The sequence below is a fragment of the Vreelandella titanicae genome (assembly GCF_014697095.1).
GTDB lineage: Bacteria > Pseudomonadota > Gammaproteobacteria > Pseudomonadales > Halomonadaceae > Vreelandella > Vreelandella titanicae.
The window spans coordinates 1,431,062-1,488,732 of sequence record NZ_CP059082.1 but is presented as its reverse complement, the minus strand read 5'-3'; the positions used below and the strand labels follow the sequence as shown (position 1 = coordinate 1,488,732).

47 protein-coding genes (1 of these 47 cut by a window edge) are annotated in these 57,671 nt (G+C 54.1%); 22 read left to right on the top strand and 25 right to left on the bottom strand.

Annotation, left to right across the window (positions count from 1 at the left end; genetic code table 11):
- Positions 1 to 1,083 carry a 1,2-phenylacetyl-CoA epoxidase subunit PaaE gene (paaE, locus tag HZS52_RS07000; protein ID WP_190374402.1) on the top strand — a complete coding sequence of 361 codons (1,083 nt, stop codon included), beginning with the start codon at positions 1 to 3 and terminating at the stop codon, positions 1,081 to 1,083.
- 69 nt (positions 1,084 to 1,152) lie between these two features.
- Entirely contained in the window at positions 1,153 to 3,195 is a 2,043-nt protein-coding gene (paaZ, locus tag HZS52_RS06995) for a phenylacetic acid degradation bifunctional protein PaaZ (protein WP_190374401.1), read from the top strand.
- 117 nt (positions 3,196 to 3,312) lie between these two features.
- Here the strand turns inward: paaZ and HZS52_RS06990 are convergent, their stop codons facing one another.
- The 4 genes from HZS52_RS06990 to HZS52_RS06975 all read right to left on the bottom strand — a co-directional run bounded on the left by HZS52_RS06990 (position 3,313) and on the right by HZS52_RS06975 (position 7,139).
- A complete protein-coding gene (locus HZS52_RS06990; protein ID WP_190374400.1) occupies positions 3,313 to 4,608 on the bottom strand; it encodes a TRAP transporter large permease in 1,296 nt (431 codons plus the stop codon).
- Complete coding sequence (locus HZS52_RS06985) at positions 4,601 to 5,143, bottom strand: TRAP transporter small permease (protein WP_022521436.1); 543 nt, start codon at positions 5,141 to 5,143, stop codon at positions 4,601 to 4,603. The genes HZS52_RS06990 and HZS52_RS06985 overlap by 8 nt, the downstream gene beginning before the upstream one ends.
- 27 nt (positions 5,144 to 5,170) lie before the next feature.
- Complete coding sequence (locus HZS52_RS06980) at positions 5,171 to 6,220, bottom strand: TRAP transporter substrate-binding protein (protein ID WP_190374399.1); 1,050 nt, start codon at positions 6,218 to 6,220, stop codon at positions 5,171 to 5,173.
- Positions 6,221 to 6,650: 430 nt separating this feature from the next.
- The gene (locus tag HZS52_RS06975; RefSeq protein WP_022521435.1) at positions 6,651 to 7,139 is read right to left on the bottom strand and encodes a MarR family winged helix-turn-helix transcriptional regulator; all 489 of its coding nucleotides are present in this window, start codon (positions 7,137 to 7,139) and stop codon (positions 6,651 to 6,653) included.
- Between the two features lie 333 nt (positions 7,140 to 7,472).
- Here HZS52_RS06975 and HZS52_RS06970 point away from each other — a divergent pair, with 333 nt between their 5' ends.
- The 7 genes from HZS52_RS06970 (at position 7,473) to HZS52_RS06940 (ending at position 14,799) form a co-directional block, all read left to right on the top strand.
- Complete coding sequence (locus HZS52_RS06970; RefSeq protein WP_190374398.1) at positions 7,473 to 8,441, top strand: MBL fold metallo-hydrolase; 969 nt, start codon at positions 7,473 to 7,475, stop codon at positions 8,439 to 8,441.
- Positions 8,442 to 8,516: 75 nt separating this feature from the next.
- On the top strand, positions 8,517 to 10,247 hold the full coding sequence (locus HZS52_RS06965; protein ID WP_138800680.1) for an FAD-dependent oxidoreductase: 1,731 nt from the start codon (positions 8,517 to 8,519) through the stop codon (positions 10,245 to 10,247).
- Positions 10,234 to 10,434 (top strand): DUF2783 domain-containing protein, encoded by a 201-nt coding sequence (locus HZS52_RS06960; protein ID WP_138800681.1) that lies wholly within the window; start codon positions 10,234 to 10,236, stop codon positions 10,432 to 10,434. Before HZS52_RS06965 ends, HZS52_RS06960 begins: the two co-directional genes overlap by 14 nt.
- 48 nt (positions 10,435 to 10,482) lie before the next feature.
- Positions 10,483 to 11,790 (top strand): homogentisate 1,2-dioxygenase, encoded by a 1,308-nt coding sequence (gene hmgA, locus HZS52_RS06955; RefSeq protein ID WP_138800682.1) that lies wholly within the window; start codon positions 10,483 to 10,485, stop codon positions 11,788 to 11,790.
- Positions 11,791 to 11,826: 36 nt separating this feature from the next.
- On the top strand, positions 11,827 to 12,846 hold the full coding sequence (locus HZS52_RS06950) for a fumarylacetoacetate hydrolase family protein (protein WP_022521430.1): 1,020 nt from the start codon (positions 11,827 to 11,829) through the stop codon (positions 12,844 to 12,846).
- An 11-nt stretch (positions 12,847 to 12,857) separates the two neighbouring features.
- The gene (gene maiA / locus HZS52_RS06945; protein ID WP_138800684.1) at positions 12,858 to 13,502 is read left to right on the top strand and encodes a maleylacetoacetate isomerase; all 645 of its coding nucleotides are present in this window, start codon (positions 12,858 to 12,860) and stop codon (positions 13,500 to 13,502) included.
- Between the two features lie 106 nt (positions 13,503 to 13,608).
- Entirely contained in the window at positions 13,609 to 14,799 is a 1,191-nt protein-coding gene (locus HZS52_RS06940; RefSeq protein ID WP_190374397.1) for a multidrug effflux MFS transporter, read from the top strand.
- 69 nt (positions 14,800 to 14,868) lie between these two features.
- On the opposite strand, the gene HZS52_RS06935 is transcribed toward HZS52_RS06940, so the two are convergent.
- Complete coding sequence (locus HZS52_RS06935; RefSeq protein WP_190374396.1) at positions 14,869 to 18,384, bottom strand: indolepyruvate ferredoxin oxidoreductase family protein; 3,516 nt, start codon at positions 18,382 to 18,384, stop codon at positions 14,869 to 14,871.
- Between the two features lie 177 nt (positions 18,385 to 18,561).
- Between HZS52_RS06935 and HZS52_RS06930 the strand changes: the two genes are divergently transcribed.
- Complete coding sequence (locus tag HZS52_RS06930; protein ID WP_190374395.1) at positions 18,562 to 19,044, top strand: Lrp/AsnC family transcriptional regulator; 483 nt, start codon at positions 18,562 to 18,564, stop codon at positions 19,042 to 19,044.
- Positions 19,045 to 19,228: 184 nt separating this feature from the next.
- On the opposite strand, the gene HZS52_RS06925 is transcribed toward HZS52_RS06930, so the two are convergent.
- From HZS52_RS06925 to HZS52_RS06915, 3 genes are all read right to left on the bottom strand, one after another.
- On the bottom strand, positions 19,229 to 20,689 hold the full coding sequence (locus tag HZS52_RS06925) for a sodium-dependent transporter (RefSeq protein WP_041159076.1): 1,461 nt from the start codon (positions 20,687 to 20,689) through the stop codon (positions 19,229 to 19,231).
- Between the two features lie 331 nt (positions 20,690 to 21,020).
- The gene (locus HZS52_RS06920; protein ID WP_159177587.1) at positions 21,021 to 22,583 is read right to left on the bottom strand and encodes a sigma-54-dependent transcriptional regulator; all 1,563 of its coding nucleotides are present in this window, start codon (positions 22,581 to 22,583) and stop codon (positions 21,021 to 21,023) included.
- A 33-nt stretch (positions 22,584 to 22,616) separates the two neighbouring features.
- A complete protein-coding gene (locus HZS52_RS06915; protein ID WP_022521423.1) occupies positions 22,617 to 23,093 on the bottom strand; it encodes an Lrp/AsnC family transcriptional regulator in 477 nt (158 codons plus the stop codon).
- Between the two features lie 128 nt (positions 23,094 to 23,221).
- Here HZS52_RS06915 and hppD point away from each other — a divergent pair, with 128 nt between their 5' ends.
- Both hppD and HZS52_RS06905 read left to right on the top strand, forming a co-directional pair.
- On the top strand, positions 23,222 to 24,328 hold the full coding sequence (hppD, locus tag HZS52_RS06910; RefSeq protein WP_190374878.1) for a 4-hydroxyphenylpyruvate dioxygenase: 1,107 nt from the start codon (positions 23,222 to 23,224) through the stop codon (positions 24,326 to 24,328).
- Between the two features lie 14 nt (positions 24,329 to 24,342).
- Positions 24,343 to 24,720 carry a Rieske (2Fe-2S) protein gene (locus HZS52_RS06905; RefSeq protein WP_138800689.1) on the top strand — a complete coding sequence of 126 codons (378 nt, stop codon included), beginning with the start codon at positions 24,343 to 24,345 and terminating at the stop codon, positions 24,718 to 24,720.
- A 282-nt stretch (positions 24,721 to 25,002) separates the two neighbouring features.
- Here the strand turns inward: HZS52_RS06905 and HZS52_RS06900 are convergent, their stop codons facing one another.
- Both HZS52_RS06900 and HZS52_RS06895 read right to left on the bottom strand, forming a co-directional pair.
- Positions 25,003 to 26,070, bottom strand: coding sequence for a TRAP transporter substrate-binding protein (locus HZS52_RS06900; RefSeq protein WP_190374394.1), 1,068 nt, complete (start codon positions 26,068 to 26,070; stop codon positions 25,003 to 25,005).
- 77 nt (positions 26,071 to 26,147) lie between these two features.
- Positions 26,148 to 28,499: a cytochrome P450/oxidoreductase gene (locus HZS52_RS06895; RefSeq protein WP_190374393.1), complete on the bottom strand. Its 2,352-nt coding sequence runs from the start codon at positions 28,497 to 28,499 to the stop codon at positions 26,148 to 26,150.
- A 201-nt stretch (positions 28,500 to 28,700) separates the two neighbouring features.
- Here HZS52_RS06895 and HZS52_RS06890 point away from each other — a divergent pair, with 201 nt between their 5' ends.
- On the top strand, positions 28,701 to 29,381 hold the full coding sequence (locus HZS52_RS06890; RefSeq protein WP_022521418.1) for an IclR family transcriptional regulator: 681 nt from the start codon (positions 28,701 to 28,703) through the stop codon (positions 29,379 to 29,381).
- A gap of 346 nt (positions 29,382 to 29,727) precedes the next feature.
- Here the strand turns inward: HZS52_RS06890 and tcuB are convergent, their stop codons facing one another.
- Entirely contained in the window at positions 29,728 to 30,837 is a 1,110-nt protein-coding gene (gene tcuB / locus HZS52_RS06885) for a tricarballylate utilization 4Fe-4S protein TcuB (RefSeq protein ID WP_041159078.1), read from the bottom strand.
- Positions 30,824 to 32,248: an FAD-dependent tricarballylate dehydrogenase TcuA gene (gene tcuA, locus HZS52_RS06880; RefSeq protein ID WP_138800693.1), complete on the bottom strand. Its 1,425-nt coding sequence runs from the start codon at positions 32,246 to 32,248 to the stop codon at positions 30,824 to 30,826. The genes tcuB and tcuA overlap by 14 nt, the downstream gene beginning before the upstream one ends.
- 95 nt (positions 32,249 to 32,343) lie before the next feature.
- Here tcuA and HZS52_RS06875 point away from each other — a divergent pair, with 95 nt between their 5' ends.
- Complete coding sequence (locus tag HZS52_RS06875; RefSeq protein ID WP_201304254.1) at positions 32,344 to 33,099, top strand: GntR family transcriptional regulator; 756 nt, start codon at positions 32,344 to 32,346, stop codon at positions 33,097 to 33,099.
- 1 nt (position 33,100) lies between these two features.
- Here HZS52_RS06875 and HZS52_RS06870 read toward each other — a convergent pair whose 3' ends face one another.
- The 8 genes from HZS52_RS06870 to HZS52_RS06835 form a co-directional block, all read right to left on the bottom strand.
- On the bottom strand, positions 33,101 to 34,585 hold the full coding sequence (locus HZS52_RS06870; protein ID WP_212751686.1) for an aldehyde dehydrogenase: 1,485 nt from the start codon (positions 34,583 to 34,585) through the stop codon (positions 33,101 to 33,103).
- Positions 34,586 to 34,615: 30 nt separating this feature from the next.
- Positions 34,616 to 36,598 carry a TRAP transporter permease gene (locus HZS52_RS06865; RefSeq protein ID WP_190374392.1) on the bottom strand — a complete coding sequence of 661 codons (1,983 nt, stop codon included), beginning with the start codon at positions 36,596 to 36,598 and terminating at the stop codon, positions 34,616 to 34,618.
- A gap of 43 nt (positions 36,599 to 36,641) precedes the next feature.
- Positions 36,642 to 37,610: a TAXI family TRAP transporter solute-binding subunit gene (locus HZS52_RS06860; RefSeq protein ID WP_051430490.1), complete on the bottom strand. Its 969-nt coding sequence runs from the start codon at positions 37,608 to 37,610 to the stop codon at positions 36,642 to 36,644.
- A gap of 50 nt (positions 37,611 to 37,660) precedes the next feature.
- The gene (locus HZS52_RS06855; protein ID WP_199105065.1) at positions 37,661 to 38,539 is read right to left on the bottom strand and encodes an NAD(P)-dependent oxidoreductase; all 879 of its coding nucleotides are present in this window, start codon (positions 38,537 to 38,539) and stop codon (positions 37,661 to 37,663) included.
- A 682-nt stretch (positions 38,540 to 39,221) separates the two neighbouring features.
- Positions 39,222 to 40,151, bottom strand: a complete 930-nt coding sequence (locus HZS52_RS06850; RefSeq protein WP_190374391.1) for an SMP-30/gluconolactonase/LRE family protein — start codon at positions 40,149 to 40,151, stop codon at positions 39,222 to 39,224.
- A gap of 90 nt (positions 40,152 to 40,241) precedes the next feature.
- Complete coding sequence (gene dctP / locus HZS52_RS06845; RefSeq protein ID WP_022521409.1) at positions 40,242 to 41,258, bottom strand: TRAP transporter substrate-binding protein DctP; 1,017 nt, start codon at positions 41,256 to 41,258, stop codon at positions 40,242 to 40,244.
- Positions 41,259 to 41,475: 217 nt separating this feature from the next.
- Complete coding sequence (locus HZS52_RS06840) at positions 41,476 to 42,762, bottom strand: TRAP transporter large permease (protein WP_041159080.1); 1,287 nt, start codon at positions 42,760 to 42,762, stop codon at positions 41,476 to 41,478.
- Positions 42,762 to 43,289 carry a TRAP transporter small permease gene (locus tag HZS52_RS06835; RefSeq protein WP_052475703.1) on the bottom strand — a complete coding sequence of 176 codons (528 nt, stop codon included), beginning with the start codon at positions 43,287 to 43,289 and terminating at the stop codon, positions 42,762 to 42,764. Before HZS52_RS06835 ends, HZS52_RS06840 begins: the two co-directional genes overlap by 1 nt.
- Positions 43,290 to 44,112: 823 nt before the next feature.
- Here HZS52_RS06835 and HZS52_RS06830 point away from each other — a divergent pair.
- Positions 44,113 to 45,282: a M20 metallopeptidase family protein gene (locus HZS52_RS06830; protein ID WP_022521406.1), complete on the top strand. Its 1,170-nt coding sequence runs from the start codon at positions 44,113 to 44,115 to the stop codon at positions 45,280 to 45,282.
- A 70-nt stretch (positions 45,283 to 45,352) separates the two neighbouring features.
- Positions 45,353 to 46,861, top strand: coding sequence for an AbgT family transporter (locus tag HZS52_RS06825; protein WP_223828074.1), 1,509 nt, complete (start codon positions 45,353 to 45,355; stop codon positions 46,859 to 46,861).
- A gap of 12 nt (positions 46,862 to 46,873) precedes the next feature.
- Here HZS52_RS06825 and HZS52_RS06820 read toward each other — a convergent pair whose 3' ends face one another.
- Positions 46,874 to 47,770, bottom strand: a complete 897-nt coding sequence (locus HZS52_RS06820; RefSeq protein WP_022521404.1) for a LysR family transcriptional regulator — start codon at positions 47,768 to 47,770, stop codon at positions 46,874 to 46,876.
- A gap of 260 nt (positions 47,771 to 48,030) precedes the next feature.
- Positions 48,031 to 48,813 (bottom strand): IclR family transcriptional regulator, encoded by a 783-nt coding sequence (locus HZS52_RS06815; RefSeq protein WP_022521403.1) that lies wholly within the window; start codon positions 48,811 to 48,813, stop codon positions 48,031 to 48,033.
- 137 nt (positions 48,814 to 48,950) lie between these two features.
- Between HZS52_RS06815 and HZS52_RS06810 the strand changes: the two genes are divergently transcribed.
- The 6 genes from HZS52_RS06810 (at position 48,951) to HZS52_RS06785 (ending at position 54,080) form a co-directional block, all read left to right on the top strand.
- Entirely contained in the window at positions 48,951 to 49,475 is a 525-nt protein-coding gene (locus HZS52_RS06810; RefSeq protein WP_138800699.1) for a 2,4'-dihydroxyacetophenone dioxygenase family protein, read from the top strand.
- 79 nt (positions 49,476 to 49,554) lie between these two features.
- Complete coding sequence (locus HZS52_RS06805; protein WP_022521401.1) at positions 49,555 to 50,529, top strand: Bug family tripartite tricarboxylate transporter substrate binding protein; 975 nt, start codon at positions 49,555 to 49,557, stop codon at positions 50,527 to 50,529.
- A gap of 4 nt (positions 50,530 to 50,533) precedes the next feature.
- Complete coding sequence (locus tag HZS52_RS06800; RefSeq protein WP_022521400.1) at positions 50,534 to 51,004, top strand: tripartite tricarboxylate transporter TctB family protein; 471 nt, start codon at positions 50,534 to 50,536, stop codon at positions 51,002 to 51,004.
- The gene (locus tag HZS52_RS06795) at positions 51,004 to 52,509 is read left to right on the top strand and encodes a tripartite tricarboxylate transporter permease (RefSeq protein ID WP_138800700.1); all 1,506 of its coding nucleotides are present in this window, start codon (positions 51,004 to 51,006) and stop codon (positions 52,507 to 52,509) included. Before HZS52_RS06800 ends, HZS52_RS06795 begins: the two co-directional genes overlap by 1 nt.
- 51 nt (positions 52,510 to 52,560) lie before the next feature.
- Entirely contained in the window at positions 52,561 to 53,259 is a 699-nt protein-coding gene (locus HZS52_RS06790; protein WP_022521398.1) for an SDR family NAD(P)-dependent oxidoreductase, read from the top strand.
- Between the two features lie 32 nt (positions 53,260 to 53,291).
- Positions 53,292 to 54,080 carry an SDR family oxidoreductase gene (locus HZS52_RS06785; RefSeq protein WP_190374390.1) on the top strand — a complete coding sequence of 263 codons (789 nt, stop codon included), beginning with the start codon at positions 53,292 to 53,294 and terminating at the stop codon, positions 54,078 to 54,080.
- 15 nt (positions 54,081 to 54,095) lie between these two features.
- Here the strand turns inward: HZS52_RS06785 and HZS52_RS06780 are convergent, their stop codons facing one another.
- From HZS52_RS06780 to HZS52_RS06770, 3 genes are all read right to left on the bottom strand, one after another.
- Complete coding sequence (locus HZS52_RS06780; protein ID WP_190374389.1) at positions 54,096 to 56,069, bottom strand: 2Fe-2S iron-sulfur cluster-binding protein; 1,974 nt, start codon at positions 56,067 to 56,069, stop codon at positions 54,096 to 54,098.
- Between the two features lie 57 nt (positions 56,070 to 56,126).
- Entirely contained in the window at positions 56,127 to 56,762 is a 636-nt protein-coding gene (locus HZS52_RS06775; protein WP_190374388.1) for a glutathione S-transferase family protein, read from the bottom strand.
- A gap of 134 nt (positions 56,763 to 56,896) precedes the next feature.
- A protein-coding gene (locus HZS52_RS06770) for a LysR family transcriptional regulator (RefSeq protein WP_190374387.1) crosses the window boundary here: on the bottom strand, positions 56,897 to 57,671 show its 3' portion. 134 nt of this gene lie beyond the right edge of the window; 775 of the gene's 909 nt are visible here — the last part of the coding sequence; its start codon lies off the right edge, out of view; the stop codon is at positions 56,897 to 56,899.

Genomic DNA, 57,671 nt, shown 5'->3' with positions numbered 1-57,671 from the left:
ATGAGCCGATTTCACGCCCTAACCGTCAAGGATGTGCGCAAGGAAACCCATGATGCCGTTTCCATTGCCTTCGACGTTCCCGATGACCTGCTGGACGCCTTTCGCTTTACCCAAGGGCAGTACCTGACGCTACGTCGCGACATCGAAGGTGAGGATGTCCGTCGCTCCTACTCGATTTGCACCGGTGTCCACGAACATGAGCTGAGAGTCGCCGTCAAGCTGGTGCCGGGCGGCAGCTTTTCCACCTTTGCCAACCAGCACTTGCAGCCCGGTGACCGCCTGGAAGTAATGCCGCCCCAGGGCAAGTTCTTCGTGCCGCTCGACCCCAGCCGTGAAGGGCACTATTTGGCGGTGACCGCTGGCAGTGGTGTCACGCCCATTATGTCGATTGTTTCCACCACCCTGGAGAGCGAGCCAAAGAGCCGCTTTACCTTAATCTATGGCAATCGTTCCACCACGGGGACGCTGTTTCGCGAACGCCTTCAGGATCTCAAGGATCGCTACCTGGAACGCCTCAACATCATTTACGTGTTCAGCCGCGAACAACAGGAAATCGATCTTTACAACGGCCGGATCGACGCCGACAAATGCAACGCCCTATTTGACCGTTGGGTAGACGTATCCAAGCTCGACGCCGCGTTTATCTGTGGCCCGCACGAAATGACCGAGATCGTGCGTGGTGTTCTGACCCAACATGGAATGCCGAAGGAAAAAGTGCACTTCGAGCTGTTCACTACTGGGCTACCGACGGCAGGCACCAAGCGCCGCCAGGCGACGAAAGCGGTTCAGCTGAAAGCTGAAACCTCGCACATTAAAGTGATCATCGACGGCCGCACCATTGAGTACGACCTGCCCCGTAATACCCAGAATATTCTGGATGCAGGTAACGAGCATGGCGCGGATATACCTTTCTCATGCAAGGCCGGTGTGTGCTCCACCTGTAAATCAAAGGTCATCGAAGGCGAGGTGGAAATGGACGCCAATTACGCCCTGGAAGATTACGAAATCGATGCCGGCTACGTGCTGTCCTGCCAGTGCTATCCGATCAGCGACAGGGTGGTGCTTGACTATGACGAGGTATAAACCCTAACCCACCTACTTCCAAGCCGGCGAACGCGTCGGCTTAGTCTATGTTTTGCGGGAGAGTACGCAATGTCAGTTTTACAGAGTTACATCGCAGGCCAGTGGTTCGGAAAGACCGAATCCAAAGCGCTTATTAGCGCCATTAACGGCACAACCGTTGCGCATACCCACCAAGAAGAGATCAACTTCCGTGAAGCGGTGGCGTATGCCCGCAACACCGGTGTGAAAAATATGCTGGCACTGGATTTCCAGCAACGGGCCGCCATCCTTAAAGCGCTGGCCGCCTATATCCAAGAGCGTAAGCGTGAGCTCTATGCCATCTCTCACCACACTGGCTGCACCAAGGCCGACTCCTGGATCGACATCGACGGCGGTTTCGGCACCCTATTTACCTACGCCTCCACGGGCCGCAAAGAACTGCCCTCCGGCAATGTGGCCCATGAAGGCCCGGTGACCCAACTAGGTAAGGATAACCACTTCAATGGCACCCATATTCTGGTGCCCCGCCGCGGCGTCTCTGTGCACATCAATGCGTTTAACTTTCCCATATGGGGCATGCTGGAGAAGTTCGCGCCTGCCTTTTTGGCAGGCATGCCGTGTATCTTCAAACCGGCAACCGCCACTAGCTACCTGACCGAAGCAGCCGTGCGTGTCATCAACGACTCAGGCCTTCTGCCGGAAGGGGCGCTGCAACTGGTTATCGGCGGGGCCGGTGATTTACTGGATCACCTGGAAGAGCAGGACTTTGTCACCTTTACCGGTTCGGCAAACACCGCTCTCAAATTAAAAAGCCACCCTAACATCATGGCGAAGAGCATCCCGTTCAACGCCGAGGCGGACTCGCTCAACAGCGCCATCATGGCCCCGGATGTTAGCCCGGAAGACGAAGAGTTCGAAATCTTTGCCAAAGAAGTGGTCAAGGAGATGACCGCCAAGGCAGGTCAGAAATGTACCGCGATCCGCCGAATTTTAGTGCCTTCCGAGCATCTGGATGCATTGGCGAACACACTTAAGTCGCGGCTTGCCAACATTGTGGTCGGTGATCCTCATGAAGAAGGCGTACGCATGGGCGCGCTCTCTTCCCGTGACCAATTGAGAGACGTTAACCACGCAATTGAACAACTGCTAGAGACTAGTGAGTGCGTCTTCGGCAGAGACGGCAGCTTTAAGCCTGTCGGCCAGGGTGTTGAAAACGGCGCCTTCATTACTCCCCACTTGCTGATCAATCGTAACCCGTTGAACGACGGCGGCGCTCACGACATTGAAGCCTTTGGCCCCGTCGCGACGCTAATGCCCTACAGCGGCATCGACGAAGCCCTGACCATCGCCGCCAAGGGCAAGGGCAGCTTAGTGACCACGCTGACCACGAAAGACCCTGCCATTGCGGCTGAAATGATCCCCATTCTGGCCGCCCAGCACGGCCGCCTGCAGATTCTGGATGCTCAGGCGTCAAAGGAATCCACTGGCCACGGCTCTCCGCTACCGATGCTCAAGCATGGCGGGCCCGGCCGCGCAGGCGGTGGCGAGGAACTCGGCGGCATTCGTGCGGTTCACCACTATCTACAGCGCACCGCCATCCAGGGCTCTCCGAGCATGCTCGCGGCAGTCACAAAGGAATATGTGCGTGGCGCCAAGGTGATCGAGACTGACGTCCACCCGTTCCGCCGCTATTTCGACGACCTGCAGGTTGGGGAGTCACTGTTAACCCACCGCCGCACCGTCACTGAAGCCGACATCGTCAATTTTGGCTGCCTTTCCGGCGACCACTTCTATATGCACTTCGACGACATTGCCGCCAAAGAGACCCAGTTCGGCCAGCGCATTGCCCACGGCTACTTTGTGCTGTCTGCCGCTGCGGGTCTATTCGTTTACCCAGGCGAAGGCCCCGTACTGGCTAACTACGGCCTGGATACACTGCGCTTTATTACACCTGTGTTGGTCGGCGACACTATCCGCGCCCGCCTAACCTGCAAGCGCAAGATTGATCAGGGCCGAACTTCTCCCGATGGGCACCCACAAGGCGTGGTGATGTGGGACGTAGCGGTGACCAATCAAAACGATGAACTGGTCGCCAGCTACGACATTCTAACGCTGGTGGCCAAGCGGCAGTAACGCCTCAGCCGATACAGCCAGACAAAAAAGTAATACAAAAAACGGCTGACAGGGCGCTTACCCTGTCAGCCGTTTGTTTAGCAAGGACGTTAATAGCACCGTATTAATAGCGTAGCTTTAATACAGTAACTGCGGCAGAAAAAGCACGATCGCTGGGAATATAAGTACGAGCAGTGCGCGTATGGTACCGGCGACCCAGAAAGGCGTAACGCCGCGGAAGATAGTGCCTGTTGATACGTCCGGTAATACAGCCCGCAATACGAACACATTCATACCGACAGGGGGCGTTATCAAACTAATCTCAATGACGATAACCACCAGTATGCCAAACCACACCAAATCATAGCCAAGCCCCGCCACGACCGGGAAGAAGACCGGCACGGTCAGCAGCATCATCGACATGCTTTCGAATACACAGCCTAACAGTACGTAAATGGCCAAGATAACGAGAATTACCACGAAGGGGGCCACGTTCAGCCCGGTGACCAACGCCAGGAGGTCATTGGGAAGCCCCGCGCGGTTAATGAAATTAGCAAAGATTAGCGCCGTCAACACCACCGCAAACAGCATCGCTGTTGTTCGCACAGTGTCCATCAGGACATTCATGAGTATCGTCGGCGTCAAAGCACGCTTGAGCAGCGCAATCACAAAGGCACCCATTGCGCCAATACCCGCCGCTTCGGTTGGGGTGAATATACCCAAATAGATGCCGCCGATAACCAATACGAACAGCGCCAGGGTGCTCCCCACATTTTTTAGGGCCGAAAGGCGCTCGTTCCAGGGTACTTTTTCGGCCGCTGGCCCAGCGCTGGGATCACGCCACAGAACCCACTTAACCGCGCCGAGATACATCACAATGCCCAATATGCCGGGAATAAAGCCCGCTGCAAACAGTTCACGGATACTGGTCTCAGTAATGATGCCGTAGATCACCAGCATCACGCTGGGAGGAATCAGTATCCCAAGGGTTCCGCCCGCTGCAATGGAGGCTGCCGCCAGCGAGTCCTTGTAGCCGTACTTGCGCATCTGGGGCATGGCAACACGCCCCATAGTGGCGCAGGTCGCAAGACTCGACCCACAAATAGCACTAAAACCACCACAAGCCACGATGGTGGCCATCGCCTGACCGCCCTTACGGTGTCCAAGAAAACCATTGGAGGCCCGGAATAGCGCATCAGAGAGCCCAGCATGGGACACCAAGTTACCCATCAAGATAAACAGTGGTATCACCGATAGACCGTAGTCCCTAGCGGTGTCGACTACCCGGCGCGACGCCATGGCTTCAGCCGCGTTCCAGTTACCGGTCAGGTAGTAGAAACCCACAAAACCCACGATCCCCATGGCAAAAGCCAGAGGCATGCGCAGGAATACCAATATCAACAGCGCTGCAAACCCATAAAGTGCTTCAATCATGCTTATCTCCCTGGCTGACTGGGCCACCGCACTTAATCACACCCACGCCTTCTAGGAGGTAACTCACCGCTCGACCGAGGGTGAGTAGAGCGGAAAGAAACAGCATGATGGCAATCAGGTAAATAAGGTAACCATCGGGAATGCGTAGAAACTCAGTGACATCGCCCCACTCGAAAGCACGCACGCCAAGTGCCCAAACCCGTGTAGCGATCACCCATAAAGCCACGGCGATAATTAAGTTGACGATCATCTGGCGCAGCCATATCCAGCGCACAGGGAATATGGCATCCAAGAGATCCACGCTAACGTGCTCTTCACGCCAGCATGCTACTGGCAGTGACAAGAACACCACAGCGGCCAGCATCTGCTGGGTCAACTCGACGGTTCCAAGGATAGGTAAATTAAAGAAATAACGGCCTACTACATCAGCAGTCGTCAGCAGCATCAAGGCAAAGAGGGTGGCACCCGCCACCCCCTCCAGCGCCAGCTGCATGACCCTACCGACATTTGACCAGCGAGACGTCAGGATCTGCATAGTCGCCCTCCACTTGGCGAAGGGTAATTATGATTGTGGCACTAAGGATGCCACGCTCTCTTGTGTAGCAGCTTCTTCAAGCTGTTGGTGGAAGTAATCAAGCGCAGCCTGAGCATCGACACCCCGTTCACTTACGTTCTCGGACCAGGTGTCAACCAGGTCATTACTGATACCGCGCAGCGTCTCAAGATCTTCGTCGCCAAGGGCTGTAAAGGTATGACCCTGCTCTTCGGCGAACTCGACGCCCCGCTCATCGGATACATCCATCATGTAGCCAAACAGTCGCGATAACCGCTCACCCGAGACGTCTTCCACAGCGGCACGATCTTCTGCAGACATCTCATCCCAGATACTCGGATTCACTACAATGGTGAAGCTGCCTCGATAAAAGCCCCCATCCACCGTCAAGGTATAGGGAAATACCTCGGCTACCCGAAAGCTTCTAAGGCCTTCCGGCACCAGCATAGCGCCATCAATAACGCCCTGAGAGCCAGCTTCATAGACCCCGGTTGGCGGCAAAGCCACGCCGGTCAGATTAAGGGCATTAGAGAGATCTCCCATGACCCCGCCGCCGACGCGAATGCGCTCGTTCTCTAAATCAGCAAGAGTTTGGTACTGCTCACGACTAAAGATCCAACCCGGGCCATGTACCCCCGCAGCCAGCACATCAACGCCGCGATGCTCATCAGCTTGGGCTAAATGCTCCTGATGCGTATACCAATAAGCAGCAGAGGCGTTCTCCGAGGAGAAGTCTTCAAAGGTAGGAAATTCGGGTAACTGAGTGGCCAGAAAACGCCCTGCGTTATAGCCATGGAACACCCAAGTGGCATCAGCAATGCCATCGGCGACCATCTCCATCTGGGAGGCGGGAGGCCCAAGATCGTGTACAACGTCAACGGTCACGCGCCCGTCAGTGGCTTCTTCAATCCATGCTTTCCATGTTGGCCATACCATGGTGTTGATGCCGTGATTGGGACCAGCCCAGGTACTCACGGTGATTGTCGTTTGTGCAAAGGCGGAGGTGCTCAGCGTTGCGGCGGCAATAGCGCCGATCATCAGGTTTGTTGTTTTATTCACTTCTCTTTCCTCTGGTCGTCACGAACTGGGTAAAGCGCTCATCGTTTTTGTTGAATGATGTTGATAAGCCATGCGTGCGGTGAGTGAGATTGCTAGTTAATCACTCATTGCGCCTAACGTGATACTTTATTATTGAAATATATAAATTATACGAATCACGTTATTCATCACAATGCCTTTAGATACGTGGATCATGCAACGATCCATCAACTAATAGATTCTAATACTTAAGTATTAACTTACATTATTAACTTAAACTACAAACACTTACACCAAAAACATTGTTTCTTCGTGTGACTATCAATGGCTATATGGGGTTATTTTTCGCCCATTCTTTTGTTACACAAATCTTATCTATCGATACACTAACGACACACCACCGGCAAAAATGCGATCTGTCACCTGGGCTCGACTTCCCAGCATCAAGCCTCTAGCCAATTCTCTCCAGTTGCCGTTCAAGCTTGCGCATTGTATTAAGCAGATCACGATATTCACCAACGCTCAGGGTCGACACCAGGCCGGCCTCCCACGCCTGGGCTTCGGGCACTAACTTATTGAGTAGCGCTTGTCCGGCGTCCGTCAGTTGCAAGTCATGTAGTCGCTGATCCTGCTGTGAGGGCGTGCGGCTTATCAGTCCACGGTCTTCCAGTGACTGAATAGCGCGAGACACGCGAGCCTTATCCATATTGGTGTAAGCGCAGACCTTCTTAGCGGTTAAATCATCACAGTGGCTAAGCCAGGCAAGCACACGCCACTGGGCAATATTGAGTTCATAAGACTCGGCATAAAGCTTCTCTAACGCCTGGCTGATTCGGTCAGCTAAACGGTTAAGCTGATAGGGTAAAAATTGGTTGAGATCCAGCTCTACCCTGGCTGAAGATTCCAGTGACACATCGCCGTCTGCTTTATCCATCGTCATTTTGTTTCTCCTAAAGCCACCGTTTATCAGAAGTGGTGATGACCAAAATCCGCACGATAGCTGGGAATGTAGGCTCCAGCAATGCACCTATCATAAGGTGGAACAGTGCCGACAGATACTCTCCCTTGCAACCAATTTCACGATTTTATTTATTATACTTAAGTATTAATTTGCAATAATCACCTGATTTATTAAGAATTATCGTCAATACGATGCAAAAGACAGAGTGATTCGTCCATGAAACATTGGACATTTAGTTTCATTAGAAACTATCCTTCAAGCACACAACAATTCAATGAATACCTGAATCACCCTGATAGCACCGGAGATATCATGAGCAAGAAATTCGCGTCCCATGCCGATACCGAAGAGAAGAAGATCAGCTTCACCAAGCTGGCAGAAGGGCTCTATGCTTACACTGCTGAAGGTGACCCCAATACGGGCATCGTGATTGGCGATGACAGCGTGATGGTTATCGACACCCAGGCAACGCCCGTCATGGCTCAGGATGTCATCCGCCGTATCCGCGAAGTGACTGACCTACCGATTAAGCATGTGGTAATGACCCATTACCATGCCGTGCGTGTTCTCGGCGCTTCCGCGTACGATGCAGAGAATATCTACGCTAGCCAGAACACTTATGACCTGATCAACGAACGTGGTCAGCAAGACTATGAGTCAGAAGTCGGTCGTTTCCCTCGCCTGTTCAAGGGTGTGGACTCTGTGCCTGGCTTAACCTGGCCAAACATAGTTTTTCAAGAGAAGCTGACGGTTTACATGGGTGAGCGTGAGGTACAGATCATCCACCTTGGCCGCGGACATACCAAGGGCGATACCGTCGTCTGGCTGCCGAAGGAAAAAGTAATGTTTTCCGGTGACCTCGTTGAGTATGGCGCCACCCCTTACACCGGTGACGCTTACCACGAGGACTGGCCTGCCACGCTTGATCGCCTGCAATCCATGCAGCCCCAAAAGCTAGTGCCTGGCCGCGGTGATGCACTGCAAACTGCCGAACAGTGCCAGGAAGCCATTCAGGGCACTCGCGACTTCCTAAATGATATGTATGGAAGTGTTAAAGCGGGCAAGGCGGCGGGCAAGTCTCTCTCCGAGTGTTACGCCGAGACCTACGCGGTACTTAAGCTGAAGTATGGTCACTGGGTCATCTTCGATCACTGTGTGCCTTTCGATATCACTCGCTGCTATGACGAAGCAGGCTGCGAGTACCCGGATCCCCGCATCTGGACGGCAGAACGCGATACCGCTATGTGGCACTCGCTACAGGACGCCGTCGAAAATCAGTAAGTGCCACCAGTGACACCCACTGATCATGCCCAGCAGTCGGGTGTCACGCACCCGACGCTGAACGGGAGCAAATAGATGCCAACAACCTATAAAAATCCTGTCTATCCTTATCGGCGCCCGCCTGAACTCGATATTCAAGAAGTTCGCCACTATCCGGTAGTGATTGTCGGAGCGGGACCTAGCGGCCTCGCCGCCGCCATCGACTTGGCTCAGCAAGGCGTTAATTCGATTCTTCTGGACGATAACAACACCGTTAGCGTGGGGTCGCGGGCCCTGTGTTTTGCTAAACGTTCGCTGGAAATTGTAGACCGCCTGGGTTGCGTCGAGCCGATGCTTGCAAAAGGCGTCACCTGGCAGCACGGTCGCGTCTTCTTCCAGGATCGCGAGGTCTACGGCTTCAACCTGCTGCCAGAAGACGGCCACCGTATGCCCGCCTTTATTAACTTGCAGCAGTATTACTTTGAAGAGTTTCTGGTCAACCGCACTCACGACTTTCCAGAGCAAATTGACCTTCGTTGGAAACATAAGGTCATTGATGTCGATGCTCAGCCTAAGTGCTCCGCCATCAAGGTCTCTACCCAAGACGGTGATTACCAGCTGACTTGTGACTACCTCCTCGTCTCGGATGGAGCTAACAGCCGAATCCGAGACATACTGGGCCTTGAGTGCAAAGGCCAAGTATTTCAGGACAGGTTCCTGATTGCTGATGTGGTGATGAAGGCCGACTTCCCTACAGAACGATGGTTTTGGTTTGACCCGCCCTTTCATCCCAATCAGTCAGTCCTGCTTCACAAAGAACCGGACAATGTGTGGCGTATCGACTTCCAGCTAGGCAGGGACGCTGACCCGGAAGAAGAAAAGAAAGAAGAGAACATTCGCCCACGAGTGCAGGCAATGCTTGGCCAAGACGTGGAGTTCGAGCTTGAGTGGGCCAGTGTCTACACCTTCCGCTGCCGTAAGATGGATAATTTCATTCACCATAGCGTGATATTCATAGGTGACGCGGCTCATCAGGTATCCCCCTTTGGCGCCAGAGGTGCCAATGGTGCCCTACAGGGTGTGGATAATTTAGTGTGGAAACTAGCCCGCGTTCTCAAACAGCAGGCGCCAAAAACGCTTTTGTCCACCTACAACACTGAGCGCCAGCATGGCGCGGCAGAGAACATCCTTAACTCGACCCGCGCCACTGATTTTATTACCCCGAAGAGCCATATCAGCCAAGTGTTCCGAGATGTGACGCTGGAGCTGGCTGAGAAACATGCCTTCGCACGTAGCCTGGTCAACAGCGGTCGCCTTTCCATGCCCTGCCGCTATGACACCTCACCGCTCAATACACCCGATGTTAATGGTGGCCCGAGAGAACTGCGCCCCGGCAGCCCGGCCAAGGACGCTCCCATTCGATTGAGAGAAGAGAACGCCTGGCTACTCAATCAATTTGGCGATGGCTTTGTGTTGTTACTCGACGGCCGCTTTGAGGATGGACACACCGACACGCTTGCCACGCCGTTGAAAGAGCTGTTAGGCCGTCGCACTGATTTAAGCATGGTGGTCGTTGGCCCAGCAACGGATGAGCTTAGCGCTCTACCGCGCACAACCATCGTAGACGATGCAGAGGGGCTCGTGGCGCAACGATACGGCCTGAATTCAGGAGCCGGGTACCTTATTCGCCCTGATCAGCATATTGCCGCTCGCTGGCACGCCATCACTGCCCGCAAGGTTGACGACGCGTTAGACCGCGCGCTGGGTATTCATCTTGCGGGCGCCGTTGACACTACCTTCCAGGAAAGCTGCCATGCCAAGGCTTGAGCTGAATCCGAACTTCACTGATCCGGACGCCTTTTACGCCGCGCTAACGGCGCTGCATCGTGACCGCAGCGAAGCCGAGAGCGAGCGTATCAATGCACGCCTAATCCTGTTGCTTGCTAACCACATTGGCGATCAACGGGTGCTTGAAGAGGCAATTTCCCATGCTGGGTTAGTGGGCGATAAGTAGCCGACATACATTGTTCACTATAACGTTCAAATAACGCAGGACTTAACAATGACTGAACAATTGCAATATCAGAGCGGTTTTCATAATCACTTTTCAACTGAAGCACTTCCAGGGGCATTGCCGATTGGGCAAAACTCCCCTCAGAAGTGCGCTTATGGATTATATGCAGAACAACTAACCGGTTCCGCATTCACAGCGCCACGTCATCAAAACTTTCGCAGTTGGCTTTACCGCATTCGCCCTTCTGTCGTTCAGAGCGCTTACCAGCCACTAGAAAATAACAACGTACACACGGCCCCGTTAAACAAGCCAGCGGCGGATCCTAACCAGATGCGCTGGGATCCCGTTTCATTACCTAATGAACCGACTGATTTTATCGATGGCTTGTTTACCATTGCGGTGAACGGCGATGCGGGTACTCAAGCGGGCGTGGGCGTGCATGTCTACACCTTTAATAAGGACATGACAGAGCGGTTTTTTTACAACGCCGATGGAGAACTGCTTTTCGTTCCGCAAATGGGGGCCATTCGTCTACGTACCGAATTTGGTGACATTGAGATCGATAACGGTGAAATTGCCGTCATTCCTCGCGGTGTGAAATTCCAAGTGCGTAAAGCTCAGGGTGTTGAGGCTGCACGGGGGTATATTTGCGAGAACTACGGTAGTCCTTTAGAGCTGCCCGGCCTCGGCCCTATCGGGGCTAACGGCCTAGCAAACCCGCGTGACTTCCAAAGCCCTGTGGCAGCCTACGAAGACCTCGAAGGCGACTACCGCTTAGTGGCTAAGTTCTCTGGTCGTTTCTGGGAGACAAAACTAAACCACTCGCCGTTAGATGTGGTGGCGTGGCACGGCAACTGCGCGCCTTATAAATATAATCTTGCCAACTTTAACACCATCAATACGGTTAGCTTCGATCATCCGGACCCGTCAATCTTCACCGTATTGACGTCACCCTCCGATACACCGGGAATGGCTAATATTGATTTTGTGATTTTTCCGCCACGCTGGATGGTTGCCGAGAACACCTTTAGACCGCCCTGGTTCCATCGCAATCTAATGAGCGAGTTTATGGGGCTTATTCATGGCGAGTACGATGCAAAAGCTGAAGGCTTCACCCCTGGCGGCGCCAGTCTACATAACTCAATGTCGCCCCACGGCCCCGATGCTGAGACCTTTGAAAAGGCCTCCAACGCTGAGCTTAAGCCCCACTTCATAGGCGATACACTGGCCTTCATGTTTGAAAGCCGCTACTTCTTTCACCCGACCCCTGCGGCACTGAATGCTGACTTCCGTCAACGTGATTATGTGGATGTTTGGTCGACGCTGCGCTCCCACTTCAACCCAAGCCAGCCCTGAACCCTATACCACCCTGACGACAAGGATTGAATCACTATGAAACTGGCAACACTTAAGCAGGGCCGCGACGGAGAACTCATCATCGTCTCGCGTGACCTCTCCCGCGCTGTGAGCGCCGTTGATATTGCTCCCACACTTCAGGCTGCCCTTGAGAACTGGGAAGCGGTTAGCTCTCAGCTTGAAGAGCGCTATGCTCAGCTTAACAGTGGTGGTACTGAAAGCGCTTTTAAGCTTGATCAAAGTGCGTTGCACTCCCCGTTACCGCGTGCCTATCAGTGGGCTGACGGCTCCGCCTATCTGAACCATGTCCAGCTGGTACGCCAGGCGCGTAATGCCGAGATGCCTGAAACCTTCTGGACAGACCCGCTCATGTATCAGGGCGGTAGCGACTGCTTCTTGGCACCCACCGATGATATCGAGGCGGTGAGCGAAGAGCATGGCATCGACTTTGAAGGCGAGATCGCTGTTATCACCGATGACGTCCCGATGGCAGTCACGCAGAAGGAAGCTGCCAAGCACATTAAGCTAGTAATGCTGGTTAACGACGTGAGTCTGCGTGGTCTGATTCCAGGTGAACTCGCAAAGGGGTTCGGTTTTTTCCAAGCAAAGCCCGCCTCTTCGTTCTCGCCCATTGCGGTGACCCCAGATGAACTGGGCGATGCCTGGCAGGATGGTAAAGTGAACCTGCCACTGACCGTGCACTTGAATGGCGAGAAGTTTGGCGAGCCAGAAGCCGGGCCAGATATGATTTTTAACTTTCCACAGCTGGTGGCCCATGCGGCTAAGACCCGCTATCTCGGTGCCGGCGCTGTCATTGGTTCAGGCACCGTTTCCAACCCAGACCCCGACGGCGGCCCTGGAAAGCCGGTGGCTGACGGTGGCGTTGGCTATAGCTGTCTAGCCGAAGTGCGCATGGTGGAGCAGATACTGTACGGCCAAGTAAAAACCCCTTTTATGCGTTTTGGCGACCGGGTTCGTATCGAGATGTTCGACCGCGATGGCAACAACATATTTGGTACGATCGATCAGCAAGTAGTGCAGTACCAGCCCAAATAAAGGAAGGCAACATGACGACGCTTTACGGCTATTTCCGCTCGTCGGCTGCTTACCGGGTGCGTATTGCCTTAAACCTTAAGGGACTGGATTATGACCAGATCCCGGTCAACCTGGTGAAAGGTGAGCAACGGGGTGACGACCACCTGATGCGCAACCCTCAGGGGCTGGTGCCTAGCCTGGTGTTGGACGATAGCTCGGTGATTAACCAGTCACTGGCGATCTGCGAGTATCTCGATGAAGTACATCCCGAGCCTGCCCTGCTGCCGATTAACGCGTTAGAACGGGCGCGGGTTCGTGCGCTCGCTCAGTCGGTGGCCTGCGAGATTCACCCACTCAACAACCTGAGGGTACTCAAGTATTTAGTGAGAGAAATGGGAGCGGATGAAGCGGCTAAGCTAGCCTGGTACCACCACTGGATTGCCGAGGGTTTCACCGCTCTGGAAGCAACGCTCTCCAATGCCCCCAGCAGTGGAGATTTTTGCCATGGCGACACCCCTACGCTTGCGGATATATGCCTGATTCCCCAGGTGTACAACGCGGAACGTTTCGAGTGTGATTTGTCAGCCTATCCGACGATTCAGCGTATCGCTGCCAATTGTCGTTCACTGCCAGCCTTCGAAAAGGCAGCACCAGAGGTGCAGCCTGACGCCAGCTAAGTCAAGCTATACTAAGCAGGCTAACATAAGCGGGCGTCTTTCCATTCGGGAAGGCGCCCGCCTCGTGTCCGAAGGGGCATCACGTCCAACCATAAGGAGTTAAGGGGTGCTAAAGCTGCCCTCTACCGCCACCGTCGTGGCCCTGGCTGCAGTGACTGCGCTCGGCCCGCTGGCGACGGATATGTACTTGCCAGCCATGCCCGCCATGGCAGAAGCGCTGAATACTGGCCCAGACCGAATACAGCTGACCCTTAGCCTCTATATGGCTGGATTCGCTCTGGCCCAACTATTGTGCGGGCCAATCTCTGATCGCTTTGGCCGCCGCCCGGTGATGATCACAGGGTTATCGCTGTTTCTCGCTGCGAGCCTACTGTGTGCCTGGGCGCCTAGCGTCGAGTGGTTACTGGCAGGCCGCTTTTTGCAGGCCTTCGGCGGTGCTGCTGGACCGGTATTAGCACGGGCAGCGGTACGTGATATTCATGGCCCCATCGAGGCCGGACGTATCCTCGCCTATATGGCAAGTACCATGGCGCTCGCCCCTGCTCTGGCCCCTGTGGTAGGCGCGGGGTTACTGCTGTTTTTTGGCTGGGAATCGGTGTTCGTGGTGCTGGCGCTCTACGCGGCAGTGATGCTGGCGGTGCTGATACTTATGCTGCCCGAGCCGTTGGCGAAGGAGCGGCGGCAATCGATCCACCCGAAATCCGTACTGGCTAACTTTCGCTTACTACTGACTCAGCGTGCCTTTATTGGCTACACCTTGGTGAATGCTGCCGCGTTCTCCGGGTTATTCGCGTACCTTTCTGGCTCATCTTTTGTGCTCATCGAGTACATGGGCGTCGCCCCTACCCTTTATGGCGTGCTGTTCACGCTGATTGTCGCGGGCTTCTTCGTCGGGACGCTGGTCAGCGGCCGATATAGCCACCGCTTGGGTCGTGATCGCCTCATTACCCTGGGCACCGTAATCTGCGCAACTGGGGGCCTCGTCATGGCGGGCTTGGCTGCCGTTGGCGTCCATCACCCCTGGGCGGTGGTGGGCCCCCATATAGTGTTTATGCTGGGGGTGGGCATTTTGATGCCACAAACAATGGCCGGTGCACTGGCGCCCAACCCTCAATGTGCAGGCGCGACATCTTCCTTGTTTGGTTTTCTGCAAATGACAATTGCCGCTGTGGTAGGTGGATTAGTCGGGCAATTCCACGACGGCAGCTCGCGCACCATGGCCTTGACGATCGGGCTGATGGGGCTACTCGCCTTGCTAAGCCACTGGCTGCTGGTATGCCGCCGAAAAGAGGCTTAGTGGGTCGTTGTATAGATGCATAGCAAAAGGCCACGCATTGCGTGGCCTTTCATACCTATATGGATCGCCTCAAGCAGCTTCGACAGCGATGGTCTTCGAGCGACCTTCACGTAGCTCCTTCAGCAACGTCTCACGACGCTCGTTAGCTTTCTCAGCGGCAGTTTCGCGAACGGGTCCGAAACCACGAATCTCTTCCGGCAGCTTAGCAAGCGCTAATGCCGTGGCGTGATTCGTGCCATCAAGACGTGCCACTAACTCATCAATCAACTGCTCGTAATCAGCCAATAAGGCGCGGTCGAGCTTGCGGTCGGCGCTGAAGCGGAAAGGATCGAGAGCCGTGTTGCGCAAACCGCGCATCTTTGCCAACGCGCCCATTGCCTTCAGCATCCAGGGGCCGAAGCGGCGCTTCACTGGACGCCCCTGAGCATCCTTACGACCACCTATAAGCGGCGGCGCCAAGTGGAAGGTTAACTGGTAATCACCAGAAAACGTTGCTTTGATCTCATCCAGAAAATCGCTCTGGGTGTAAAGTCGCGCCACTTCATACTCATCTTTATACGCCATCAAACGATAGAGCTGATGAGCAACGGCCTCACTCAGTGATTGGCCACATTTTAGCGCTGTTTCTGCTTCACGCACTTTAGTCACCTGGGTCACGTAACGTTCAGCCCAGGCTCGGTTCTGATAGCGCTCCAGGTGGCGACGATTACGCGCTACCACTTCGTCCAGTGTGGCATTCGCGGACAGTGGCATCTTATCCAGGTGCTGCTGGAGGTAATCAGGTTCCACCGCTGCCAAGCGCCCCCAGGCAAATGCTTGGCGGTTCTTTTCCACTGCGACGCCATTGAGTTCTAGAGCACGCTGCAGCGCAGGCTCAGAAAGCGGCACCAGCCCTTGCTGCCAGGCAAACCCGAGCATCATCATATTGGAGAATACGGTATCCCCTAGCAGCTGTTCAGCTAGGCGATTGGCATCTAGAGAAGCAAAGCGTTCATCTCCTACCGCTTCACGCAACATGTTAAGACGCTTGCTGGGCTGCATATCCGCATCGCGATAAAGCACATAATCCGCTGTGGCTAGCTCGGCCAGATTCGCCACAATACGCGTGGTCGGCTGCAGCACATTCAGCGCTTTCTGAGAACTCGCCACCACCATATCGCAAGCGATCATCGCATCGGCCTGCCCCGCTTCGATACGTACCTGATTAAGCTCACTGGGCTGAGATGCCAAGCGCACATAGCTCAGTACTGCCCCACCTTTTTGCGCAAACCCCATAAAGTCGAGCACGCTGGAGCCCTTGCCTTCCAGGTGTGCCGCCATGGTGATCAGTTGCCCGATGGTCACCACCCCCGTGCCACCAACGCCCCCCACCAGCAAGTCGTAAGGGGCCGTCAAAGTGGCAATGGAGGGGTTAGGCAAATGCGCTATACGTTGCCAAAAGGCGTTATCTGCCGCAACGCCCTGGCCTTTACGCAGCCCGCCACCTTCTACAGTGACAAAGCTGGGACAAAAACCACTGACGCAGGACATGTCCTTGTTACAGGAGGACTGGTCGATTTTGCGCTTGCGACCTAGCTCGGTCTCGCGAGGCACCACCGATAAACAGTTGGACTGTACGGAACAATCACCACAGCCTTCGCAAACATGGTGGTTGATAAACACCCGGCGGGCAGGGTCTTCCAACTGACCGCGCTTGCGCCGACGACGTTTCTCAGCCGCGCATGCCTGATCATAAATCAACACCGTACAGCCTGGAATTTCGCGCAGCTCACGCTGCAGCGTATCCATCTCTTCGCGGCTATGGAAGGTAACCTCTTTAGGGAATTCCTTTTCATGCCCCCGGTACTTCTCCGGTTCGTCACTGACCACCATGACTCGGCGAACGCCCTCATCCAGCGATTGCCGGGCAATCATGGGCACGTTGATTTGCCCGTCCACAGGTTGTCCGCCCGTCATGGCAACCGCGTCGTTGAACAGAATTTTATAAGTAATATTAACGTTGGCAGCCACTGCCTGGCGCACGGCCATTGAGCCCGAGTGAAACCAGGTGCCTTCGCCTAAGTTCTGGAAAATATGGCCATTGCCGGTAAAGCGGCTCTTGCCCACCCAGTTAACACCTTCGCCACCCATCTGAATTAACGATTCAGTGCTGCGATCCATCCACGAAGCCATAAAATGGCATCCGATACCCGCCAGCGCCTTGCTGCCTTCGGGTACCTTAGTCGAGCTATTATGCGGGCAGCCGGAGCAGAAATAGGGCATGCGGCGTACACCGCCGAGCTCCTTAACGCCGGCTTGGCAAGCATCAACGGTTGCCAGCTTGTCGCTAAAATCAATCTTGAAAAAGCGCTCCAAACGCTCTGCCACGAAGCCTGCCAAGAGACGCGGGCTCAGCTCTCCAACAAAGGGAATCAAGGGCTTGCCGGTTTCATCTTGCTTGCCGGTCACGATGACCTCGCCTGGATGATCGGGTTCCGACATGTATTCCTTCAACTGGCTTTCGATGATGCCACGCTTCTCTTCAATGACCAGTACCTCGCGCTTGCCATGAATAAACTCAAGGATGCCGGGGCGATGGAGAGGCCACACCATCCCGACTTTGTATATTTCCACCCCCAATTCACGCAGCTTCGCTTCATCCAGCCCCAACAAACGCAGCGCCTCAAGTAAATCCAGGTGGCCCTTGCCTGTGGTAACCAGCCCAAACGTCGCCTGTTCCTGGCGAAATAGATACTGATCAATCGGGTTGGCCGTGGCAAAGGCCTGAACGGCGGCCAGCTTGTGCTCAAGGCGAGTCTCAAGCTGCGGTCCCGGCAGGTCAGGCCAGCGGTAGTGCAGCCCGCCTTCCGGCATTTCGAAATCCGGCGTTACATATTCCGGCAAAGGTGGCACGTCCACCGATGCGCCACTCTCTACGGTTTCGGAAACGGCTTTGAAACCCACCCAGCAACCAGAGAAGCGAGAAAGTGCATAGCCCCATAGCCCAAAGCGCTCGTATTCCGCCAATGAGGCAGGGCTTACGACCGGCATAAACCACGCCATAAAGGCGACATCCGACTGGTGTGGCATTGAGGACGACACACACCCATGGTCATCACCCGCGACCACCAGCACACCACCCGTCGGTGAGCTACCGTAGGCATTACCGTGCTTTAACGCATCGCCCGCGCGGTCAACGCCTGGCCCTTTGCCGTACCACATGCCAAAGACGCCTTCGACTTGCCGCTCAGGATCTGTCTCTACCTGTTGGCAACCAAGCATCATGGTAGCGGCCAGGTCTTCGTTGATCGCAGGGACAAAATCGATGTGATGCGCTTCCATAGCGGCTTTCGCCCGCCAAATTTCTTGGTCTACACCGCCCAAGGGCGAGCCACGATAGCCACTGATAAGCCCTGCCGTTTGGCGGCCATTGTGGCGATCAAGCTCGGCCTGACGTAAGGCGATCCGTACCAAGGCTTGGGTGCCAGTAAGAAAAATACGGCCTTCGCCGCGGCTATAGCGGTCGGCCAGCTGATAATTATCGAGTGCGATCTCGAGAGGCTGGGTAATAGAACCCGCCTGCTCAGCAATTGAGGGGGTTGTCATGAGAGTTCACCAGTACGGTTGAAAAGTTATGGTTGTAATACATTTGAGTCTAGCCAAGAGCGCACTAAAGGTGCTTGCTAATTAACTCTTCAAACGTCTGGTTATTAATCATTACTTTCATTTTTTTAGTTTTGACGCAATGATATTCAACAAACCACAAATAAATGAAATGGCACCATGAAAGAAGTAACCAAAGAAATTACCTTAGACAGGCATGATCAGCGCATTCTTACCCTGCTTCAGCAACAGGGGCGTATTACCAACAATGAGCTCGCCGAACAGATCGGGCTCTCCCCCGCTGCCTGTTGGCGACGCGTAAAAGCCCTGGAGGAGAGTGGCGTTATCCGCCGCTTTGCAGCGTTGGTGGAACCCAGCCTAGTGGGCCAACCACTATCAGCACTGGTCATGGTGACGTTGGTTCGCCACCACATCGACAACACCGTCGAGTTCGAAAACCGCATCCTGCAATACCCAGAAGTGCTGCAGTGCTATGCCACTACCGGCAACGCGGATTTCGTGCTTCGAGTGGTTATCGAAGACATGGCGGCTTATGACCGCTTTCTGAATGAGAAACTCTTCACCTTGGATGGCATTTCCCAGGTCAATTCCAATTTCGTGCTACGTAATATCAAAGAAGAGACCGCTATTCCGATTCGCTAACAAAACGCTGCTATGTAACGTCAACCGCAACGTTAGCCCACAACTTAAAACAGGAAGTGGCAGGGCAACTGGCAGCAGGCAAACCGGCTCATTGTATCCCTCTAACGTAAAGCGCCCCCATCTGTGGATGGGAGCGCTTCAATCTCTCTATTCAGATCTATTGAGCACTTGTTCCTGAAAAGCTTCAGGAAGCCGGTTGACGTAATCGCGGGCTAGCGAACTCTCCTACCACGGTGATCAGCACCAGCAGTGCTAGCAACCACGGCCACTGAGTACCTATCTGGAGTGTCGCTAGGCCCAGCGTATCAATGAAAATTAACACGATGCCTAATGGGCTGACGTAACGCACCATAAATAGCCACAGTGCATGCTGGGTACGGGAGAGCCCTAGCTCCTCCCTGAATATTTCAGTACGCAGCAGGAAACCTGCCATTAGCGCCATACCCAAACCGCCTAACGGCATCATCCAGCGGGAGGTCAGGTAGTCCAGCCAATCGAAGAAAGTGCGACCTGCAAACGTCCAATCCGCGCCCATGTTGAATGACAGCATTGCCAAGGTACTCACCAACCACAGCACGATACCCACACCCCACGATGCTCGTTTACGCGTCAGCCCTTTGCTTGCAACAAGCCAGGCGACTGTCGCCTCAATCATCGAAATCGACGACGTAAGCGCAGCCATCGACAGCATGACAAAGAACAGAACGCCAAACAGCGTACCAAACGGCATCGCTTGGAAGGCCAATGGCAAGCTCATGAAGATCAATCCTGGCCCTTGGCCGGGATTCATTCCGTTTGCGAAAATAATCGGGAAAATAGCCAAGCCTGCCATTAGTGCGACAACGGTATCGGCAATGGCCACGCTGAATGTCGTGCGCGCGATGGAGTGCCCTTCTGGCAGGTAAGAGCCGTAGGTAAGAATCGCACCCGATGCGAGCGACAAGGTAAAGAAGGCATGCCCCAGCGCTGCTAATAATCCTTCACTGCTTAACCCTTCGGTATTGAAAGAGAACAGGAAAGACCATGCTTCAGCAAAGCCACCGGAAAAAGCACCGTAGCCGATCAATATACCCAGCATGATCACCATACCTGGCATCATCCAACTGACACTCTTTTCAATGCCAGCCTGCACGCCTTTGCCGACGATGAACATGGTCAGCACCGTCACTAGCGTGCTCCAAGCACCTAGCGTGAAAGGGTTGGCATTATTAGCGGCGAAAATTGCCGCCATGTCATCGACGCTATTGCCTGCCAGTCCGCCGCTCAGCATTTTCCACAGGTAGGAGAATGACCAGCCAGCGACCACCACATAGAAAGACAAAATCATGAAGCCACAGAGCATGGCCATCCAGCCGAAGATCGACCAGAAGCTACCATGACCCGATTCATGCACCACCCGACGGATAGCGTCAACCGGGCTTCCTCGCCCGCGGCGGCCAAAACTGATTTCAGCCATCATGATGGGGACGCCTACCGCCAATATGCAGGCCAGGTAGACCAGCACGAAAGCGCCACCCCCGAACTCGCCCGTGATGTAAGGAAACTTCCAGATATTACCGAGTCCCACTGCAGAACCAGTGGCTGCCAGTACAAATCCCCAGCGGCCCAGCCACAGCGTATTGGGAGGCGTATTTGTCGTTGTCATTGGGAAACCTTATAAATTGATATTGTTTTTTAGGCTATTTATTTATGAGCAGCTAGAACAGCTACTTAAGAGCGATTAGCTACTTATAAAAGCCAACCAACTGTGATCAACCAGTCATAAAGAGCAATCTATAAAGAGTCTATGGGGATAGCGATAGGGCAGGAATGGGGTCACATCACATTGAGCGCGATGCTACCCACATAAGCGAGTCTCAACTGTAAACTAATCGTTACGCGTAAGAGGATATGCCGAGGGCTGGGGTCTTGCCGTTGCGTTTTTCTGACACCCCGTAAACAAATCGTGACAGTTAATTCACCTGCCATGGGACTTTTTAAGAATCTTCTTGAGCACCAATGCCGTAACGCTTGAGCTTATTGGCAATAGTGGTGTGCGAAACGCCCAACCGCTTTCCTAACTGGCGGCTGGAAGGATGCTGTTGATACAACGTACTTAAGATATTTCTTTCCACCTCCCCTAACATGTCGCTCAAGCTTCCCTCTAAGGGAATGCCAGTAAGCGCAGGCGACACTTCGCTCTGCGGAAGGCGCAAATGCGCTGGCTGAATGGCCGTCTCTTCGCATAATGACACCGCCTGAAACAGCACATTTTCCAACTGACGCACATTACCCGGCCAGTCGTAGCCGGTTATCTTTTCCAACGCAGCAGTCGAAAGCTCCGGTAAAGGACAGCCTATCTGACGCGCCGCACGATCAAGCACATAGGCCGCCAAGTCTTCGATGCCGTCCAGGCATTCGCGCAAAGGGGGCACCTGTAGAGAGAGCACATTGAGACGGTGATAAAGATCTAGCCGAAACAGACCTTCACTACATAGCTGAGGTAGGTTTTGCTGAGTGGCGCAGATCACCCGCACATCAAGAAAGGTTTCTTCGTCGCTCCCAACTCGACGGAATCCGCCATCCTGAAGGAAGCGTAACAGTTTCGTCTGCAGCCGAGGGCTCATTTCACCGACTTCATCAAGAAAGACCGTACCGCCTGCATTAAGCTCCAGAAGGCCAAGCTTTCCTTCCGGGCGAGCGCCCTCGAAGGCACCGGGTGCGTAACCGAAAAGCTCTGTTTCGGCCATTGATTCAGGAAGCCCAGCACAATTAAGCACCACGAACGGCGCTTGCCCACGGGGGCTGGCCAAATGACAGGCTCTGGCCACTAGCTCTTTCCCGGTTCCCGTTTCACCCATAATCAGTAGCGGTGCGTCTAATGGCGCCATGCGACGCGCCTCGTTGATCACGGCCTCCAATCGCGAACTCGATTGAAAGATGGCTTCAAAGCCACGCAGCTCTTGGCGCTGTACTTGATAAATACGGGCACCGATGCGGTCAGCACGATGTAACGTCACAACCGCTCCGGCTAATGAATCTACATTCGTGTCTTCGGTGTGCAGGGGAGCGATATCAGCAAGATAGGTATCGCCTTTCAGCTTGATCCGCAGCCCATTGATGCGTGAGTTGTTACGGCGAATTAAATCGGGAAGGTCTACCTCATCAAGGTAACGATCCAGCGAGAGCCCTGGTACTTCTTGAACACGCACCCCCAATACCTGGACAGCAATACGGTTGGCCGCCACAATCCGACCCTGCATATCTATCGACATCACTGGGTCAGAAAGCGAGGATAGCAGCGCATCCAACTCCAAATGGCGCCGTTCGCTGGGCATCAAGCTGGCGCGCTTAACGCCAAACACACCGGGAATGCCTTCCAATACTGGTTTAAGCGTACTCAACTGAGCATTAAGTAATTGTGGGACATGTAGATAGATGGTACTGCCGTGATCGCCCCCCACTTCACCTCGCGCGACATTAATTCTGTAGTCAGCAAATTGGGCCACAATATCGCGAAGAATGCCGATTCGATTCTGACAGTGAAATTTAAGACGCATAGAACCCTCACAGCACAAAACAAACGCAGTTACTTAGCCACCTTCCACCGGCAACCCCTGCTCCTCTTTCATACTACGCAGTATTATTTCAGAGCGAACCTGGGTGACATTAGGATGAGGTAATAAATGATGATGAATAAAGTCCGAAAACGCTGTTAGATCCTTGGCGATGATATGTAACACATAGTCTGCGTCTCCCGACACAGAATAGGCCTCACGAACCATGGCGTGCTTCGTCAGTAATGTCACAAAATCATCATCCATGCTTTCACCATGAGCTTTGAGATTAACCCTGGTGATAGCGCGCAGCCCAAACCCTAGGCTAGTAGCATCAAGCCTAGCCGAATAGCCCTTAATCACACCTTCGGCTTCTAGCCGCGCTTTGCGTCGGGAGCACTGAGAAGGAGACAGGCTGACTCGCTCACCCAGCTCTGAATTGGTGAGGGCTGAGTTCTTTTGCAATGCTGACAAAATTGCAAGATCATAACGATCCAATGAAATTCCGTGCATACAGCACTCCTTTTGCGCACATTATATGCACTATTTGGCTGCATCTTAGGTTAGTTTGCAACCTAATTGTACCGGCTCTTCCCTATACTGAACTTGTCACCCAACAAGACAATAAAGGAGAGACAACGATGGGCCCCTTCCCTCATGACGCACCCAAAGCAACCATAAATGATGCAAACCCAGCGGGCACAGATGGCTTCGAGTTTGTTGAATTTGCACACCCCGAGCCGGAAAAACTAGATAGTTTATTTCGGCAAATGGGTTTCGTTCCCGTTGCAAAACATCGTGACAAGTCGATCACCGTTTATCGTCAAGGCGATATCAACTACCTGCTTAACAGTGAGCCTAACTCGCATGCGTCAGCATTTATTCAGGCGCACGGCCCCTGTGCTCCAGCAATGGCTTGGCGCGTCGTTGATGCTCAGCATGCGCTAAAACGTGCCGTCGACTTGGGTGCAGAAGAGTTCACAGGTAATAAGTCCATCGATGCGCCTGCGGTTATTGGCATAGGCGGTTCGCTGCTTTACTTTATTGATACGTATGGCGAAAAAGGCAGCTGTTATTCAAACGAATTTGAGTGGTTCGATGAGGTAGATCCTAATCCTAAGGGGTTTGGTTTTTACTATCTTGATCACCTCACTCATAACGTTATTCGCGGCAATATGGACACATGGTATAAGTTTTACCATGACACCTTTAACTTCCGCGAAATACGCTACTTTGATATCACCGGTAAAATGACAGGTCTTACCAGCCGTGCATTGACTTCTCCAGATGGTAAAATTCGCATACCCATTAACGAAAGTGCCGACGATCACAGCCAGATTGAAGAGTACTTGCGCGAATATAACGGCGAAGGCATTCAGCATATCGCCATTGCCACAAACGACATCTACTCCGGTACTGACTTAATCGCTGATGCAGGTCTCGAATTTATGCCTGGCCCGCCGAGCATCTACTACGAAAAGTCGCTAGAGCGTGTTAAAGACCACCAGGAGCCTCTCGATAAACTGCGCAGCCGTGGCATTTTGATTGACGGCGAAGGTGTCGTGGGCGGCGGCGAAACCCGAATTTTGCTACAAATTTTCTCCAAAACGGTGATTGGCCCCATCTTTTTCGAGTTCATCCAGCGTAAAGGCGATGATGGTTTTGGAGAGGGCAATTTTAAAGCACTTTTCGAGTCCATCGAAGAGGATCAGATTAACCGCGGCGTGTTGCAAAGTACCGCTGAATAGTAAAAGGGCACACCGTGCATGACGCTTGGCGTAACTATGAAAATGCCCCCCAAGAGGGGGCTGTTATTTGCCCTTCTAGCGCTATACCAGAAGGCAAAGCACGCTGCGTGGAAGTAATGAGCAGCAATGGATCTTTCCCGGTCATTGCAACACGCATAAATGGCACGATTTATTGCTACGTTAATGCCTGCCCCCACCAATATTTACCTTTAAACTATCGGTCGGACAGTATCATTTCATCAGATGGCCACCGTTTTCTATGCAGTGCGCATGGGGCGGCGTTTGACATTAAAACGGGAGACTGCTTAACAGGCGACTGTGACAAACTTGACGCCATACCTGTATCTGAAGACCTAGCAGGCAACTTATGCATCGCACACAGAAAGCCTTAAAAAAACTCACCAACAAGTTATAACTTATTCCCACATCTCTAGTTAAACATCTGACAATAGTGATGGAGTCGAATAAAACTCCACAATTATTCAGCCGCATAATAAGCGAACTCAACGAGTTCGCTTATGAGCAATACAGCTCCTCAGAAACGCTATACTCACCAAAAGCCTATTACTGCCTAGATCAAGACTCCCTCATTCCGATAAGTTTTTGCCAATATCTCTTTCTCTAAGCGAGGCAGCATTGACTGAATACGAGTTAGCACATTAAAAACACGTAGTTTAGGCGTCAGGATCAACCACATCGTCAGCGCTCAGGCCTTCATCGTCGCCTGCGACAACCTGCAATTGTTCGAGAAAGAATGCGCGGGCAGCCTCTCCATCAACATCTTTCGCAGCTGCCACTTCAAACCAGTCGCTGGGAAGGTTAGCCGCCAATTGCATGAAGTTTTCGACCTCTTCAGCAGGCAATTCGATGAAGGTGTTGCCCTCCTCCTTAGCAAACTCAACCCCACGCACATCGACGGTATCCATCATGAAACCAAACAGACGGGACAGTTTTTCGCCTGAGACGTCCATAATGGCGTTACGATCTTCCTCGGAAAGCGACTGCCAGGTATCGGGATTAATGACCATGGAAAAGCTGCCACGATAGAAGCCGCCCGGCATTTGTACCGTGTAGGGCAATACCTCAGCTAATCGAAAGCTCCTAAGCCCCTCAAGGGTGAGCATGGCACCGTCGACCACTCCTTGCGTGGCTGCTTCGTATGTCCCACCTGGCGGTAGTGCGACACCGGTGAGGCTTAGCGCGCTGGAAATATCCGCCATCACGCCGCCACCGATGCGCGCTCTTCTGCCCTGCAAATCGTCAAGACTTTCGATTGGTTCAGCAAGAAAGAGCGCCCCAGGGCCATGTACACCCAACCCTAGTACCTCTACACCACGATGCTCACCGGCATCGCTTAGGTATTCTTGGTGAGTACGCCAGTAAGCCACGGAGGCGTTTTCCGATGAAAAGTCTTCAAAGGTGGGGAATTCCGGCAGTTTGGTTAGCTCAAAGCGCCCAGGCATCAAACCATGGAAGAGCCAGGTGACATCAGCGACGCCGTCCGCCACCAACTCCATCTGTGCGTTAGGCGGCCCAAGGTCATGGGTGACATTGACACTGACGCGACCATCAGTCGCCTCTTCAACCCATTTCCCCCAGGTGGGCCAGACGATCGTATTAACGCCATGGTTAGGGCCCGCCCAGGTACTCACCTGAAGCACGGTATCAGCCGCTGCTGCGCCTTGCAGAGAGCCCAAGAGCATCAGGGCCGAGAAGGTGGTTAGTGTCGCCATTTTGTTCATTGTGATTATCCTTCTTGATGGTTCATGTATCAGGCGGTGCCAGTGTAAAGCAGAGGTTCTTTTAAGGTTGTTACTGTTTAGAGCGCCAGAATCAGGCGCTTGCCCGCTGCCCGCGAGCAGCAGGCCATCATACGGTCATTGGCGTCGCGCTCGGCATGGCTGAGCACCAAATCTCGGTGATCGATAGGCCCCTCGGTCACCGCTACTTCGCAGGTTCCACACAGGCCTTCGCAGCAGTCACTAGGCACATCCACCCCTGCCGCGGTTAACGCCTCAAGTAGGGTCTGGTCGTTACCGACCTGAAGCGTCAGGTCGGAGTCCGCCAGCACTACTTCGAAGGCGTGCTCGTTCTCAGGATCGAGGATGTTGGAGCGAGCGGTGAAGTGTTCAACGTGCAAGGTTCCCTCGGGCAAGCACACCGCCTGGGACTCTAGCGCCTCCAGCAAACGCTCAGGGCCGCAGGCGTAGACCTGTTCACCCTCGGCTAGGCTGCTAAGTGCACTCGGTAGATCAAGGCGACACCCTTTATCACCGGCATGGAGGGTTAGCGCGGCGCTATGGTCACGTTCAACTCTCTCTAAAAAGGCCATGGTTCGCCGTCCGGCGCCGCAGTAGTGAAGCACATAGGGCTTACCGATTGCCTTGAGTCGGTCAGCCATGGCAAGAATCGGCGTAATACCAATACCACCGGCTATCAGGGTATAGCGCGTTGCCGTCTCGTCCAGGTGGAAATGGTTCTTGGGGCCAGCGATATGCAATATATCCCCAGGTTTAACCGTATCGTGGAAGTGCAGCGATCCGCCACGTCCCTCAGGCTCACGCAGGATGGCGATGGAGAGACGTTTACGGTCATCGCGCGTCCCGCACAATGAGTAGTAGCGGCGCCACTTATCTGAGACCAGCTCGATATGCGAACCCGGGGTCCAGTCGGGCAGCTCACGCTCATGGGGATCCACCAGATCAATACGCATCACCGCCTCAGCTTCACGCTTCACCTCGGCGACCACCACCCGACGCACGATATCCTCCTTGATAGGCGCGCCGATATGGAAAAGCGTAGGGTTCTCCAGTACTGCGTGGTTGCATCGTTCAGGATTCTGCGCGGGCTCCCACTCCACCCATAGCGACGTAGGCCCGCGGAAAGAGGTGTTGGGCAGATATTCGAGTGATTGATCCTCGACCAGATGGATATGGGGTAAACGACGGACAAACTCATCAAGGATGATACGCATCTCCATGCGGGCGATGTTCTTCCCCATGCACTGGTGCGCACCGTAGCCGAAAGTGAAGTGCTCCGCGGCGTTATGGCGGTAAATATCGAACTCGTCAGGATTCTCAAAGTGGCGCGGATCGCGATTGGCCGACGCCTGCACGATCAACAGCTTTCCGCCCTTCGGAATCCTCTTTCCCCCTACTACGGTGTCGTCGGTAGCGATACGGCGCCAGGCCACGACCGAACCGGCGACGCGCAGACACTCCTCGACCGCGCTGGGAATCAAAGCGGCATTCTCACAAATATCGTTCCATGATTCACGGTTCGCTAGCAGAGTACGAAAGGCATTGGTGGTGGCGAACGCGGTGGTCTCATGGGCAGCCACCAAGATGGCCATCATCATCGAGCGCAGATAGCTCTCTGGCACAATGTCAGGATGCTTGTTGTGCATGCGGATCGAGTCGTACATCCACCCCTCGCCGCTAGGCTTGGCACGCATGCGGTCAAGGATAGTTTGTGCGGTTTGCCAGAACTGGCCCACATCCTCGGCAATCTGCAGTTGCTGCTCCGGGGATGGGCGGCCCCAGGTATTCAGCGTGTGGGCAACCGAGAACTTGCGAAGCTCCTTGGCATCTTCATTGGGAACACCCAGGAAGCGCAGTGCGACGGTCATGGGAATTTCCCGAAACATCTCGCCCACCAGATCCGCACGCCCCTTGTCGATGAAGCAATCCATATAGTCACGCACCAACTCACGTACCCACGCTTCGTGCTTCTCAAGATTCTCGGGCAGGAAGGCATCCATCAGGAGGCGGCGGCGTTCCATGTGATCCGGTTCATCCTCGTTGACCATGGTACGACGCATTGCGAAACCGTAGCCCTCGAGAATTTTCGTCGCCTCGGGCGGTGCGGGGGTTAGTTTCTCCAACGCGATAGAGGGCGAAAAGGTGACGTTGTCACGGAAAACCGCCTTCACATCTTCATAGCGGCTCACGACCCAGTAGTCGAGTTTGGGACTGTAGAACACCGGCTCCTGTTCGCGAAACCAACGCAGCGCCTCAGCGGGGTCAAGCTGATAAGGCGCATCGAAGGGATCGAATTCGGCCGCTTCAGGGGAGACTGGGCAACCGGTAGGCGATAATGCCACGGACGCCTGTGATGGTTGAAAAGGGCACTCGCCTGATGCACTACCAGAACGGTGAGACACTGATGCCATGAAGGGCTCCGTAAAATTAAGTGGCTCGTATTTGTTTTACTTTTATCGAACACTTAGTTTCTTTTAATGCACAATGAAGGTAGGCAGTTTCTGTCGGCGAGTCAACTCCTCAGCGTAGCTGCGTTAGTCTGTATCGCTTGGCTAACTATTGAGTCCTGTTATCGCGCCCACTTACCGAACCCTAATACCGAGGTGCTTTCTATGGCTAACAACACGTTGCAAACGCTTGATCGCGGACTCAAGGCACTGGAAATTGTCTCCGAGCATAGCGATGGCATTTCCATTGCCGATCTAGCTGAACGCCTCGATATTCATCGAGCCATTGCCTACCGCATCGTGACCACTCTGGCCAGCCATGGGCTGATTACGCGCACCCCCGAAGGCCCCATTCGCCTGGGTGCTGGTACGGCACTGCTTGCGTCTCGCTTTGAACCTCATCTACGCGCTATTGCCCAGCCACTCTTGCAAGCACTAGCCAGAGCCACCCGCGCCACCGCTTTCATCTCTGTCGCTCAGGGGGAGGAATGCGTTGTGTTAATGGTGGCAGAGTCAGGAGAAATGCCTCTGCAAATCGGCTACCGAGTGGGTAGCCGCCATCCGTTGACGTTGGGCGCTGCCGGTATTGCCATCCTTGCCGAACGGCCCTCTCACCCGGAAGAAGGTGAGGCGATAAAGCAGGCACGACTCGACGGCTACAGCCTGACTCATGGGCAGCTACAACGCGGGGCAGTAGGCGTGGCCAGCGCTATCTCGTCCACATCGTTTCGCCCTACCATTGAGGCCTGTGTGGGCGTGGTGGCCATGGAGGATCTAGATAAAGAGACCGCTATCACGGAAGTAAAAGCAGCTGCCCAGCGAATTGCCGAACTGATCGCTCGATAACCTGGATTAATAAGACCTTTGAGGTGCCTCTCAGGACTCCAGCGGATTCTAAATGGCCATTACCAGGCAAACGAATACCTTCGTGAAACAAGCGTAGCCAGCGAGCTTAACGTCAGTACTCCTACCGATCGGCTTCGCCGCACTAGGGCTACAATTCCTCATTGACGCTTTCCGTGCCGCTCAGCGTCTTCGTCGTAACAACCATGAGAGGGCAACCTCTCATGGCTAATAACCTTAGTCACAAGTCGATTCGCGGCCACTTGATAAGCGGTAAGGTGACACCTGGTAGAGGCCTACAGACGATATTATGTCGGCTGGCGTGCGGGTGCTGCCTCTGGAGAGAAGCTTATTGGTCAAGGCGATTGCGCTCCAGGGCGTTACGATAGACCGCCAATAAGCGATAGAAACCGTGCACGAACTTGCCATAGGGCATGGTAATGAAAAGTGCCATAACCACGCCTAAATGGACCACCAGCATAACCCCCATGGCTGAGGTCTCACGTAGCAGCATTAGGGACAGGCCTGTTAAGCCGGTCAGCCACAGCAGCACTATGAAAGCCACATCCATTCCCATCTGGCGCACATCAGCAGTGTCCTGATCACGCACCAGCTTGAGGTACAAAAGCCCCGCCGGGCCTATCAAAAGGCCGATACCGCCCAAGGTACCGAACAGTTTGGGAAGACTGATAAAATCGTAGGGCGCCTGCCAGCCAAACACATAGTGATAGATGGTGCCGGTCACGGTCGCTGCGAAGCTAAGCATGAACCCGTAAAAGGTAAAATGGTGGAAGCGCCGCCGCCAGTGCGAATGATAGGCATCTGGGTAAGTGCAGCCAGCCTCTTCCTGACCGTGCAGATGCTGGAGTGAAAAAGTTTCTTTGAGTGCCTGCCGCCAGCTTTCGGCATCGCCAAGCCCAGTTACGCCCTCGCCGCTTTCGCGCCAAAAGCGCACCATCCCCATGATCAACGCTAACAGCACAAACAACGACACCGAGCCAAAGGTCACCACCATGGTGTTATGTGGCAATAGCGCGTAGAAGTCGCCACTATGCTGTGTGGTGACCAGTGCCGACAGATCACCATTTAGCGCAATGGCAATCAACAGGATGAGCGTCAACCCTACCGCCAGTGCCAAGGCGGCAAGCAAGCCACTGCGGTCAAACAGACGGGCCAACGGCTGTGGCCAAGCATACTGTCGATAAGACTCGACACGAAGCTTGGCCATTGACTGCGGTACGTTAACGGCAAACTCATGGGGCGGAGCGTACTGGCAAGCGTAGTAGCACTCACCGCAGTTGTGACATAGGTTGGCCAGATACTTAAGATCCTCGGGAGTGAACGTACGACGCCGCTCCATGGCCGGAAATACCGGGCAGAACCCTTCACAATACCGGCAGGCATTGCAGATCGTCATGTTGTTGCGGGTTTCTTCGATTAGTGCGTCAATCTTTTGCATAATTGCCTGCCTCTGTGCCTGCGATGCGACCAAATACGGTGCCGATGGTCATACCAAAGCCAGCAACATAGCCCTGGCCTAAAATATTACCGGCCATGATCTCACCGGCTAGGAAAACATTGTCCGCCAACTCGCCGTTAGCCATGTACATACGCGCTTTTTCATCGACTTTAGCGCCTAAGTAGGTGAAGGTAATGCCAGTACGAAGTGGGTAGCCGTAGAATGGAGGCTCGTCGATACGCTGCGCCCAATGGGTCTTTTCGGGTGTAACACCCTGTGTATGGCAATCGTCGAGCACACTGTGATCGAAGTTGCCAGGCTGTACGCCAGCATTGAATTCATCGACAGTTTTGAGTACGGCGTCAACCGGCAGGTTGAGCTTAAGCGCCAACTCCTCAAGCGTATCGGCCTGCTCAGGGGGAAAAACTGAGGGCATAAAGCGCCCCTGCGCCTTGGAGTCGGTAATCGAATAGCCCACCTGCCCCGGCTGTTTGGCAATCAGCCGTCCCCAGATGGCATAACGCTTGGGCCAGAAGTCTTCGCCTTCGTCATAGAAGCGCTTGCCATCGCGGTTAACCACAATCCCCAGGGATACACAGTCGACACGGGTGACGATACCGCCATCGTACTTGGGCGCGCGTGCATCGATAGCTACCGCGTGACCTTGCGTTGGATCCCCAATCACCATGGCGCTGTTATCAATCAGGCTGCGCAGCATCTTACCCTGGTTGAAGCGAGTACCACGGATCAGGAAGTTACGGGAGACCTCTCCCCATGCTTCCTCCAACCACGCTTGGTTGGACTCGAAGCCGCCCGAGGCAATCACCACTGACTTAGCACTCACCTTGCGTGGTGAGCCATTGTAAGTCACCAACGCATGGTCAAAGCGGTTGTCATCAAAGACCAACTGTTCAGCTTCAGCCTCATAGAGGATTGTCACCCCAAGTCGCTCAGCTGCCTGGTAGTAGGTATTGACGAGTGCTTTGCCGCCCCCCAGGAAAAAGGCGTTGGTTCGCCCCAGGTGCAGAGTGCCACCCAGCGATGGTTGAAAGCGCACACCGTAGCTTTTCATCCAATCGGTGCAGGTTTCTGAGGCTCGAATCACATGCTTCGTCAACACTTCGTTGGTGATGCCGCCGGTAACACGCCAAACGTCATCGAAGAACTCATCCTCAAGGTAGGCGTCACTCAGCACATCGGTGGGCTCACGATGCATGCAACGCAAGTTACGGGTGTGAATACTGTTTCCACCGCGCCATTGACGTGGAGCACTCTCCAGTAATAGCACGCTGGCACCCTGCTCACGCGCCGATAAAGCGGCACACAACGCAGCATTACCTCCACCAATCACCAGCACGTCATGGCCAGTCAGATCGGCCTCACTGAGCCGCTCTCCAGTCGATGACAACATTGGAACTCCCTCATGATGACTAACAAGAAGAGATGGTGACGGTAAAAACTCTCACCAAATTCTAATAAATACAAATGTATCCAACAGTGTTCAAAATGACAAGTATTGTTCATTGTCATATCATGGCCATTCGTCTAACCCGCAACTTGAGGCTGGTCGCCATGACTGAATCCAAACCACGCAAGCACGCCAACCAGGCAGCCAATCAGCGCGGCGAACCGCGCAGTGAACAGGCCTACAGCTACATCATCGACGCTATTAAGGAAGGCACCCTGCCCCCAGGAACAAGGATTCGTGAAGTCGACTTATCTGAGCGCATAGGCTTAAGTCGTACGCCTGTACGCGAAGCGCTTAATCGTTTACAGCTTGAAGGGTTGGTCGCTAATGACCCGATCCGCGGCACCATCATCACCGAACTCGACCACAGCATGATTAGCGAGCTATATGCTATGCGCGAGATGCTAGAGGGAACGGCTGCGGGCTTTGCCGCACAGCACGCTTCAGAGGTTGAAATCGCTTTTCTGCGCGAAATTAGCGATCGCGACGCACGGCTAAAGGAGACTCATGATCTAGTTAAGAACAATAAACTGTTTCATAGCACCCTCTACCGCTGCGCTCACAACCGCTATCTGCTTAAAATGCTGAACTCACTACACGAAGCAATGATGTTGCTCGGGCCTAGCACGTTAGCTAAACCAAGCCGTGCAAAAGCCGCGCGTAGTGAGCACGAAGCCATCATTAACGCGCTTGAAGCACGTGATCCAGAAGCCGCAGAAAAAGTGGCACGGAGCCATATCCGCGAGGCTTACAAGATCCGCCTAGAGGCCTTTTTTGAGAGTGATGGCGACTGAATCAAGTACGAATCGCAAAAGGATCGCGGGCTTCGTTAGATAAGTCGATCATCAGGTTTTTAATCTCAAGGTACTCATCTAAAGCGTGCATTCCGCGCTCACGGCCACTACCACTGGCCTTGACCCCGCCGAATGGTGCTTGTGCAGCATTTGTGCGATAGGTATTGACCCATACCCCACCAACCTGAAGTTGTCTGGCAACGCGATGCGCTCTTGCCAAATTTTGCGTCCATAGCCCGGCGACTAACCCGTAAGCGGTGCCGTTAGCGATGGCGATAGCCTGCTCCTCCGTATCAAAGGGAATAATCGCTAACACTGGCCCAAACACTTCTTCTTGAGCCAGTTCGGAGTCCGGCGCCACATCAGAGAATACCGTCGGCTCGACGAAATAGCCGCGACCATATACGTCGCCCTGCGGCACCCTACCGCCCGCCGCCAACTTAGCACCCTGAGTGCGGGCACGTTCGATGAAGTCAAGTACTCGTTGATGCTGCCCCTGGGTCGCCATCGGGCCCATCTCAGTGTTCTCATCGCGAGGGTCACCAATACGAATCGCCCGGGCGCGTTCACAAACCTGCGCCACCACCTGATCGTAGATGTCCCGCTGCACCAGCAGTCGCGAGCCAGCAATACAGGTCTGACCGGCGGCGGCAAAGATCCCCGCCACGGCTCCGGTCACAGCCTGCTCAAGATCAGCATCGGCAAATACAATGTTGGCCGACTTACCTCCCAGTTCAAGGGTCACCGGTGTTAGATGTTCGGCGGCGGCCCGAGAAATCGCCTTGCCTGTAGCGGTACCGCCGGTGAAACTGATCAGGTCGACATCAGGGTGCCCGGTGAGTGCCGCACCGACGCTACCGTCACCGGTCACCACGTTAATCACGCCAGGAGGAAAGCCAGCTCTTTCGCACAGCTCAGCGAAAGCCAGGGTGGTCACGCTCGCCATCTCTGAGGGCTTAATTACAACGGTGCAACCCGCCGCCAAGGCCGGTGCAAGCTTGTTGGCGAGGATCGCTATCGGCGAGTTCCAAGAGGTGATCAAGGCTGCCACGCCGCGCGGCTCGCGAGTAGTGAAATCAACCAGCTCAGGGCGGTCTAGCGGAATGCTCTCGCCTTGGAGCTTGTCCGCCCAGCCAGCAAAGTAGCGGTAGTTGCGAGCCGCAAAACGCATCTGCACCCGTGTCTCGCGGATTACCTTGCCGTTGTCGGTGGTCTCAAGTTGGGCCATGCGCTCGGTGTCGGATTCGAGCAGATTAGCCAATTCGTGCATTAGCGCAGCGCGTTGTAGGCCATTTGTAGACCGCCATTCGGTTTCAAAGGCATGTCGTGCAGCTTGCACCGCGGCGTCAACATCAGAAGCAGTTGCCTGAGGGATCAATGCCCATGCCTGCTGGTTAAGCGGATTGATCGATTCCAGCACTTTTCCATCTGCCGCATCACACCATTGATCGCCAATACGAAGTTGATAGCGCTTCATCTCACCCATTACATCATTCCTTCAATTTAGTTATATGTATTAGTTTAACGTTGCAGCATTTCTGGAGAATGGCTTCACGAACGCTAGAACAAACAGCAGTACAACCGCTCCCGCGAACAGGGCATAAAGGGAAGGGATAATGGCCATAGCCGCTGATACAATGCACAGCAGTGCGCCTATTTTCCTCTTCATGTCTTTTTCAAAAATATCAGAGAGTACGATCGACGCTGATACCACTAGCACTGCGCCAGACAGCACCGCTTCCAATATCTGGGACACATCTCCGTTAAAGAGAACGCCTGGGTAGGTAATAAACAGAAACGGAATCACGTAGGTGACGGCTGCTAAGCGTACAGCCTGCAGCGCAGTTCTTTCCCAGCGGGTATCGGCAATCGAGGAAGCAACGAACACGGCAACACACAACGGGGGGGTAATCACCGAAATGGTCGCAAAATAGAAGACGAACATATGCGCGGCAATCGGCTCCACTCCTGCTGACACTAGTGCGGGCGCCATGACCGCCGCTACCAGTACGTAGGCTGCGGTTGTCGGAATGCCCATGCCCAACAGCAAGCAGGCCAGCGCCACAATAAAGGCGACACCAAACAGGTAACCACCGCCCAGACCAACTGCCAAGGACGATATTGTCACGCCCACTCCGGTCATATTTATCATCGCGACAACAATCTGAGCGCTTACCAGCATCGTGATAATGATCAATATTCCGTAACCAGCATCCACGCACGAGTCAACAAAAGTGTTCAGTACCGGCTTGATGCCTTCGCCGCGGACTATTACGGCCACCGTATAGGTAATCAGCATTCCCACGATGGACAAGGAGGCCGAGAAAGCGACCGAGCGACCGCTTAACACCATCACCACCAACACCCCAAGACCAACTAACAGCGGTGCTGATTTAGAAAGCTTAATGGCATCCCTAATCTTGGGCACATCGTTCTCTTCCGACAGCCCGCCGATTCCCTTTCTCAAGGCGATTAGGTGAATGGTCATAAACACGCTGGAATAAAACATCAACGCAGGGATCAAAGCAGCCAACGCCACCGACAGATAGCTGACACCCAACGTCTCGGCCATTATAAATGCCGCCGCACCAAGAATCGGTGGTGTCAGTTGCCCACCAGTGGAAGCCACCGCCTCTACAGCACCAGCAATCGGTGCGGGATAGCCCATCCTTTTCATCAAGGGAATAGTCATAGCACCAGTGGTGGCCACATTGGCTACCGCACTACCATTTACCGAACCGAATGCTGCCGAGGCGACAGTTGCCATCTTGGCTGCCCCACCAACCCGGTTAGCCGCAAAGATCATGGCAAGATCCATAAAGACCTTACTGCCGCCAGTACGGATAAGAACAGCGCCAAACAGCACAAAAGAGGCAATAACCGTCGCGCCAATACCCGTCAGCATGCCCCACAACCCCAGATCCGACAGGAAAAGGGTTTCGACAACCAACTCAACGCCATACCCACGATGTCCAAAATCACCTGACAATCTATCGCCAAAGAAGACATAAGCCAGAGACAGCAACACCATCAATGGAAACGCGATCCCAACGGAGCGTCGGCATATTTCCAGTACCGTGATCACCAGAAATACACATAAGGTGATATCCACCACCCCAGCGATGGGCAACTGCGTGAGGATGCGGTTTTGATTCCAGGCCACATAAAGGCACGCGGCAATGGCAAAAACGCACAGCAAGCCATCAATGGCTCGCCCCAGGAAAAGAAAACGTCCTTTTATACTTGGCGGATACACCATGAATGCCAATAAAATCACACTTGCCAGCATCACCGAACGCTGCACAAGAGAATCAAAAGCACCAGCGATCCCCGTATAAAGGATCATCATGCCAAGTGAGAATGCAACCAGCTTTTTTATCACCTCAGGAAGCCTGGATGATGTGCTTTCTATAGGCTGTGATTCCGATTCAACAGCTTCTAACATAAGTCTCACCATGAAGATAACTTCACGCCAGAAGGCAATAGAGCTAACACTCAAGTCAGCTCTATTTCATAAAAACGACCACTCTTTATTTCACAACTTAGGGTTTAAGATGCTCAGGAACTTCATATCCCTGCTCTTCAAAATAGCGAATAGCGCCGGGATGAAGAGGCGTCGTTGCAAGCTCAATTGTCATCTCTGGGATATCTGCATCTTTTAAAACTGAGAAAGCGGCCGCCTGAGCATCCTGATGCTCGACGATAGCTTTAACGATGTTGTAGGCAACCTCTTCATCCAAGTCAGCTCTTGAACTTACCGTGTTGCCATACGCCCAGGTGGTATATGCCGGATAGCCATCACCAGCCTCATTCTCTTCAATATTCATGATGCCCAAGCTAGGCAGTTCCTGGCGAATGGCATCTGCCTGCTCATCGCTCAAGCCAAGAATATTAACTGGGGTCATAGTGGCGATATCGATACTGGAGGCATCCAGCATTCGGCCATTGCCGCTCTTCACATAACCTTTGACACGATTATCCTTGATCTGGTTAACCATGTCGGTTGTGGAACCACGCACATAGTCAGGCGTTACACCGATCACATCAAACACCGCTTCGGCAGTCGCTTCCGTGCCCGATCCAACAATACCCGGGTTGAATTTGACACCTTCCAGATCACTAATAGTGTTCAGGCCAGCATCCGCTCTCACTACGACATTCTGAGCCGAAGGGCCATACACCCATAGCACATTAGTGGGGACTTCATTACCCTCGAACGCCCCCTCGCCGTGATAGGCATCATAGGCAACATTGGTGGTCACTAACCCCATATCGGCCTGATTACGTTTGATCCTTCTCAAGTTATCAATGGTTGCCCCCGTCTCCATGACGGAAGAGCGCACACCATCGACATTCTCGTTAATGATCTGCGAAACGGCGACGAAATAACCATAATGTGATGACGAAGAGGATGTAGAACCAATCGTCAATCGAGTATCGGCATGGGCAACGCCTGCTGCACATAAGGAAATTACCACCGCCAGCACGGATGCTTGCTTCGTATAAGCCATAGTCACCTCTCGTAATTGTTATATATTTAACTTTCCGTTAAAGACTAAACTCAGTCATTGCGCATACTATTGACGATGACCGGAAAGTACTGCTCTCCGTATCCTTCCTTTATAGCTTTCTGAAATAGGGACTTCGTATTTTCTGCCATTCCCAACGTCAAGCCGTAATTCTCTGCCAGTTCCAGCGCATAGCTGAGGTCTTTTAATGCATATGAGGTAGGGAATTTTTTTTCTGGGAAATCATTTTCGAGCATGAATTTCATGCAATGGTTGCGCAGGGCAAAGCTATCTGCGGACCCTAACGACATAGCTTCAAAAATCTTTTTAGGGTCGGCACCACTTTTCTCACAAATCACCAATGCCTCGGACAGGCTGGCCACAGTATCGAAGAGCACCATGTTATTCAGAATCTTGGCCAACTGGCCGGCGCCAACATCTCCACAATGAATAATGTCTGATGCAATGTGCTGCAGAAGCTCTTTAATATTTCCGTAAATGGTTTCGGCGCAACCCACCATGACGCACAAGTTGCCATCAATCGCAGCCTGCCGAGTGCGCGCGACAGGCGCATCGGCAAACTTCACCTTGTAGGCCTGCAGCTCACGCTCTAACCACCTGGCATCCTCTACGGAGGTTGTGCTCAGGTCGACGACTGTAGCGCCTTGCTTGAGTTCATTGGCAATGCCGTCCTCTCCTAGCATCAAGCTTTTTACATGCTGGCCACTTGGCAAAGACAGGAAGAGGACATCACTCTCGCGCGCCACTTGCAGAGCGTCCTCGCCCTTCTGCACACCCTCAGCCGCCAGTCTCTCCAGCGGCTCAGAGGCAAGGTCATAGGCCAACACCTTCTTACCAGACCCTTTGGCCAGGTTTTTACACATGGGCTCACCCATTGCCCCCAGGCCAATAAAACCAATAGTACTAATCAAACCAACACCTCCAATAAGAATACTCTTGAATACCGTTGGATACTATAATACACACACTAGCCTATAGCGCTGCAACTATCACGACATACTTTGGTCGCAATGCAGGGCAAAAAACCGATAACTAACCGCTACTCACATTCTGAAGGAAACGATCCGAGCGCCATAACAACGCCTGAACAAAAGCGCCCCGCCAGGCACCATGCACTGACCGGATGTACGCGCCTGTGACAATGACCATTAGCCGTTGGCCGCTCAGGGTGTGTGGTACGTTTATAAGCACTCACAAACCTGCAGCCTCAAGGGGTTGTCGATCTCAATGAGAGGGGGACTTGGAGCAGCAAGCCCACTGGCGTGGCGATCAGCGCAATAGAGGTAGTGAGGAGTGCCGAGATCACCCAGAAGATGGGTAGAGCGGACGACTTTGCCGCCCCTCGACACCAACGGGCCATAGACCGACAGCACCTGCTAAGAAGCACGGATCTGCCAGTCTGCATGCAGGCAGGAAACAAGAAGCGCTCAGTGGCTTACTCAAGAGGCTGGGCTGACGCACGTCGCTGAACGTCTACGCCGAGGTGCTCAAGCCAACCATTACTGGCTGGCTAATCAGCAATCGCTGTTGTGATTTACATCCTGCCACATCCATTTATTCAAGCACTTCCAAAGCACCTGCTCTCTGGTGAAGTTATTGATTATTTAAACGCAAACCAGGGCGTGGCCAAGGGACAGCTAACAGCTGACCATAACCTGATAGCGTGATGTAAGCAGTCTGCAAGTTCGATCCACCAAAGCAGATATTAGTGCAATACCCTTCAGGGGCTTCATGAAACTCCAGCAAATCCCCCTGCGGAGAAAAAACACTGATCCCCCCATCCACCAGGGTGGCGACACAAATGTTACCACTCTCTTCCAAAGCCATAGAGTCAAGGCGCTGATAGCCCGGCAGGCCGTGAACCAACTTGCCGCCATTGGGAGATGGCCAAGGCTCCTGACCCAGCTCACCGGGCGCGGTGATCGGATAACGCCAAAGCCGACTGGTTTCGGTTTCAGAGACGTACAACATACGCCCATCTGGCGACAGGCCAACCCCATTGGGCGTCAGCAGATGCTTTGCCGCGCGGCGAATCGAGCTACCGTCGCATCGGGCATAGTAGAGGTAACCCAGCATAATGCGGTCATCAAATTTCTTGCCAAAGTCGGTAAACCAGAAACCACCCTGATCGTCAAAAACGATATCGTTAGGGCCATGCAGCGGAACGCCCTGGCAGTGGGTGTAAAGCGTCTCAACAGAGCCGGTGACAAGGTTGACTCTTTGAATCGAACCGCCGTCATAATCGGATGCAGCGCCGGTAGGTCGGCTGTAGCCATCGTCAGTACGCCAACTGAATCCACCATTGTTGCAGATATAACAGTGCCCATCCGGCCCGAGAGCCGCCCCATTTGGCCCCCCACCCACCTCCGCCACGGTCTGTAGCTCGCCGTCAGGTAGGACACGCGTCAAGCGGCCTCTTTGAATCTCCACGACTAATATGCTGCCATCTTCCATGGCAATCGGCCCTTCAGGAAACGCCAGTCCACTGGCTAGCACCTTGCCCTGCAATTTTGTTCTGCTCATGTCATCTCTCCTGTGAACTGCCTGCTTTTCCCGCAGCCCTGCACACCCGCCTAAAACTGCCGGGCCATTTGCTGAGCCCGGCGACACCACTTACTGCATACCTTCAATTACCTCTTGAGTTGGCAGGCCGCGCGCTTTCAAGGGTTCTGCCCAGCGGTCATAGACGCCTTCAAGGTTGGCGTGTGCTTGTTCAAGATCGCTATCAGATAGGGGCACTTGGGCAATACCGTACTCCTCCTCAAGTGTCTGGATGATTTCCGGTTCAGAGTTATCCACGTAATCACAGTAGGTTTGCATAGCGTACCTTCCTGCCTCTACCAGAATATCCTGTTGCTGCTGTGACAGGCGCTCCCACACTCGGTCACTAATCGAGTAGGTGAGACCAAAGCTAGCGACGGAGAAGTTCGGAATTAATTGATCCAGTGCTGGTGCAAGGCCATAGTCCAGGATGCCTCGAAGCGGGTAATACACACCATCCAGCGTACCGCGAGAGAGTGATGTTAGTACGTCTGAAGCCTGCATTGTGACAGGGCTTGAACCCAGAGCATCAGCGGTGAGTGTCATAGGTCCACCGGCAGTACGCATTCGCAGACCATTCAAGTCATCGAGCGACGAAATATCGCTGTTGTTGGTCAGTATTCGATAGCGCCCCATATTGCCCACCCAAAGAGGGCGGATGTGATGCCGCTTGAACTCCGCTTCATAAATAGCCCCACCTGGCTGGGCCATCTCATAGAAGCTATCCGCCGCGCTACAGGAGTTTTTTACGATTTCCGGTAGCTCAACAACGCCAGACAAAGGGAGCTTTTCCGGTATATAAGCCGGAGATACGTTGGCAATATCCGCCACACCTGTCTGCAATAAGGTCAGAGATTCAGAACCACGCCCAAGTTGTTCTGCCGGATAAAAGTCGAACTGTATCTGTCCGTCGGAGAGCTCCGCCACCTTTTCCATAAACGGGTTGGCCCCATACTCTATGGCAAAAGAAGTGGTGGGCAGCCATTCGGCAAACTTCAATGTCACTGGTTCAACCTCTGCCGCGGAGACTGAACCGCATGCCAAAACACCCGTCAACAGCAGTGGAAGGTGCTTTTTATAGTTATTCATGATGGTACTCCCTTTTATCGCTCTTCAGTTTTTGTGCCAGTCATTAATGAATACAGCGGGATAAACAAAATCTTCCAATAATGCATGGTGCATTGATGATAGGTATAACGTTTTTACAACAAGCTTAAACCTTAACCCACCTTTATATAGATGAACCCTATCTATCGTTGACCCAAACTCCTACAAATTGGCGAAGACTAGTTACCAACATTACGCGTCAGTACATAGCCGTTGATGGAAGCCACAGCACAATCTGTGGAAATGCTATTAACAAAGCGATCAAACCAAGCAGCATGACGATGTAGGGTATGACGCCTGAGAAAAGCTCCTCGACAGGCACATTGGCCACTTTCGCCACCACAAAGACGTTCATGCCGACCGGTGGTGTGACAATACCGATCTCAGCCAACAAAATAACGATCACACCGAACCAGATCGGATCGAACCCGAGCGAGACGACAACCGGAAGAACCACAGGAATGGTGAGAATCAGAATAGAGATCAGGTCTAGGAACAGCCCCAGCACCAGATAGAGGATCACCAGAAAGAACAAGATAAGGTATGGCGAAACATCCAGCAGTCCCACATAGTTGACTAAGTTTCGGGTGATGCCGGTCATGGTTATGAAGTAACCGAAAACATGTGCACAAACAACAATAAGGCCGATCATGGCAGAAATGCAGCACGTATTTATAACGGCATTTTTGAATGCTTCAGCATTGAGATTGCCTGATTTCAAAGCAAGCAAAAGTGCGCCTAGTGCACCCAAAGCAGAGGACTCAACGGGTGTGGCAATGCCAGTGTAGATTAATCCCGTAACAACGCTGAACAGCATCAGAAAGGGGGTAGCTACCTTCAGTGCTGTCAGCTTTTCGCGGAAGCTATAGGTCTTATTATTAGAGGCTACTGGATTTCGGATGATCAGAATCTTGATGGTAATGGCGATAGTGAGCGTCACCAATATGCCAGGCACTATGCCAGCAATCAGAAGGTCACTGATGCTAACCCCGCTGAGCAGCCCATAGAAAATCAGTGCGACACTGGGAGGAATCAGCATGGCAATAGTGCCCGAAATAGCGGCAATACTGCCAGCCATTTTCGGAGAATACCCCTCAGCCTGCATGGCGGGCGTGCTGATTTTCCCCAGCGTGGCTGCAGCCGCTGTACTGGAGCCAGAAATTGCACCAAAAGCAGCACCTGTGACAACAGCAGCAATCCCCACGCCACCCTGTATCTTGTCTGTCCACTTGGCAATGGCGCTAAACAGGGAGCCGGTGATACCGCTGACCCCCATAAATTCCGACATGAGGATAAACATCGGAATGGTGAGCAGCTCGTAGGTCGTCAGAGCAGAGCCTGGCGAAGCCGATAGGATCCCCAGCAGGACATCTATCCCATTGGTTAGAAAAATGCCCAAAGCACCGGATATCGCAAGACTGATTGCAACCGGAATGCCTATTATCAAAAGAAAAAACAGAAAGAGAAAAGATAAAGCAATGACCATCACAGCTCGCCCCCTTTAGAAACATAGTTATTTATTGTTGTTATTAACAACCTGAACGAGAAAACAAAGGAGCCGATAGCGATAATAAATTCAGACGGCCAAACAACCCAGCTCACAACGCCATAAACGATCTCGTTCTCTTGCCAGGCACTGTATGCCCTTAAAGAATAGGTATAAGCAATATAGCTAAACATCAATGTGGCGATGAGGCCGAAGACCAAAAGGCAAAAGCTGGTAAATTTTAAAGGCAGCTTGCTTTTGAAATAATCAACCTTCAGATGGCTTCCCGTTCTCAACGCATAAGAGAACGCCAGAAAATAAGACCCTGGAAGAAGGTACATGGTGATTAGGTTAAAAAACCAATTAAGCGGCGAGTTGAAGATATAACGCATTACGACATCGACAAAAGTAATTGCCATGGCGCAAATAATCATAGATCCGGCAACAAAAATAAGAGCGTTTTCCAGGCATCTACAAACCTTATCCAACGCTCTTATCAGGCCGGGTTGTTCAATATGACCTGTCATGGTTCTGTGTTCCTGTAATGTCGCCATGATAAACCTCAGTGCGCCAATGTTAATAACGACTCAAAGGCCGTGTTTTGGCTGTCTAATAATCACTACGGGCGCATCGGCAAACGTCACCTCATCAGCAGGTAGTTCACACTCCAACACCTTCTTATCAGCCCCTTCGGCCACGTTTTTACACATGAGGTCATCCGTCGTCCTCAGGCCAAACAAACCAAGAGTGCTAATCAAGCTAACACCTGCAAACGAATACTTTTGAATACCTTTGCATACCACAATGCACACGATAGCTCATAGGGCCTCAATCATCACGGTATACTTTGGTAGTAATAGTGGCCTCTAAGAAGGCATCCATGGCAACCACTTCGACAAGAGCATGGAACGCTTCGTGCTTCGGTATGCAGGGCCTCGCCCGGAGTCTCCCTGGCTCCCGCCGCTCGGATTCATACTGTCCACAGAAATCCTTCGGGCATGCTCGGAAACCATTCGCTATGTTGCGCTGGTTCTCTTCGACCCCACCATCGACTTCGGAGACACTGAGCGAATACTCATGAGCCACCCTACGGCCGTGGTTTTGCCTTTAAAATATCCATCATCACCGCGGCTTGTCGTTTGGTCGTTCAACGTTTGACGATAGGTTCGTCGCTAATCCTCGTCTCCCTGAACACTGCGCTATAGCTTGTGCAACTATGCAAGGGGTCACTTCCCCCACCAATGTTGCTTTCAAAGCAACAAACTCGTTACTCAACTGCCTCTTTTCTGCCTGCCAAGTCGCTTAACGTAAAAGCGCCAAAAAATACATCGATAACGGCAAGGACAGGACATGTTTTCAGAGCAAGTATTTTCAAAACAGCAACTGCATGAAGCCACCGAACTGCGGCATAAGCTTCACCAGAACCCAGAGCTTAAATTCCAAGAAAACGATACTGCGAGACTCGTTGCCAAGCGGCTTAGCGAACTTGGTTATCAAGTAACGGAAGGCATCGCCACCACTGGTGTCATGGCGGAACTGGATACAGGTCGGGAAGGGCCCGTGCTTGCTTTTCGTGCCGATATGGACGCACTGCCGATTAATGAAACCAACGCCTTTGCCCACCGTTCCCAGCGAGAAGGTCTAATGCACGCCTGCGGCCACGATGGACATACCGCCACACTGCTGCTTGCCGCAGAAACTATGATGGCAATGCAGGACGAGCTGTGCGGCCATATCAAACTGCTGTTTCAGCCGGGCGAAGAAGGTGGAAACGGTGCCGATTTAATGGTTAAAGCGGGCGTGCTACAAAACCCACAAGTGGACGCCGTGTTTGGCTACCATAACCGCCCAGGCTTTCCTGCCGGTCAGCTGTTCGTTAAACCTGGCCCGGCAATGGGAGGAAACGACACTTATAAAGTCACTATAGAAGGCGTCTCTGGCCACGCAGCCATGCCGCACCTGGCGGTAGATCCTATTTATATAGGTTCATCGCTGGTGCAACAGTTGCAGGGGCTGGTAGGGCGTCATAAATCGCCACTGGAAGCGGGCGTTATTACAGTAGCTTCCTTCCATGCTGGCGATGCTGCCAACGTTATTCCCGGCCACGCCGAGCTACTGGTTAATATTCGTAGCGACCGACCCTCTTCCCGAGAAGCATTGGCGGGAAAACTTGAGCAAGTGACCCAAGGTGTTTGTGCAGCGCATGGTGCTTATTACCATATGGAGCACCTGCACCAAGTCCCCCCGCTAGTCAATGATCAAGCCTGGTCGGAACGAGTGCTGTCTATAGCCACCAAGCACACCGTGAGCAATGATATTCAGCAGTTGGACTATATGCCCACCATGGGCGCAGAGGACTTTGCTTTTTATCTCCAGGAAGTACCTGGCTGCTTCTTTTTTGTCGGCAACGGCGAAGGTGCTTACCTGCACAACGAGCGTTATGACTTCAATGATCAAATCCTACCAGTGGCAGGCGGAATGTTCGTAGCCCTAGCCAAAGAACTGCTAACCAAGCACTAAAAACCCACTTACTAATAGTCCTTTACCAAGCCATCAGGTTTAAAAATAACGTTTAAAAATAAGGGTCAAAATGATGCAAGGCGTACTCTCTTCTATAGAACGAGTGGGCAATAAGCTGCCCCACCCCTTTATTTTGTTTACCATTCTAGCGGCTATTGTCGTGATGATTTCCGCCATACTCGCTACCTTGGGTGTTTCTGCGATTAATCCCCAAACCGATGCAGAGGTTTACGTTCGCAGCCTGCTCTCATCGGATGGGATCGAGTTCATGTTGACCAGTGTGGTCAGTAACTTTGTCAACTTCCCCCCACTGGGACTGATTCTAGTCGTCATGTTTGGCATTGGCTTGGCGGATAAAGTCGGCCTGTTGTCAACGTTGATGCAGGTCAGTGTGGCGAAAGCGCCACCCTCTCTGCTTACCTTCTGTGTATTTATGGCCGGCATTTGCGGCAGCATCGCATCAGACGCCAACTACCTAATCTTAATTCCCTTAGCGGCTATGGTGTACTACTCGGTTGGGCGACATCCGATTGCCGGTGCAGCAGCTGCCTACGCTGCCGCTGGAGCGGGGTTTGATGCTAGCCTCTTCATTACCGTAGGGGACGCACTGTTTGCCGGCATTACCACTGACGCTGCGCGTTTAGTCAACCCTGGAGCCTATGTGTCACCGATCGACAACTACTATTTCGTGGCCTGCTCAGTATTTGTACTTGCGACTATGGGCACCTTGATTGTCGATAAAATAGTGGAGCCCAGACTTCAACGTACCCTGCCGATGGGCAAGGACTTTAAAACTGATATCGTCAAACCAGAATTGACTGAGGCAGAAAAGCGAGGCCTCAAGCGTGTCGGCATTGCCACTTTGCTTTATCTCGCGCTGGTGCTAATAGCCGTGGTACCGGAGGCATCGCCACTGCGTAATGAAGAGGGCGGCCTGATTCCATCACCGTTCCTACGCTCGCTGGTGCCGCTTATGTTTATCTACTTCGTCACTATTGGGCTGGTTTATGGCATCACTACCAGCAAGATCACCAGTAGCCGTGACGTGCCCAAACACATGGCCGAGTCAGCTAGCGATCTGGCACCCACCCTCGTGCTGTTCTTTGCCATTTCGCAATTTATTGCCTACTTCCGTTGGTCGGAGCTTGGTCAGTACATTGCCATTGAAGGCTCAAACATTCTACAAAGCACCGGGTTTACTGGGCTTCCGCTAGTAGGTGCGTTTATTGCGATGAGCGCGGTACTTAACGTCTTTATGACCAGTGGCTCGGCACAGTGGGCATTAATGGCGCCGGTCTTCGTACCCATGCTAATGATGATCGACTTTGATCCCGCCTTTGTATTGGCGATGTTCCGCATCGGTGATTCTAGTACCAACATCATTTCCCCAATGAGCCCCTACTTCTCGGTCGCCCTGGTGTATATGCAGCGCTACAAGCCTGATATGGGATTAGGCACGCTCATCGCCACCATGCTTCCACTTGCCTTGAGCTTCTTGATCGCCTGGTCTGCGTTTCTGATGTTCTGGCTAGCCATGGGATGGCCGATTGGCCCCGGCGTTTACATGATGGCTAACTGATGCCGCTAAGCATCACTGCATTGTCAGCATAAGTTTCCACAGATAGTCGGCAGCAGGCGACAGCCTTCTGCCGACTCGGCGCACTAGGTTGCCCTGACTGCTGGCAGCCATAGGATGCTGAATGGGAACCGCTTTAAGTAACCCAGACTCTATTTCATTGCGCGCAGCCGCCGCCGTCATAAATGACACCCCAACACCCGCACTCGCCATTCTCCGTGAAACGGAATGTAAGTTGCAGCGATAGCTGGGCGTTGCCGGTTGCCCGGCGGCGCTAAACAGTGAATTGACAAATTGCTGCGAACCCGACACGTCCGGTAGAAAAATTAGCTTATGCTTTAATAGCTCTGCTACCGAAACACTTTCCTGACTGGCGAGGGGATGAAACAGTGCAACCAGAGCACACAGCGGCCCTCGCTCAAAAGAGTGCACAATGAGTCTCGGATCAGAAACTGGACCATAGGTAATAGCAATATCAACCTCGTCGTTAGCCACCATTTCATGGGGTTCGCGTGGATAGTAAATACCTGTTTTTATCTCGATTAGCACATCTGGATACTGCTTCGAAACCCGTCGCATCACGTAATTGATGAAGCTATCCACAAAGCCATCACCTACAGATACCACCACTTTCCCCGCCTGCATGTTACGCAGACGAGACAGCGTATCCCCCAGCTCTGAGTTCAACCGCCGCTGAGCTAGAAAACTATCCACCACCAATTGGCCCGCTTCCGTCAGCATGACATGACGCCCCTGCCGTTCTAGCAGCGCCATACCCAAGTCTCGTTCGAGGCCTCGTACTTGACGGCTCACCACGGAAGGGTTGATATGCAGATGCTCTGCCGCTGCGCGAATACCGCCACAGCTGTTCACCTCCAACAAATAGAAAGCACGTTTATCCAGTATATCCATGAGCTAGCCGTAAGGATCGCAAAATTGAATCAGCATGATAGACTGATGTTAGCAAGCTAATCGAATTTTTTACCCCCATAGCTACCGACTACACAATCATGATATTTAACCTCCCCGAGTGCGCCGCTGGGAGGGCACTGCTTACGCGAGTGCCATTACCGAAGAGACTTAGGCATTTCGCAATAATATTAGCTAATCACGACTTGCCTACAGCACTACACTCTATTTAATTAATGCTCATTACGCCTTAAGCCAAGGCACTACACCAAGCCAGCGTCACTGCATAGCGAATGGATACACTCCAATATACGTTGATGCCCATCATCAGGCAGTCGATAGCGTGGCACGCTGACGCTGATAGCCCCTTCAACGCGACCATCGGCGCCGCGAACTGCCTGACCGAAGCAGATAATGCCTAGTTCATTTTCCTGGTCATCGATTGCGTAACCACGTTCTCGCGTCAGCGTGAGTTCATTGCGTAACGCCTCAAGCGTCGTGCAGGTGCGATGTGTGACAGGCTCTAAGGTCAATTGAGCCAGATACTGCTCACGGGTTGCCTCGTCGAGGGCGGCGAGATAAGCCTTACCTACCGAAGTAGAATGCATTGGCACTGGCATGCCGATATACGAAGCCATGCGCACCGCTTCGGGCGATTCCACCTTATCAACGAAAGTCATATGACAGCCAAATGGTACGCCCAAGTGCACCGTTTCACCGGTCTGCTTACCAATGGCGCGTAAAGTGGCCCGAGCGCGTTCCTGCAAGCTGCTCCGCGCCAGCGATTGATGAGTGAGACGCAGCAACTCGCGACCCAGTACGTACTCTCCACCTAAAGGGTTACGTTCGACAAACCGCTCCTGTTCGAGCGTGTTCAGCAACCGGTAGACCGTAGGCCGGGGCATTCCCAGGCGTGCCTGGATGTTACGGATGGTCGCGTCAACGCCAAGCTCAGCTATCACTTGCAGCAAGCGCAGTCCTTTGGTCACCGCGGCGGCACCCTGGACGTTGGGCCGCGGCACTCGCTCTTCGTCGTCAGCCGTCATTAATCGCCTCTTCAAATAATACGAATGTCTAACCAGTAATCCGTCACGGTCAATTGACGCATCTCGCCCTGGCTCTTACCTTAAAAACATATTGTCCATATTATGATCTTTATGTCCACATTGTGGACGGAGGGAATATGCCGGTTCAAGCTGATGATCATCAGCGGATGCCTTACCAATATCCGCAACCCGCTGAGGCCGCTCTAGAAATTGTCGAGCCGCACGCCCTTCCCCAGGATGAACGTATCTGGGTGCCGCAAGCGGAAAACGTTGATTTCCGTCCGCTGTGTCTGAACGTGTCCCAGGGCTACTGGGTCAACCTACTGCGTGTTCGCAAGTCTGGCGTGCTCAGCCGCCACCGTCACCCCAACCCGGTGCATGGCATGGTGCTCAAAGGCAAATGGCGGTATCTCGAACATGACTGGGTGGCTACCGAGGGTAGCTATGTCTACGAGCCTCCAGGTGAGACCCACACCCTGGTCGTCGACGAGGATGTCGAGGAAATGATCACGCTCTTTCAGGTCAACGGTGTCATGTATTACGTTGACCCATGGGGCAAGCACCTCGGGTTCGAAGATGTCTTCACCAAGGTCGACATGTGCCGCAAGCACTATGAAAGCTGCGGGCTTGGCCGTGACTATGTCGACCGGTTCATTCGCTAAAGCGAGATGTTCCCTTAAAAACCCAACGCATGAATTAAGGCCCTAATGCCAACAACAAAAACACGACAGGAGCACCCTCATGATATTCAACAAAACCCCGCTAGCCGTAACCATCAGCCTGGCCGCCTTCGCCTTATCCATCGGCACTGCCCAAGCCGACTACCCCGAAAAACCGATTGAACTGATCGTCCCCTGGTCAGCGGGCGGCGGCACCGATGCAGTGGCCCGCCAATTGGCCAACGGGTTGCAGGAAGAGCTTGGTCAAACGGTCAATGTGGTCAACCGCACCGGCGGCGCCGGCGTGGTGGGTCACACGGTAATGGCCAACGCCGAGCCGGATGGCTATACCCTTGGCCTGGTGACCGCCGAGATCACCACCTATCGACACATTGGCAGCTCTCAAATCTCGTATGAGGATCTGTCGCCGATTGCGTTGATCAATCTCGACGCCGCGGCATTTAACGTCAGCGCCGAATCAGACTGGGAAGATCTAGACAGTGCCCTTCAAGACATTGAAGCCAATCCCAACGAATACACTGTCTCAGGCTCTGCGCCAGGTGCCGCCTATCACCTAGCATTCGCGGGTTTTCTGAACCAGCAGGGTATTGATCCCAACACCGTTTCACTCGTCCCGAGCGAAGGCGCTGCCCCGGGCCTCCAGGAACTCGCCGCCGGTGGCGTGGATTTCGTGTTCTCCTCGCTGCCTGAGGCTGAATCCATGCGCGACGCGAAGCGCGTGAGAACGCTTGCTGTGTTCGCCAACGAGCGTCTTGATGCTTTCCCTGACATCCCCACTGCTGAAGAAGTCACTGGCGATGAGTGGGCGGCAGGTACTTGGCGTGGCTTGATCGGCCCCGCAGGACTGCCCGATGATGTGGTCGATACTCTGGCCGAGGCCGCAGAAGCCGTCTATGAATCTGACCAATTCCAGGAGTTCATGACCAATCAGGGCTTCGGCATGCAGTGGGAAGGCCCGGAAGGCTTTCGCAACTTCATGGCTGAAGCCGACGAAAACAACGGCGAGATAATCAATAAGTTGGGCCTGGCAGAATAACACCATGCGCATCAACGACCTCTTGCTGGGGCTGGTAATGGCGCTGCTTGGCGCCGTTACTATATGGGCCTCCAAGGATTTCCCGCCGTTAGCGCGCCAGCCCTACGGGGCCGGCACTTTTCCCACCATCATCGGCACCTTTCTGGTTGGGCTTGGCCTGCTACTGTCTCTGCGTGGCTGGCAGCAGCGTGGAGCACTGTTCATTTGGCAGGGGCAGGTGACGCTGTCGCGCACCTTGACATGCCTGCTCGCTGTTATCGCCGCCGTTGCTGGTTACGTGTTGCTAACACCGCTGCTCGGCTTCCCGCTGGTAGCGCCCTTAATGCTCGCATTATTGATTGGCTGGTTGTCTGACGGCCGCTGGGGGATGGCCGTTATCGTCGCCATTGTGGCAAGTGCGGTGGTATGGAGTGTTTTCGCCCTGTTGCTGCACGTGCCGCTTGATCTGGGCATTCTCGAAGAGGTGATCTACTAATGGCGGAACTACAAGCAGCGTTAGGCATGGTGTTCGCCTGGGATGTCCTCGCGGTGATCCTCGGCGCTTCGCTATTCGGCCTGCTGATCGGCGCCATTCCTGGCCTGACTGCGACCATGGCCACCGCCTTACTCGTCCCGGTAACCTTTTTCATGGAGCCGCTCCCGGCGATCAGCGCTATCGTGGCCGCCACGGCGATGGCCATCGTAGCCGGCGACATCCCCGGTGCCTTACTACGCATCCCCGGCACCCCCGCCTCGGCGGCTTATACCGAAGAAGCCTACCTGATGGGCCGTCAGGGCAAGATCGGCCAGGCGCTCGGCGTCAACTTGGCGTGTTCGGTCGTTGGCGGGCTCATCGGGGTGGCAATTCTGGCGTTTTTCGCTCCACTGGTCGCCGACTTCGCTCTTCGCTTTACCAGCGACGAGTACTTCTGGCTGGCACTGCTCGGGCTTTCCTGCGCCGTACTGGTATCCGGCGCGGACCCGCTTAAAGGTGCAATTTCAATGCTCATCGGCCTGTTAATCGCCATGGTGGGCATGGACTCAGTTTCAGGCCAGATCCGTTTTACCTTCGGTATCTCTGATCTGCTCAGCGGCATCTCAATTCTACCAGTATTGATAGGCCTGTTTGCCGTCGCCGAGCTACTGCGGCGCATGCCCGAAATTGGCCACACCCACTTTCCACCGCCCCCACCAGTGGAGAAGCCTTTTAGCGGTGTGGGCGGCCTGATGTGGCAATACAAGGCAGGGATCGCACGCAGTGGCGTACTCGGCACGCTGATCGGCGCACTGCCCGGTGCGGGTGCCGATATCGCTTCTTGGATCAGCTACGCCTTGTCGCGCAAGCTCTCGCGCACGCCCGAGAAGTATGGCACCGGGCATCCCGAAGGGCTGGTCGCGGCCAGCTCGGCGAATAATGCAGCACTCTCGGGTGCCTACATTCCCGCCCTGGTGTTCGGCATCCCAGGCGACACTATCACCGCCATTATTATCGGTGTACTGATGATGAAAGGCATTACGCCAGGGCCAGACGTTTTCACTTCCAGCGCCACCTTGGTCAACGCCATTTTCATCGTGTTTATCCTGGCTAACCTGCTGTTGTTACCTCTTGGCCTGCTCGCTATACGCGGCGCGCGCCATATCCTTGCGGTGCCCTCCAGCGTGCTTTACCCGCTGATTTTGCTGTTTTGTATCGTAGGCGCCTTCGCTGCCAACAACAGCCTGCTGGATGTCTGGCTGATGCTTGGGCTGGGCCTGCTGGCCTATTTTCTGGTGGAGAACGACTTCCCTATCGGCCCCATGATCCTGGCAGTGATTCTCGGCCCGGTAGTGGAGAGCAACTTTATGCGCTCAATGATCAAAGCCAATGGCGAACTGCTAGTGCTCTTCGAACGCCCCATCGCCGCCATGTTGGGTGGGCTCGCATTGCTGGTGTGGCTGGCCATTATCGTCTCCAGCGTTCGCTCGGCCTGGCAGACACGTGCGTCAGCTACCTCAGCTTAACCGACCCATTTTGCGACCTACCCCCCTTTTCACGTTCTAAAAAGGAGCGATATGAACACTGTTATCGTTATTGGCGGGACTACCGGCATTGGTCGGGCGATCGCGCTGGCGTTTGCCGCCCAGGGTGACGAAGTCCACGTCACCGGCATCGAGCCTAAGAGCGAACAGCAAGCCGAAGACGTAACCGACCGACACCAACTCGATGTGCGTGACCCGGCCCAGGTTGAGCGCTTCTTCGCGGCGTTCCCAACATTGGATGTGCTGGTGAACTGCGCTGGCGTCATCCAGCGTGACGGCAAGGAGTTCACACCCAAAGGCTTTTCTGAGGTCATCGACATCAACCTCAATGGTACACAGCGCTGTTGTCATGCCGCGCATGCAGCCCTCAAGGCAGCGGGTGGCTGCATTATCAACACCGCCTCTATGCTGTCGTTTTTTGGCAGCGGCCATGCCCCGGCCTACTCTGCTTCCAAGGGCGGCGTGGCCCAACTCACACGGTCGTTGGCGATCGCCTGGGCCAGCGATGGTATTCGCGTCAATGCCCTTGCGCCAGGTTGGATTGCCACCGACTTGACGGCAGCACTCACCCAGAACAGCGAACGCTCGGCGGAACTCGTCGGACGCACGCCCATGGGCCGCTGGGGCAAACCCGACGACCTCGCTGGGCCAGCGCTGTTCTTGGCTTCACCGGGCGCAAACTTTATAACGGGCGTACTATTACCGGTAGACGGTGGCTATTCGTCACGTTGAGCGCAAATATCGAACACACAGGAGTACATGGTATGGATCTTGGAATAGCGGGACGCTGGGCCGTGGTATGCGCAGCGAGCAAAGGGTTGGGTCGAGGCTGCGCCGAAGCGCTGGCCAAAGAAGGCGTCAACCTGGCCATTAATTCACGCAATGCCGAGGTGCTCGAAAAGACCGCCGACGCGTTGCGGGCCCTTAATCCAGCCATCGAAGTTCGCCCTGTGGCTGGGGATATCGGGCGCGAGGAGGTACGCGAGGCGCTGCTGGCCGCCTGCCCACAGATCGATATTCTGATCAACAATAACGGCGGGCCGCCGCCGGGTGATTTTCGCGACTGGAGTCGGGAGGCGTGGATACAGGCCGTGGATGCCAACATGATCACGCCTATTGAGCTGATCAAGGCCACGGTAGACCGTATGGCCGCCAACGGCTTTGGACGTGTGGTCAATATTACCTCGGGCGCGGTAAAAGCACCCATCGACATTCTCGGGTTATCCAACGGAGCGCGCAGTGGGCTAACCGGCTTCGTCGCGGGTCTTGCTCGCCAACCGCAACTCGCCTCGCACAACGTCACGATCAACAACCTACTGCCCGGCTCCTTTGATACCGACCGCCTGCGCGGCAACTTCAAGAAGGTCGCCGAGAAGAATCAGCAAGATATCGAGCAGGTACGTGAGCAGCGTGCCCAAGGGGTTCCTGCGCGGAGATTCGGCACCGCCGAGGAGTTTGGTGCCTTTTGTGCCTTTATGTGCAGCGAGCATGCAGGCTATCTAACAGGGCAGAACATCCTGCTCGATGGCGGTGCCTACCCTGGAACCTTCTAATCGATAGAGGCGCGATTAACCGTTAGGCAGCGTAATCTCTACCCTCCCCGAGTTAACCGCTGGGCGGGCGCTGCACAGCAGAATCTCCCCCTCTGGCGCGGATATGCCATTGGGGTAGGTCACCTCCCCCCGCACCAGCGTGCAGGCGCACTCGCCACATCTGCCACTGCGGCACCCATAGGCAGGCTGTAACCCCGCTTTTTCGGCGGTTTCCAGCAGGCTTTCGCCCGGCTGCCAGTGGGCGACTACGCTTGAATTGGCAAAGCTAACTTCTACCGCTTGTTCTGCGACGGGCACAGCGTATGTTTGGGTCAGCGCCGAGGGGCCGAACGCTTCTGTGTGTATTTGCCCCGATGAGAGTCCGAGCTCCAGCGCCTCCTGGTGGTAGCGCTCTACAAAGGCGGCGGGGCCGCATAGGTACAGCTGTACTTCTGACAGCACCTGATCGGTAAACACCTGCCCCAGTGAAACCCGGCCTGCCATCCATCCATTGAGGGCAGTTGTAGTTCTGGTGACATGCCGCTGCAAACGCAGCCCTCGCGCCTCAAGGTCGAGTAGTTCTTCACCGAAAGGCGCCTCGGCCACATCGCGCACGCTCTGTACTAACGTTACCAGGCCACGGCCTGCGCCAGTCAATTCATGGGCCAGGCTCAATATGGGCGTAATACCGATACCGCCTCCCAGCAGCACCCAATGGGCACGCCCTGAGCCGCTAGCCTCTGCCGTGAATGACCCCATTGGCATACTCACAGCTAGTTCAGTACCCACCTGAAGCGCGCTGTGTACGTAGTGCGAGCCCTCACCATCGGCCTTCACACTGATGCGATAATCGGCCTGCTGGCTGTTACCCGAAAGCGTATAGCTGCGTACCAACGCCGTGCCATCCAGGCGCGGCACGTGTAGCGTAATAAACTGGCCCGCTTCAAAGGGCCCCAGCGCCTTGTCTTGTCGGACACTCTTTAAATAGAAAGAGCAGATCTCAGGTGTCTCCTGCACCACGGCGGCCACCTGAACACACTGTTGAATGGAAGGCGCAAGCGCCTGCCAGGGCCCATGGGGCGCCGCCTCAACGGCTACTGCACTGGCATGGCTACGCCAGCGCAAGGCCCTTGGTCGCCAAACGATATGCCGTGGGGTAAGGCACCAGTAGCGTTCAGCGCCAGGATAACGCGCCCCAGCGGTCTCCTCGTCCACCAGCCGCGCTTCCCCGGTCAGATGCAGCACATTCCCGCTGGCAAAGTCCGGTATCACCAAGGCCGCGCGCCCGCTGGCCAGCACGTTACCTAAGGTGTTGAAGAATCGATTGCCTGCAAAATCAGGCAGAATCAGATCACTTCCCTGACGCCGAATGAACCCCGGTTGCCCTCCGCGATGAGAGGCATCCACCTGGACGCCCTGGTCGGTATGCGCGTAACTACCCACGAAGGAGGTGATCGCCCGGTCGATATGCGCCAGCACCGGCTCTGGCAACTGATCGAGGATCGCGTCACGCTTGATTAGCACGGGGCCCGGCTGGGGCTGCACCGGCCTCATCGCCGACCAGTCGTGAATGTATTGGGGGCAGTTACCGAAGGCGTGAGTCACTTCCAACTGCCATTGGCTTGCTGAGCCCCGCAATACACCGTTGACCCTGTTACGACGGCGCGTGTGTAGCTCAATGCCCAATAGGCCAATGCTGGTGCCGCTGTTAAGTAGCGGTGCAAGAGGGTCATCCACAGGCGGCGTTAATGCTAAATCGAGCCGTGACTCGTCCGGCGCATGAACAAAGCCCGGCGCACCCTCCAGCAGCGTGACCCAAGGCCAGCCGTCATGATCCACCGCTGCTGCCGCCACAAAGGGCAACTGGGGAAAGAAGTGCTGCAGCTGTGGCGTTAGAAAGGGACGCATCACCTTGCGGCCCACCTCCGCCATTTGTTTTTCCACGCCGACCACGCGCTGCAAGGCAAGCTCGCCTTCATGCCATGGGCTGCTGGTGACGTCGTTATTCACCCTCGACTCCTCGCGAGCAGTTCGCCCGCACCGATTTGAAATGCTGCACCGGCTGGCCTAGCGCACCAGCCCCACCTTGGTCACCTTCATGGGTACAAACCCTTCCAGCGCCTCGATACGCTGCAGCCAGGTGCGGATATGCGGGTAGGGTTCCAGCGAGACATTCCCTTCAGGCGCATGGGCGATGTAGCTGTAGAGCGAAATCTCCGCCAGCGTGGCGTGTTCACCCGCCAGGAAGGGCTGATGCGCCAAGTGGGCATCAACAATCGCGAACAGATCATGGGCATCAGCAATCAGCGGCTCAGGATCGAACGAGGCATTAAAGACCGTGACCAAGCGCGCCTTCATCGCCGAGTTCGCCAAAGGCCCTGCCGCCACGGACAGCCAGCGTTGCACTTGGGCTTGAATCAACGGGTCGTCCGGTAGCCAGCGACCAGCACCCTGCCCAGCACCATAGCGGCGTTCCAGATAGACCAAAATGGCATTGGAATCCGCCAGGATAACCCCTTGGTCATCGAGCACCGGCACCTGCGCGAAGGCGTTCAGGTTCAGGAAAGGCGACGCTTTGTGTTCGCCCGCGGCAAGATCGACATCGATAAAAGTGGCAGGCAAACCGAGCAGCGAAAGCATCAGCTCGATACGATGGCAGTGGCCGGAAAGAGCGTGGCGGTAAACCTTGATAGCGTGTGGCATGTAATTATCTCCTTGAGTGAGCGCCTCGATAGATGAACGTCACAGGTGTTAAGCGACATCACCCATCCTGCGCCAAATCAAGGAGTGCAAGAATAGCGATACTGAACAATACAAAATTGCGCTGAATGAAATAATCAGCCGACCAACTGCGTTCGCAACCAGGGTGTTGCCAGTTCCAGGAAGGCCATAACGCTGGCAGGCGCCCGGATGCCAAGGGTATAGGTGAGCGCCAGAGGGTGTCCCGCAGGCCAAAGGGGTTCAGCAACGGGTTCAAGCAGCCCCTGCTCGCAGGCGCGACGCGCCTGCAGTTGGTAGCAACACACGACACCCGCACCTCCAATGGCAGCCCGCAGCGCAGCAGCACTGGTACTGATGGCAAGCCTGGGCTCAAAACGGAGCGGGTAGTCTTCAGACAAGCGCCAGACAGGCGCCTGTCCTTCACTGGAGCAGTGAATAAGTGCATGACGGGCCAAGCCTTGCAGGCTACCGGGGCGCCCGGTCTTGTCCAAGTAACGGGGGCTAGCAAACAGACCAACGCGCAAATCACCCAGGGGCCTGGCATAAGCGGAGGCAGGCAGCGGCCCACGCATCAGACGTAGGTGCGCCGGTGCATCGCTTTCTATACGGATGGGATATTCATCAGCCAGCAGGCAGATCTTCAGCGCAGGATGCTGCTCTTGCAGCCGCAACACTAACGGCACCAGCAGTGGCTCCATCAACGCCTGGGGCGCCTGCAAACGTAGCGTGCCGTTGAGCTCGCGGTGCTCCTGGCGCGCACTGGTGTCGGCGTCGGAGACTGCGTGGATCAGCGTATCGGCGTAGGCGCGCAATCGCTCGCCCGCCGCCGTTAACGTGCTGCCTCTGGCAGAGCTAGTGACCAAAGCAACCCCCAGATGCTGCTCCTGAGCA

Bases quoted from the DNA above. Each gene is read 5' to 3' on its own strand.
- HZS52_RS06925 (WP_041159076.1), bottom strand. From the start codon at position 20,689: ATGACAACGACAAATACGCCTCCCAATACGCTGTGGCTGGGCCGCTGG.
- HZS52_RS06960 (WP_138800681.1), top strand. From the start codon at position 10,234: ATGCCAAGGCTTGAGCTGAATCCGAACTTCACTGATCCGGACGCCTTT.
- HZS52_RS06785 (WP_190374390.1), top strand. From the start codon at position 53,292: ATGGATCTTGGAATAGCGGGACGCTGGGCCGTGGTATGCGCAGCGAGC.
- tcuA (WP_138800693.1), bottom strand. From the start codon at position 32,248: ATGTTGTCATCGACTGGAGAGCGGCTCAGTGAGGCCGATCTGACTGGC.
- HZS52_RS06975 (WP_022521435.1), bottom strand. From the start codon at position 7,139: ATGACGATGGATAAAGCAGACGGCGATGTGTCACTGGAATCTTCAGCC.
- dctP (WP_022521409.1), bottom strand. From the start codon at position 41,258: ATGAATAACTATAAAAAGCACCTTCCACTGCTGTTGACGGGTGTTTTG.
- HZS52_RS06800 (WP_022521400.1), top strand. From the start codon at position 50,534: ATGCGCATCAACGACCTCTTGCTGGGGCTGGTAATGGCGCTGCTTGGC.
- HZS52_RS06890 (WP_022521418.1), top strand. From the start codon at position 28,701: ATGGCTAACAACACGTTGCAAACGCTTGATCGCGGACTCAAGGCACTG.
- HZS52_RS06915 (WP_022521423.1), bottom strand. From the start codon at position 23,093: ATGCACGGAATTTCATTGGATCGTTATGATCTTGCAATTTTGTCAGCA.
- HZS52_RS06965 (WP_138800680.1), top strand. From the start codon at position 8,517: ATGCCAACAACCTATAAAAATCCTGTCTATCCTTATCGGCGCCCGCCT.
- maiA (WP_138800684.1), top strand. From the start codon at position 12,858: ATGACGACGCTTTACGGCTATTTCCGCTCGTCGGCTGCTTACCGGGTG.
- HZS52_RS06990 (WP_190374400.1), bottom strand. From the start codon at position 4,608: ATGATTGAAGCACTTTATGGGTTTGCAGCGCTGTTGATATTGGTATTC.
- HZS52_RS06930 (WP_190374395.1), top strand. From the start codon at position 18,562: ATGAAAGAAGTAACCAAAGAAATTACCTTAGACAGGCATGATCAGCGC.
- HZS52_RS06825 (WP_223828074.1), top strand. From the start codon at position 45,353: ATGATGCAAGGCGTACTCTCTTCTATAGAACGAGTGGGCAATAAGCTG.
- HZS52_RS06870 (WP_212751686.1), bottom strand. From the start codon at position 34,585: ATGGGTGAGATGAAGCGCTATCAACTTCGTATTGGCGATCAATGGTGT.
- HZS52_RS06775 (WP_190374388.1), bottom strand. From the start codon at position 56,762: ATGCCACACGCTATCAAGGTTTACCGCCACGCTCTTTCCGGCCACTGC.
- HZS52_RS06790 (WP_022521398.1), top strand. From the start codon at position 52,561: ATGAACACTGTTATCGTTATTGGCGGGACTACCGGCATTGGTCGGGCG.
- HZS52_RS06830 (WP_022521406.1), top strand. From the start codon at position 44,113: ATGTTTTCAGAGCAAGTATTTTCAAAACAGCAACTGCATGAAGCCACC.
- HZS52_RS06840 (WP_041159080.1), bottom strand. From the start codon at position 42,762: ATGGTCATTGCTTTATCTTTTCTCTTTCTGTTTTTTCTTTTGATAATA.
- HZS52_RS06985 (WP_022521436.1), bottom strand. From the start codon at position 5,143: ATGCAGATCCTGACGTCTCGCTGGTCAAATGTCGGTAGGGTCATGCAG.
- HZS52_RS06795 (WP_138800700.1), top strand. From the start codon at position 51,004: ATGGCGGAACTACAAGCAGCGTTAGGCATGGTGTTCGCCTGGGATGTC.
- HZS52_RS06875 (WP_201304254.1), top strand. From the start codon at position 32,344: ATGACAAGTATTGTTCATTGTCATATCATGGCCATTCGTCTAACCCGC.
- HZS52_RS06950 (WP_022521430.1), top strand. From the start codon at position 11,827: ATGAAACTGGCAACACTTAAGCAGGGCCGCGACGGAGAACTCATCATC.
- tcuB (WP_041159078.1), bottom strand. From the start codon at position 30,837: ATGCAAAAGATTGACGCACTAATCGAAGAAACCCGCAACAACATGACG.
- HZS52_RS06970 (WP_190374398.1), top strand. From the start codon at position 7,473: ATGAGCAAGAAATTCGCGTCCCATGCCGATACCGAAGAGAAGAAGATC.
- HZS52_RS06860 (WP_051430490.1), bottom strand. From the start codon at position 37,610: ATGGCTTATACGAAGCAAGCATCCGTGCTGGCGGTGGTAATTTCCTTA.
- paaZ (WP_190374401.1), top strand. From the start codon at position 1,153: ATGTCAGTTTTACAGAGTTACATCGCAGGCCAGTGGTTCGGAAAGACC.
- hppD (WP_190374878.1), top strand. From the start codon at position 23,222: ATGGGCCCCTTCCCTCATGACGCACCCAAAGCAACCATAAATGATGCA.
- HZS52_RS06815 (WP_022521403.1), bottom strand. From the start codon at position 48,813: ATGACGGCTGACGACGAAGAGCGAGTGCCGCGGCCCAACGTCCAGGGT.
- paaE (WP_190374402.1), top strand. From the start codon at position 1: ATGAGCCGATTTCACGCCCTAACCGTCAAGGATGTGCGCAAGGAAACC.
- hmgA (WP_138800682.1), top strand. From the start codon at position 10,483: ATGACTGAACAATTGCAATATCAGAGCGGTTTTCATAATCACTTTTCA.
- HZS52_RS06895 (WP_190374393.1), bottom strand. From the start codon at position 28,499: ATGGCATCAGTGTCTCACCGTTCTGGTAGTGCATCAGGCGAGTGCCCT.
- HZS52_RS06820 (WP_022521404.1), bottom strand. From the start codon at position 47,770: ATGGATATACTGGATAAACGTGCTTTCTATTTGTTGGAGGTGAACAGC.
- HZS52_RS06835 (WP_052475703.1), bottom strand. From the start codon at position 43,289: ATGACAGGTCATATTGAACAACCCGGCCTGATAAGAGCGTTGGATAAG.
- HZS52_RS06920 (WP_159177587.1), bottom strand. From the start codon at position 22,583: ATGCGTCTTAAATTTCACTGTCAGAATCGAATCGGCATTCTTCGCGAT.
- HZS52_RS06805 (WP_022521401.1), top strand. From the start codon at position 49,555: ATGATATTCAACAAAACCCCGCTAGCCGTAACCATCAGCCTGGCCGCC.
- HZS52_RS06900 (WP_190374394.1), bottom strand. From the start codon at position 26,070: ATGAACAAAATGGCGACACTAACCACCTTCTCGGCCCTGATGCTCTTG.
- HZS52_RS06935 (WP_190374396.1), bottom strand. From the start codon at position 18,384: ATGACAACCCCCTCAATTGCTGAGCAGGCGGGTTCTATTACCCAGCCT.
- HZS52_RS06810 (WP_138800699.1), top strand. From the start codon at position 48,951: ATGCCGGTTCAAGCTGATGATCATCAGCGGATGCCTTACCAATATCCG.
- HZS52_RS06850 (WP_190374391.1), bottom strand. From the start codon at position 40,151: ATGAGCAGAACAAAATTGCAGGGCAAGGTGCTAGCCAGTGGACTGGCG.